The organism is Caballeronia sp. KNU42, assembly GCF_053760385.1.
The window spans coordinates 1,545,690-1,603,360 of record NZ_CM132390.1 but is presented as its reverse complement, the minus strand read 5'-3'; the positions used below and the strand labels follow the sequence as shown (position 1 = coordinate 1,603,360).

Below are 57,671 nucleotides of genomic sequence, written 5' to 3'. Positions count from 1 at the left end.
ACCACGCCCGATCGACAGATTCAGGTCGCGGACGACGGTCTTGTCGCCGAAACCAATCGATAAACCGTCAAGTTGCAACAGAGGGGTGGTCACTTCTGCGCCCCTCCGAATGCAGAGCCGCGCGTGCGGGTATCGAGCGCGTTGCGCAACGCGTCACCCATGAAGGTCAGCAGCAACAAGGTGACGACAAGGCCGCCGAACGCAGCGCCGGAGATCCACCATGCATCGAGATTGTTTTTGCCTTCGGCAAGCAGTTCGCCCAGGCTCGGTGTTGGCGCGGGCACGCCAAGCCCCAGGAAGTCGAGGCTGGTCAGCGAGAGGATTGCCGCGCTCATGCGGAACGGCAGGAAGGTGATCACCGGCGTAAGGCTGTTGGGCAACACGTGACGCCACATGATCTGCCAGTTCGACAAGCCCATCGTGCGAGCCGCGCGAACGTAATCGAGCGAACGGTTGCGCAGGAACTCGGCGCGCACGTAGTCCGAGAGCGTGAGCCATCCGAACGCGGAGAGCAGAATGAAGAGCAGCCACAAGGTCGGCTCGAAGATCGACGCAAAGATGATCAGCAGGTATAGATCCGGCATCGAACTCCAGATCTCGATCAGGCGCTGGCCGATCAAGTCGGTGCGTCCGCCGTAAAAACCCTGCACGGCGCCCGTCAGGACGCCCAGCAAGACGCCCGAGACCGTGAGTGCGAGCGCCATGAGCACGGAGAGCCGGAAACCGTACAGCAGCCGCGAAAGGACGTCGCGGCCGAACTGGTCCGTGCCGATCCAGTTGGCGGCCGAGGGCGGCGCGGGATTGGGCGTGTTCGCGAAATAGTCGACGGTGTCGTAGTGAAAATGATTGGGCGGATAGATCGCGAAGTTACCCTTCGATTCGAGCCGGTCGTGAATATACGGGTCGAGATAGTTCGTGCGCGCCGGGAAATCGCCGCCGAATACTTTCTCCGAATAGTCCTTCAGGATCGGAAAATAATAATGTCCCTCATAGCGGACCAGCAGCGGCTTGTCATTTGCCAGCACCTCGCCGAGCAGGCTGATGACAAACAACCCGACGAACACCATCGTGCTCCAGTAGCCCAGCCGCTGCGCTTTGAAACGCAGCCATATGCGCCGGCCGGGTGAGTCCGACGGCGGCGGCGCTGCAACAGGAGGTTCGCCCATGACCGGGATCGCGGAGACGTTCACGCTTTCACCGGTCCAGCCGGTCGAACTGGATACGGGGGTCGACGAGGACATAACAGACGTCCGCAATAAGCTTGGTCACAAGACCAATCAGGGTGAACAGGTAGAGCGAACCGAGCACGACGGGATAGTCGCGCCGGATCACCGAGTCATAGGAAAGCTGGCCCATGCCATCGAGTGAAAACAATGTCTCGATCAACAGGTTGCCATTGAGGAACGCACCGACAAACGCCGCGGGCAATCCGGTCAGCAGCGGAATCATCGCGTTGCGCAGCACGTGTTTCCACAAGACATCACGTTGCGGCGCGCCTTTCGCGCGAGCGGTCAGCACGTATTGCCGGCTGATCTCTTCCAGGAAGGTGTTCTTCGTGAGGATCGTGATAATCGCGAAGTTGCCGACCACCGCGGCGGTCACCGGCAACGCGATGTGCCACAGGTAATCGAGTACCTTGCCCGCCATGCTGAGCTGGTCGAAGTCGTCGGAGGTAAGACCGCGCATGGGGAACACCTGCCACAGCGTGCCTCCGCCAAACAACATCAGCAGCAGTACGCCAAGCACGAAACCGGGGATGGCATAACCGGTCAGCACGAGCATGCTCGTGGCGGTATCGAAGCGGGAGCCGTTTCGCACGGCCTTTGAAATTCCCAGCGGCACTGCAACGAGGTAGGTCAGCAACACGGTCCAGAGTCCCAGCGTGATGGACACCGGCAGCTTCGAACGGATCACCGCCCAGACACTTTGATGCTGGTAATACGACTGGCCGAGATTGAAGCTCGCGTAGTTCCTGAGCATGGTCGCGTAACGCACGAGCGGAGGCTTGTCGAAGCCGAACTGCTTCTTGAGCTGCTCGACCTGCTGCGGGTCCACCCCCTGGCTGCCGTGATACCCGCCGGCCCCGCCCGCCTCTGCCCTGCCCCCGCCATGACGCATCTGGGTCAGGATCTGCTCGACCGGTCCACCCGGTACGAACTGCGTCACGACGAAAGTCAATGTGACCACACCGATCAGCGTGGGGATCATCAGCAGCAGGCGTCTGAGGATATAAGCGGCCATGGCAATCTCAGTGTGTTGATGCAACGGCGGCGGGGGGCGCCTTCACGAACCAGTAGTCGATCAACCAGTCCTCCGCAAGGTAAGAAAGCGGCGAGACCCGAGGAAAACCCATTCGCGCCCGATACCCCACGCGCGTATTCGGCGCATAGTACTCCGGCACAATGTAGTACCCGTTGATCAGGATGCGATCGAGCGCGCGGGTGGCGGTCTCGAGATCGCTCAGCGTCTGGGCTTTCAGCGCAGCGTCGATCATTGCATCGGCGGCTTTCGATCGGACTCCCGGATAATTTTCCGAGCCCGTTTGCGAGGCCGCAGCGCTGCCAAAGCGGCGCGTCAGTTCACCACCGGGAATGGTGACGGGCGCGTAGATAAACGTGGTCATGTCGAAGTCGAACGCGTCCATGCGCTTCTCATATAAGGCGCTGTCGAGTTCCCGCAGGTGCGCCTGCACACCGAGCGTCTGCAACTGCTGGATGTAGGGCAGGATGACCCCGTCCATGCCGGGTTGGTCGTCCATGATTTCGAAGCTCATCGGCGTGCCGCCGGCGTTGCGCAACGCGCCGTCACGATACTGCCAGCCCGCTTCGTTGAGCAGCGCCTGGGCTTCACGCAAATTGCCACGCAACGAATGCGGCGGTACGGTGTCCGGTTGCTTCAGCATTGGACCGAACACGGCAGCGGGAAGCATCGTCCGATACGGCTCGAGCAGCGTCAACTCCTTTGCATCCGGCACGCCCTGCGCGCCAAACGCAGAGTCCTGGAAGTAACTTCCCGTGCGGCGATATTGACCGTAAAAGGCCAGCCGGTTCAACCAGTCGTAGTCGAACGCGAGCGTCAACGCACGGCGCACGCGGGCGTCCGCGAACAGCGGCCTGCGCGTATTGAAGAACATGCCCTGCATCTGCGCCGGGCCATCGGGGAACTCGCCTTTCTTAAGCGACCCGTTGCTGAAGTTCTTGCCGATGTACTTGCGCGACCAGGTCGAGGACGAGTACTCCACGCGCATATCCGTGTGGCCCGCCTTGAAATCTTCCAGCGACGTGTAGTGATCCGTAAAGAGCCGAAACGTGACGCGCTGGAAGCGGTACATGCCGCGTCGCGAGGGCAAATTGGCAGCCCAGTAATCCGGGTTGCGCCTGTAGGTGATCTGCTTGTCGTTCTTGCGCTGCTCGATCAGGTACGGACCGCTTGCCACCGGCGCCACATCCGATATCTGGTCGAACGGCGGCCGCGTGCCGTCCGCTTTCATGCCCCACTTCGGCGAGAAGACCGGCAGGTCTCCCGCGATCAGCGGTGCATCGCGGCGCGCTTCCCGGAAGTCGAAGCGCACTGTCAGGCGATCGACCACGCTCGCACTGCTGATGTTGGCAAACTGCGAGTTGTAGATCGGCGAGGCCTCACGGCTGGACAATGTGTCGTACGAATACTTCACATCGGCGGCGGTGATCGGGTCGCCATTGGAAAAACGCGCGCTGGAATTGATATGAAACGTGGCCGATTTTCCGTCCGAAGCGATCTCCACGTCGTCCGCAATCAATGGATACTCCGACGCCAGTTCGTCCCAGCTTCGCTGCATCAGGGTATCGAACATCAAGTTCTTCAGGTCGGGCGCCGGCGCGCCGCGGACCAGGAAGGGATTCAACGAATCGTAGCTTTGCAGTTCGTCATAGTTCTGGAAATTCATGTCGCCGTTAGCAGGCGCGTCCGGGTCCGCATAGTCGAAGTGCGTGAAGTTCGCCGGATATTTCGGCTCGTCGTATTGCGCGATCGACGGTCTGGCGAACGCGTGCGATGCAACGAGCAGCGCCGCACACCCTAAGTTGATAAAGACTCTATTCATCGTCACTTGCGGCCGTCGTCTCGAACCAGAACTGTACTGCGTCAATATGGGATTGCAGGTTTGACGAGCATTTATATCACTTGCCGGCGGGGATAATCCCCACGACCCACGCGCCGCGCTCAATGCTTGATGATGTACATGTCTTGGCTGCGGTAATGGTCCATCGGGTTTTTCGTGGAATAACCGCCCACGTAACTCTTCACCAGCCGCACCAGCGTGTATTGCAGAAGCGGCAGCATCGGATAATCTTCCATTGCCACCTTGCCCGCTTCGGTCTGCAACGCCTGGCGCGTAGCCGGGTCCGTGGAGTTGGACGCCTGGCGCATCAGCGCATCGGCTTTGGGATTGCACGCCTGGTTGTCGTTCTGCTCGGAACCGCATTGAACCAGCGTGAGGAAGGTGCTTGCGTCGTTGTAGTCCGCCACCCAGCCGTTGCGCGCGATCTGGTAGTCGCCGTCGTGCCGCTTCTTGAGCAGCACCTTGAATTCCATCGCCTGGATTTCAGTATCCAGGCCGAGCTTGGTCTTCCATTCGGAAGCTGCGAAGATCGCCATCTTCTTGTGATACTCACTCGTGTTGGTAACGAACTGCAGTTTGGTGCCGGGTTTTACGCCGGCCTCCGCCAGCAGCTTTTTCGCTTCTTCAACGCGCTTCGCCATCGGCCATGACGCCCAGTCATACGCGCTGACGTCGGCGCCCTTCACGCCCTTCACGATCACGCCGTACGCCGGGATCTGTCCGTCGGCAGTCACACGCTGCGCCAGGATGTCCCGGTCGATGACCATGGATAGCGCGTGACGCACACGCACGTCCTTGAGAAGCGGGTCCTTGTTGTTGAACGAGTAATAGCGCAAGCCGAGCATGGGCGCCGCGCGCATCTCGTTCGGGTACTCCTGCTTGTAGCGGGCATAGGTGCCCGACGGAAGCTGGTTGACCCAGTCGTCACCGCCGGACTTGTACAGGTCCACGTCGGTGTTTTCGTCCTCCACCGGCAGGTAGGTAACCTGGGTCAGTTGCACGTTGGCGGCATTCCAGTATTGCGGATTTTTCGCCAGCACAAGGCGATTGTTCACTTGCCAGTCCTTCAGCATGAATGCGCCGTTGCTGACCAGCTTGCCGGGTTTGGTCCAGTCGCGGCCGTACTTGTCGACGGCAGCCTTGTTCACCGGCCCGAGGTTCGTATTCGACATCAGGTCGGGCAGGAACGGCACCGGATAGGGCGTCTTGATTTCGACCGTGTACGGGTCGGGTGCGCTTACGCCAAGCGACGCCACCGGTTTCTTGCCAGCGACAATGTCGGTTCCGTTAAGCAGGAACATGCCGTAAGTGGTTGCGTACGGAGAGGCTGTCTTTGGATCGACGAGACGCTGGCATCCATACACAAAATCAGCCGCGACCACGGGCTCCCCGTTGGACCACTTCGCATTCCTTCGCAGATGAAAGACCCACGTGGTGGGGTCCTTCATTTCCCACTTTTCCGCGACGCCGGGGACGGTCTCGCCGTCAGCGCGCGTGGCAGTCAGCCCCTCGAAGAGATCGCGCGCGACGGTATTAGCCGGCACCGATTCTGCGACGTTTGGATCGAGTGTCTCGACTTCGGTGCCGTTGTTGCGCACCAGTTCCTGCTTCGCGGCGAGTTGCACGCCGGGAGGAACGATTGCCGCCTGCACGGTGCCTGCGAGCATGACGCCACCCAGAACAAGTGCCGCCGATGCGCGGGTAAGCCGGATCGAAGGAAAGGGACGTGGTGCGAAGAACATCTGGAAACTCCTGGTATTCGTGACTTCCGCGTTCGGCATGGGTTACGACGATGAACGCGTCATGCGTTGAGGCGTCGACAGATCGATGATTGGATCGAAAGGTCCAGGATTGATCGCGATGAAACCACGCCGACAAACAATCAGCGCGACAATCAAAAATGAGGCCGCTCCAGCGCCGCATGACGCGCGCCGGAGCCGCCGCTCCATCAGATCAACAGACTACAGCCGCGTCAGAACTTGTACGTTGCGCCGACCTGCGCGAAACGCCCAATGTTCGTGTAGATCGACTGGTCGTAGCCATTCTGATCCAGCGTGCCGTTTGCAAAGATCGGATCGTACGGCGGCGCACGGTTGAAGATGTTGTCGATGCCGCCGAAGATCGTCCAGTGCTTGAAGCCCGTGTACGTCATCATCAGGTTGAACTGGCTATACGAACCCACGTGCGATGGCCCTGCTGCAACCAGGTTCTGCGCATACGGGCCTGTGAACTGCCAGGTCAACGCTGCGTCAAACTTGTTGTACGCCCAGTCCAGCGTGGTGTTGCCCTTCCAGCGCGGGAAGCTGCCGCCGAACGGCTGTGTGAGGGTGTAATCGTTACCCGCACCATTCACTGGCGACGCACCCGGAGAGCCGAGCTTGAAGCTGTTCACATAAGCCCAGTCAGCAGACAGGGTGAACGTCCCCGTCTTCGTCGGCAGCGTCTGACGGAACGTGCCTTCGAAACCATTGGTATCCAGATATCCAAGGTTCATGTACGGGATGACCTTGTACAGGAGATTCCCATTCGCATCGGTTACGGTCTGGGAAGGCGAGCCTTGGCCAATCACGTTGTCGACGCGAATCTTGTACCAGTCCAGGCCGACATCGGTCGTACGGGTGGGCGACAACTGGAAGCCGATGCTCAGGTTCTTCGTGCGTTCGGCTTTCAGGTCCGGATTGCCTTCCGTGATCGACGTGTAGTTCTGGCCCGTGGCCTGGTCTACCTGAATACCCATCGTTTGCGAGTTGCTGTTCTCGACGAACGTCGGCGCACGGAAGCCACGGTTGTACGAGGTGTACATCGTGAGCGCCTGTACCGGCTGATAGCGCAACGCAAAGCGCGGCGAGAACGCACCGCCCACATCGCTGTAGTGGTCATAACGGCCAGACTGGCTGAACGTCAACGCGCGCACGATCGGAATATCCACCTGGTAGTACACGGCAGCCACGTTGCGCTGGCCGTTCACCGTCTGGAGATTCGGGCTGATGACCTGACCCTGTTCGAACGCTGCGCCCGGGTTCATCACTTCGCTCTGGTGCGTGAACTGTGCACCGAAGCCGAGACCCACATCGCCCGCCGGCAGACTGAAGAGGTGCGGCGTGGACAGCGTCGCGTCAACGGTATCGAGCTTCGAGATGGCCAGGTTATTCGCATCCTGGTACAGCCCATTGAGGCCGTTCGGCGTAGCCGCGGGATTCGAGAAATCGAACGTCCCGTTCTGGTAAATATTGGTCAGTGCCGCGGTGTTGAGCTGGTTCGTATAGGTGTTCGAAACCGTGCTTTGCGAATGACTGACCGACGTCGCCCAATCCCACTCTCCGTTCGGCAGGTTGAACGAACCCTTGATGCCCGTCGACGCGCGCCAGTAGGTGGCATACGTGTCTTCCGCCACCGCGCCCGGGAATGCATACGTGAGCGGCGTGGCCACCCCGAACGGGTTGTACTGATTGCTCGCCGGCACAGTGAAGTTGAACGGCGAAAGCAGCTTGGTCGCCGGATTCCACACGAGCGCGGGAACCTGCGGATTGCCGATAACGTTGTTCCACAGACCGTCATTCGTCGTGGTCTTGTTGCTGCTGATCAGGAAGTCTCCGAACGCCGTCGTCTCATCGTTGATCTTGAAGTCAGCATGAAGCTTCGCGTTCAAACGCTCGGTCATCGGCGCGATCGACGTGCTTTCCGCGGAGTTGTATCCGCAGATCGTGCCGGCCGATCCCGCCGTCAGCGAGTTGGAGGCCGCGGGATGCACTGACCCGCCGTTCGCACAGCCGCTCAACGCCTGCGCGCTGCCGTCGGGCATGTTCCAGTACGACGGCGCGAGCAACGAATGGCCGCCCGGCTGATTGGTGAAATCCTGCGCGCTCGTCGCGTCGCGGTCGGCCAGCGTGAAGCCATTCGACTTGTAGTAGCTTGCGGCAGCCGTCACGTTGAAGCGATCGGCGTTGAGATCGCCAAAACCGGCGAGCACGCCGAATTTGGTCGTGCCCGCACCGCCGCCCTGGCTGATGGCGCTGCCGTAGCTGCCGTCGAGTTGCAGCCCCTGGAAGTCGTGCTTCGTGATGATGTTGACCACGCCCGCAATGGCGTCCGAGCCGTATTGCGACACGGCGCCGGTCTTCACGATTTCGATGCGGTCGATGGAGTTCAGCGGCAGCGTGTTCAAGTCGAAGAAGGAGTCGACGCTGTTCGAGAAGAACGCAAACGGCGCGACGCGTTGCCCATCCACCAACACGAGTGTGTACTTTTCGCTGAGGCCGCGCAGGGCGATACCCGCAGCGCCCGCGGCGAAGTTGCCCGACTGACCTTCACCCCAGCTATTGGCCGAGTTGGCCGAGGTCGTGCGCAGATAGTCGGCGACAGTCGTGGCGCCGCTCTCCGTAATGTCTTTCTGCGTAATCGTCTGAACCGCATTGAAGCCGACTTTGTCGGCGCTACGAATCAGCGACCCGGTCACTTCGAATTTCTTGATTTGCTGGACGCCCTTTTCAGCAGTCGGTGTCGCGGTGTTGTTGTCCGCGGCCGCTGCTGCAGCGGTGCCCGATGCCGGCGCCGCCGCTGCTGCCGGCGTGCTTTCCGAGGTCGTTGCGCCTGCCGCGGTTGCGGTGGTGGCCGGCTGGGTCTGCGCAAACGCCGGTACGGCGATTGCGGCTGACAACGCTAGTTCAGCCCAGACTATTCTTTTGACGGCCAGCGCCAATGCCCTTTGTTTCATTTTTCCCCTTCCCGCTCGTAAGTAAAGCCACAGCTGTGTGTGAAGAGAGGCCTTGTGGACCTCTCCACTCGATATACGGCGTTCTTGCGCCGCGCTCCGTTAAAGCTGACCCGCGCTCCTGCTGCCGGGCAAACGGGTCAATAGCGCACCAGATTGCAAATCCAGACAGGAAGACGGGACACTTCAGATACTTCAATATCGGACTACTTATTTGTTACAAACGAACTGCGCAGCGCTTTCTAATTGTTTTACCTTCCACTTCTTTGCTCGATGGACCCCTCCCCATCCGATCAACCTTTCACTTATCCATAAGCAATACTTACGAATACGTATCAAATGCTTTTTGACAAAAGCACGGATCAAAACAGCACCTAAAACAATTTTGGTGTTCCCACCCAGACAAGCACCGCTTCTTCGCGAGCGGTATTGCACCAGGCGTGAGGCACGGTTGATTCAAAATGCGCGGTGTCACCTGCCTGCAATACGAACGTTGTACCTTCCAACGTAAGCGTTATCTGGCCGCTCATCACGTACAAGAACTCTTCCTCTGCATGCGTCGTGACTTCCGATGGGTTCTGTCCAACCGGCATTCTCACGAGAATCGCTTCCAGCCGGCCACCGACCGCCAGGTTCGTCAGCCGTCCAAAAAGGTTTTCGGTGCCGTCAAACCCGAAGTACTTCAGGTCACTCCCTCTATGCACCGACTTGCCTTCGGTCGGCGTGTCAACGAAGTACTGCACCGTGACACCCAGAGCTCGGGCTATGCCCACCAGCGAGGTAATAGAAGGCGTTGCATGACCCCGTTCCACCTGCGATAAAAAGGGCTTGGAAATCCCCGCAGTTGTTGCCACTTCATCGAGCGTGCGCTGGAGTCGTTGGCGAAGCGCGCGGATTTTGCTGCCTATGGAAACTGCGACCTGTGCCTTGTTATCGAGTGGCAAAACCATAGCAAGACAGAATCCTGGTCAAAAATTAGTTTGTATACCAAACTATGTTTTATTGAATGCAACATCCTCCCTAAGACACGTGCACGCGCCGTATGCCCGGTTAGTTGCCGCGATGCGTGGTTCAATCAATGCGATCATCGGGACACTTTCGCACTCGCCTAAAACCGGGCGATGGTTGCATGCGCGGCCAACCCCGTCTGCTGTCGAAAACCTGCCTTCCATACGGCGAGAAAGTGCCGCCCGGTTCGATGCACGAATAGCTCGGCGCCGCGTCGCAGGTTGGGACATGTTGGAACCGGAATGCCGTTACTGTTACTTCGATGCGACCAGCACCCACAATCGTGCAAGATCGGCCGAACCGTCCGAGCCTTTCACCGCACGGAAGGTTTGCACTGCGCGAGCTTTGTCGCCTGCGACGTAGTAGGCCACGCCGAGATGCAGCTCCGCCTGGTCAGGGTGGTCGAGCCCGCCTTTCGCGATCGCCGCTTCCATTGCTGCGAGACCCTGCCTGGTTTGGCCCGCGAAGACCTGGTTGAAGTCGGCGTCGACCGGCGCTACAGGGTTCGCCGCATCAGCCGGCGCTTGCGCCCGCTTCGCGGCTAGCGCCTGCAATCGCTTCTCGCGATCCGCCTGTGCATCATGGCCAAGAACACCCGATGCGAACCCCTGATCGATCACCTGCTTGCCCTCGGCCGTGGTTCCCGCCACGATTGCGAGCTGGGTCATCTCCATGTAGTCGTCGACGCTCGTGAGCGAGCCCGTCGCCCGGCGCAACCGATAAGTGTCAACATCGAGCGCCGACGAATATCCCGGTTTCGTGCGGATCGATTGGAACAGATCGTCCCAGTAAGTCTGCTTCGGGTGATAGGCAACCAGCTTTTCGAGCGCGCCGCGATACGTCGCATCATCTTTTACGCGCTGCGCACAGGTGCCGAGCAATTGCAGTTGCGACTCGTCAGGCGCGTGGCCCGCACGCGCTTGCGCGTCGATCCCTGGCTTGAGCAAGCTCACCACATTGCCGCAGTCGTTCGACAGGTAGTAGGACTGGACGAGCAGCGTGCGCATATCGGGATCGGTGCCGCCTGACTTCAGATAGCGCTGCGCGACCTTGATAGCCTGTGGGTAGTTCTTCTCCTGGAAGTAGATGCCTGCAAGCGCCGCCGTAGTGCGTTGTTCGTCGGCGCCGGCGAGCTTCCCTGAGCCCAGCAACGTTTCATAGGCTTGAGCCGCCACAGCGTTGTTGCCTGCCGCCGCAGCAGCAGCGCCGCGCATCTCTTCGACCATGGTGCTTTCATACGGCGTCTTGCCCGGGACGGCCGCCGCCTGATCGATCTTCGCCAATGCATCGTTGTACTTGTGCGCGCGATACAGATCCTGCGCGGCGTTCAGGGGCTTCGCCACATCCGGGCGCAAGGTGTCCGCGGCATGAGACGTGACCGGCAGCACGACGAGCGCGGACAGTCCGCAGGTAGCGGCCGCCATGACGGTACGTTTGAACCATTGATGGATCGTTAGCATTGCACTTCCCTATTGCATGTACTGCTCATTGCCGATCAGGCCGATTTTCGTCGCGCCCAGCCGTTGCGCGGACGCCATCACCGCAGCGACATCCTTGTACGGCACCAGCTTGTTGGGCCGCAGATGGATTTCCGCCTGCACCGGTTCGGCGGCCACCTGTGCAAGCCTCGAATCGAGCGCCGCACGGTCCGGCACCGGCTGGCCGTTCCAGGTCGTGGTGCCGTCGAAGTCGATATCGATCTGCACCACTTCCGGCTGCGTGATCGGCGGCGGCGGATTGCCGACCGGCAAGTTCATCTTGATGGCGTGCGTCTGGATCGGAATCGTGATGATCAGCATGATCAGCAACACCAGCATCACGTCGATCAGCGGCGTGGTGTTGATATCGACCATCACATCCGGTTCTCCGCTGCCGCCCGAAGATACGTTCATTCCCATATTCGTCCCCTGTCTCGCTTGAGCTGTCGGTCAGAGCTAGCGCTTCAACACTTGGTCCAAGCCCATGCACACCTAGCCGCCGCGCGCAGGCGGCTCGGTAATAAACGAAACCTTCGCGATACCGGCGCGTTCGCACTCGGTAATGACCCGGCCGATGAATTCATAGCGCGCGCTCTGGTCACCGCGAACGTGCACTTCCGGTTGCGGTGTCATGACCGACACGGTTTTCAGGCGTGCCAGCAGTGTCGGGCCATCCACCAGCTTCTCGTTCCAGAAGAAATCGCCGTCGCGGTTGACCGCGATGACAATACTTTTTGGCGTGGTCTGCAGCGGCTGGATCGTCTCCTTCGGCAGTTGCACCGGCACCGTATGCGTCACCACCGGAATCGTGATCAGAAAGATGATCAGCAGGACCAGCATCACATCGACGAGCGGTGTGGTGTTGATACTGGAGATGACCTCGTCGTCATCATCTTGCCCAACGCTCATAGCCATGACGAACTCCGCTTAATTGGCCATCGCTGCTTCGCGGGCCGTAGCGCGCGCCGAGCGGCGGCTGCCGGCGAGAAGGACAGTGTGCAGTTGTGCGCCGAACGCACGAACACGCTCCATCACCGATTTGTTGCGGCGAACCAGGAAGTTGTAGCCGAGTACTGCTGGCACCGCCACGGCGAGACCGATCGCTGTCATGATCAGCGCTTCGCCCACCGGGCCCGCGACCTTGTCGATTGAAGCCTGGCCGGCGATACCGATTGCGGTGAGCGCGTGATAAATCCCCCACACGGTACCGAACAGGCCAACGAACGGCGCTGTCGAGCCGACTGTGCCAAGGAAAGCCAGACCGTCCTGCAGACGATTCGATACGTTCGTGATGGCACGATCAACCGAGGTGTCGATCCACGTGTTGCGGTCGACGGCTTCAAGCAGCGCCTCGTCATGATGTTCGCCCGCCTCGATAGCCGTTTCAGCGATGAAGCGGAATGGCGAAGCTTCATCGAGCATCTTCGCGCCTTCGACTAGCGACGGTGCGGTCCACAGCTGCTCGTCGGCGCTCTTGGCACGACGGTTGGCACGGAACTGCTCGAAGAACTTGGTGATCATGATGTACCAGCTGCCCATTGACATCAGCACCAGCAAAATGAGCACGAAGCGTGCAACAAAGTCACCGTTCTTCCAGAGCGCGCCGAGTCCGTACGGGTTGTTGACGGTTTCGGACGTAGCCGCTGCGGGCGGCGGTACCGCTTCGTCCGTGGCCGAGCCCGCCGTTTGCGGGGCTGCAGTGGTGGCGGCCGCGGCCGACGCGGTCACGTCGCTGGCTTGCGCGTGAGCCATGTGCGGTGCCACAAAGGTATCCACCGTGGTTACAGCGAACAACAGGGTTGCCGCCAATGCGGCGAAAGTACGCTTTTTCATGCCTGCTCCATGTTCATTAGTACAACTTCTAAACGAAGACCGATAAATCGCTACCCGTACCGGACAGCCCGTGGGTTTCAGTTCAAGTTAAACGAGAACGGTACTTGCACACGGACAGCCTGGCCTTGGGAAACGCACGTGAACTGCTTGACCGCATTGAAAGCTGCGCGATCGAGTGAAGAATCTTCCGAGGACTTGGCAACGCGTTCGTTCGTAATATGGCCCTGCGGGTCGACCACAAAGTCAATCAGTACATCGCCCGTCACGTTGTTCTCCTGCGCTTCCTTCGGATAGTGAATCGACGAACGAATCTGATCCGAGTTCGGGCACACCACGCCGACTTCGGTGCTAACAGGCTTGGTTGGCGCGGGAGGCGCCGGCGGTGCGGGCGGCGCCACGGCGGGTGCCGATACGACAGGCGCGGCCTGGTGCGTGATCGTCGGCTGGGGCGGCGTCTGCACCTGCACTTCCGGCGGCGGCACGAACGGCGGCGGCGGCGGCGCGAACTTCGGCGGCGGCAATTGCACGGTGGGCAATGGCGGCGGCGGAGGCGGCTTCACCGGCTCGATGATCTTGGTCTCGATAGGATGCTGGATGACCTGTACGACCTTGGTGGCAAGGCCGTTGATCAGTGCATAGATCAGCACGATGTGCAGGAGCAGAACAACTGCGATTCCGCCGAAGCGCCGCACAGGGTTTTGCTGCTTGCGCCCAAACTCACGTGGGCGTCCTGGCCTCTGCATACGGGCCGTTGCTGCCGGAAATTGCCCTTCGACTTTCGTACCCACCTTTACTCCTCCGGCGTGAACCGTCCATTTCTATAACTGCGGCGCGCTGACATTCAGCAACCAGCGGGCAACCCACGTTCACCTCCGCCAACTGCTTTCCCACTCCGACCCTTGATTTGCACTCCGAATTTATGTTGCAGCGCGCAAACCTGACGCGATGACACGGATACGGATATGCGATACCTCGCCGGTATTTCGCAACCAGCGTACGATCGGTTAAGCAGATTTGCGACAAAGTAAATTCGAATCGATCATTTCAGTCTGGCATTAACGCCTGAAGATGATTTGAACGAAGCGCCTGACGACTCTTGAACTGTTTGCGCGATTGTCACCGGCGTTTCATGGGATGCGACGATAACAGGACAAAAAATGCACGGTCAAACTTTATTTGATGACAGCATACCGATTTTAGAGAAAAGACTCTAACCGATGCTGTTTTGCGTCGCTTTAAAAGAATAAGCGGATGGTCGAACAGATATGCGCGCGCCTCTCGCAACTCGATAATTGGGATGCCGCGGCTGCGGCGGGCTTTGCGCGACACGCCATTATCTATCGGCGTACGGCTGGAAGCAAAAGGCGCAAAAGCATGCTGGGCGGACCTTTGAAGCGGATGCGCGACGCCTTGGGCGAGTCGCGGACGGTACATCGGTCGTGATGATCGGGTGCCGATGGGCGCCACCGTCGAAAGCTGGAAAATGAAAGAGGGAAGACCGCGTTTGAAAATTTTCTTAGCGGTATTTACGACACTCTGAATACACATTTGGATTACATCGTTTATAAATTACAAAAAATATTCTAAAGCATTACATATAGCCAACGATAATAATAATGACCGATTTCAGTTTTCGGGGCGCTCGGTAATTAATACTCACAGAAACAAGACGGTAATCCTATAAGGTTATGTTATTGAGTATTCTAAATCCTAACTATAATATTGAGTTACTGGGTATTCAAAATCCTGATTCTGTTGAACATTTAAATTCGAAGGTCTGTTGAACGGAGAAATTACGTTATATCGAGAACATCTCCCGGAACTACCCATTGTCTGCTGGCCGGTCTATTGGACTGCCTGCTGCGGCCATGGATTTGCGACCGCCGGGACCGATATCCTGAGGGAGTTCATTTCAACAGGTGTCCACCGAACGCGATATCGCGGCGATCTACTATCCAACTCTGACATATCTATCATCCAGAACTTAGGTCCAACCAGCCATTCGTTAAGATTGCTAATCGATTCACGTGGCGGCTTGCCTGCAACAACGCCGGTCGAAGGCGCGCCGTCAGAGACGCCGTTCAACCAGACTGCATTCGAGCCCGGCGTGCCGCGGTACATCAGCCATGATGACCCACGACAATCCGATCCCGCAGCCTGAACGCACGAAGAACGACGAAATTGCTTTCAGTTGTCCACGGATACGGGAGTGGCACAGGCATCATCCCCAGGACCGGCTGAATACGAACAACCCGGCCACCACCGTCCCCACCCGGACGGGACGCCTGTGCGCACCTGACCACGCTGACGACCGGTGATTTTCAAGTCGCCCGCCACGAGTTGGTTGAACGTCGGACGGTGACCTTTATCTGCGCCGTTATCCGCCACATTCAAGTCAAATTCGGACAAGCACAACGAGCGAAGCCCAAAAAACCGGGATGCGGGCGTGGAGAAGTGTCCCCGATGTGCATCAATGCGGTCTACAAAACATACCGGGATGCCAGCTTCTGAGTTAATTGCCCTATTCTTATACGAACGATCCGGCCGCATCAGTGAGCCGGCGTCGACACTTGCCTCGAGGGGTTCGGCATGAACCTGTTATCTTTTCGCACGCCTGCCTTTTACGCGGCTTGTCATCGCTGCGGCAACGCACTGACGCACGGCGAAGAAGAATGCCCGCATTGCGGCACAGATCAGTCCCGCGCATTGCGCGCACCGAACTCCGTGGACTTCAATAACGGCGCCGCCATGTTGATGCCCGGGCGCATGTTCGTGCCGTATCCGAGCGTGCCCGAGGAAGTCGACGCGGCAATGAATATTGCACGGGAGCGCGCCCGCGTCATCCGGCGCGTGGCGTTCGGCGTGGCAGGCGGCTCACTGCTTGCCGTCGCGCTCGCACTCACTTACGCTCCCGGCCTGAGATCGCCCGTGGTCCAACGGCTCGCTGCGCTGCCGGAGCCTGCAAGGACTCCGGCGTTCATCCCGCTAGCAACCGACAACGCACCGAAAGCCGCAGCACCGGCCAGCACGACGACGATTGCAGCGGCAGCGAAACCGGCGAAGCCCGTTTCGGTGAGCGTTCCTATACCACCTGCAGTGACCCTTGCAACGCCCCCTGCAGTGACCCTTGCGACACCTCCTGCAGTGACCCTTGCGACGCCACATGCGGTGATCGTTACGACGCCTCCTGCAGTGATCGTTGCCACGCCCCCCGCAGTGATCGTTGCACGGCCCCCTGCGCCGACCGTTGTGCCGCCTCAAGCACTCGCACAAAATTCGACGCAAATTGCGCCACAAGTACCATCACCATCACCATCACCAGCGGCAACGCTCGCCCCGGCAACGAATCCGGCGACCGAGATGATCGCGTCGATCATGAGCAAGTTGACAAGCGCAGCCGTGGCCTTGCGGGCGGAGATCTCAACGCTCACGATGAGCCCGGCGGCGGGTCCCGTTACCTCGGCGGCATCGATCGCACCGCCCCCTGTAATCGCGCAGACCGCAATCGCAGGGACGACCACGGCGAACGAGACCAACGCGCCAAGCCCTGTAGCGACACCGGCACCAAAGAGCGCTACTACCGGACCGGCTCTCACGTTCGCACAGGGCCCCGTGACCGCACCCGCCCCGCATAAAGCATTGCCCCCGGCACCCGTCACGCTTGCGCAAGATACGGCTACAACGCCACCGCCCACGAACGCGACGAACGCGACAACCGCGCCGATCGCAGCGCCCGTCATCAACACTCCGCCTGCAATCGCCGCCTTACCGCCCGCGCCCAGCCCCATCGCGGTCGCCGATGTCCCCATCGCCAGCCATGCGCCGCAGCCGTCTGCGCCGGTTGAAAAGGAATTACCAAAACTGTCCTTGCCGCCGGTTTCGCCGGTCATCACCACTGAGCGGCCGCCGTTGGGCAGCCCGGGAGAGAGCCTCTACTTCGCCCGCCTCGCACTGGTCACCAACGACCTGAGCGCGGCTCAAAAGAACCTGGCCAACGTGCCTGCAGATCAGATCAATAGCCCGGAGGTCCAGCGGGTCCGCGACGACCTCGACCAACGCGAAGCCGCACGCGATACCGCCATGCAACACGCACGCACATGCGACCGCTCGGCTTCATGGCGATGCGCGCGGCGTTATGCAAAAGACGCGCTCGCTATCGACTCGAGCTACACCGACTCGCGCGTGTTCCTCAGGCATGTGGCTATCAAGATTGCCGAAGCGAAGAAAGCGGCGGAAATCGCGCAGATCCAGAACGCCGCCATCGCTGAACGCGGGCCGCTCCACCCCGCGCCAATCCGCGAGGCCGTCGTGATCCCGCGCGCGGCGCCAGTCGCGAGCACGCCTGCCGTCCCACGCACGGCGCCAGTCGCAAGCACGGGTAGCGTTCCGGCCACGACGCTTAGCGCGCCGCCGCACTGGTTCGCGAACCCGATCGCACGTGCGCCGCGCGAAGCCCACGTAACACACGAGGCCCATGAGAACCGTGTCGCACCGGAAATGGCTGAGCCGGTCGTGGCCTTCCAGCCCGTGCGAAATCCGGACCCGGCCTCGTTCGGATCCAAAGCGCCTGACGACAACACACCCATTCGCCCGGCAGGTCGCGGCGAAGCACATTGAAGTGCATCGAGGCTTGAATCGAGACGTACTGCGAATCAAGCCTCACCGCCCATCACACGCGCCTACCCCGCTGGAATCGTCACGATCGGCGTCTTCGCGTCCTGATTGGTCTGCGCCAGCGCCATCAACATCTGCACGACCGTGAACGCGTGACCATTGGAATCCGTTCGCCACGCCGGACCTGCTAGGTATTCAATCGCGCCGCGGCGCGTTCAACGATTGCAGCGCGCAGAGCACGCGCCGCTTCGCCGCGACTCCACAACAGATCCACCAGCGGCTTCGGCGCGGTGTCGGGTGTACCTGAATTGAAGGGCGGTGCGGGCGCATATTCCAGTTGAAGCTGAATGGCCTGCGCCTCGGTCTCGCCGATCAAGCCGATGAGAAGCGTCAACGCGAAATCGATGCCCGCCGTCACGCCACCGCCCGTCATCAGATTGCCGTCCTGAACAACGCGCTCTTTCACGGGAATAGCCCCGAAACTTTCCAGGAAATGATGTGCCGCCCAGTGCGTGGTCGCGCGCCGTCCGCGCAGCAAACCGGCCGCTCCCAGGACCAGCGCCCCCGTGCACACCGACGTGACGAAGCGCGCCTGCGCAGCCTGCCGCCGGATGAAATCGAGCGCAATGTCTTCCTCCATCAACTCGCCGACACCCACCCCACCTGGCACGCATATGACATCGAGCGCAGGACAGTCGGCGTAGGTAATCGTGGGCGTCAGCACCAGACCACTGCTCGCGTTGACGGGGTCCAGCGTTTTCCCAATCAGGTGGACGGTCGCGCCAGGGACCGACGCGAACACATCATGCGGCCCTGTCAGGTCGAGTTGCTGAACGCGCGGGAAAACGAGGAAACCGATATGCAACGTCATGGCGATGAACCTTTAAAAGGAAGTGGACGCACTTAGAATACCTCGCTACGATTTGGCGAAATTGTCAATCAACCCTCGTTTCACGCCAACCCGGTTTCAAGCCATGAGCAACGCTCCTCGCCATATCGACATCCTCGCTTTTGCAGACGTCCAGTTGCTCGATGTCGCCGGCCCGCTGCAGGCCTTCGCCTCGGCCAACGAACTCTCGTTAGAGCGCGGAGCCGCCGCACCGTACATCGCGCGTGTTGTCGCTGCAGCCGCGGGCGAGATTCAAAGCACCGCGGGTCTCGGCCTGCTCGCCCAACCTTTGCCCACCGCTCAGCAAACGACAGACACGCTGATCGTCGCGGGCGGACGCGGCGTGCATGCGGCATCGAAAAATCCGGCGCAGGTGGCCTGGGTCAGGGAGCGCGCAGCGCAGTGCCGGCGAGTTGCATCGGTTTGCACGGGCGCGTTTTTGCTGGCGGCTGCCGGCTTGCTCGACGAGCGCCGTGCGGTCACGCACTGGGCGCATTGCGAGCATCTCGGGCAGAGTTATCCCGCAGTCCGCGTGGACCCCTCGCCCATTTTTATTCGTGACGGCGCGCTCTGGACATCCGCGGGCGTGACAGCGGGCATCGATCTCGCGCTTGCGTTGATCGAGGATGATCTCGGGAGCGCGCTCGCGCTCGATGTAGCGCGCGAACTGGTGGTGTTCCTCAAGCGCCCCGGCAACCAGGCGCAGTTCAGCACGACGTTGTCGCTGCAAAAAACCGGCGACCGCTTCGACGGCCTGCATGCGTGGATAGCCGAAAACATGGCAGCCGACCTGTCAATCGCAACGCTCGCCGAACGCACGGGCATGAGCGAGCGCAGCTTCGTGCGCCACTATCGGGCGCAAACCGGAATCACGCCCGCGCGCGCCATCGATCAATTACGCCTGGAAGCTGCACGTCGCCTGCTTGGCGATACCTCGTTTCCCGTCAAGCGCGTAGCCGCGCGCTGCGGGTTTGGATCGGAAGAGACCATGCGGCGCAGTTTCCTGCGTTCAATGGGTGTCACACCGCAGGCGTACCGTGAACGTTTCTCGGCAGGCGAGACCGCGTACACAGGCACGCAGGACTAACGTTTCGGCAGCGCAGCAACACCGTTCAGCACGGCCGTGCGAGCCTTTGCGGATGCGGAAGATTAATTATTTCGCGATAATGCTGCATTGCGCCTGGCTAACAATCCACAATTTCTCCTCAATGTCCATTATCGATGTCCCCAATGACCCGCTCACGCGCGTGATCGCGCCCTATGGCGCGGGTCCCGCCGAACTCGCCCTGGCAATCGGGGGCCTGGCAATCGGCACGGGTGAGTTCGCGTCCATGACCATCCTGCCGGTCATCGCGAACGGCCTCGGTACGTCCCTGCCCACCACGGGCCACATCATCAGCGCATATGCGTTGGGCGTGGTGATAGGCGCGCCGCTCATCACCATTTTCTTCGCGAAGATCCCGCGCCGCGCGATGTTGATCGGCCTGATGCTGATGTTCGCGTTCGGCAATCTGCTCAGCGCGCTCGCGCCGAATTACCCTTTGTTGCTGATCTCGCGCTTTATTTCCGGCGTGCCGCACGGCGCGTATTTCGGTGTCGCGGCATTGACGGCCGCCTCGCTCGTACCGCCCGACCGGCGCGCGCGAGCCGTCGGACGCGTGATGCTGGGCCTGACGATCGCCAATATCTTCGGTGTGCCGCTCGCGACGTGGCTCGGCCAATGGCTCGGTTGGCGCGCGGATTTTTTGCTTGTCGGCACGCTCGGCATTCTTACGATGATTGGCGTACGCATTTTTCTCCCGCCCATTCACGCGGGCGGCGCTACGCCGCGCCGCGAGCTTGGCGTGTTCAGGCGCTTGCAAGTGTGGCTGACGCTGTCGGTGATCGCGGTCGGCTTCGGCGGACTATTTGCGGTGTACACCTACATTACGCCGACGCTGTTGAACGTGACCCACGTGGAGCCCTGGCGCGTGCCGCTGTTGCTCGGCGCGCTAGGGGTCGGCATGACGGCGGGCAGCCTGATCGGCGGTGTGCTGGCCGACAAGTCGCGGCTCTGGACCATCTTCGGCATGCTGATCTGGAACGCCGCCGCACTGGCCGCTTTCGCCTATTCTTCGGCCAACGAATGGACGGCCACGCTCAACCTGTTCGCGATGGGACTCGGCATAGCGGTGGTCCCGGCCGTGCAGACACGCCTGATGGACGTGGCGGGCGACGCCCAGACGGTTGCGGCCGCGCTCAATCATTCGGCCTTCAACATTGCGAATGCGCTGGGTGCGTGGGCGGGCGGCGTAGTGGTCGCGATGGGATTCGGACTCGAGGCCACGGGCTGGACCGGTGCGCTCCTCGCCTGCGGCGGGATCGTGCTGCTGGGAGTTTCAGTAGCAGTGGAACGGCGCTCATTGATATCCGGCCCTGCGACGGTATGCGGTTCGTCGGGCGCTTGACAGCGTGGTGGCGTGGCGGCGTGACGGCGTAGTGGGGACCTGCGATGCACCACATTGAACATGCACGCGGGGGCAGGACAGGCTGACTCTTACGATCCTACGAAAACCCTCAAGCCCCAAGCTGCGGTGCCGTTATAGTGATCACGTGCGTGCGCACACAAACGAAGGAGCGGCGTTTTCAATCCCTCCAGTGTCCGGATGAAGAGTAGCAACATCGACATCGAACGAGATTGAATCAGGAGCCGGGGGAGCCTTCGGCTCGGAGCGCCGATGAACGCCTTTCCCGCTTACCCAACCACGCAGATGGTCGACGACAGCAGCGGCGTGCGCAGCGACGACGCCGCTGTGGACTCCGCTGCGCACGCCGCTCGCGCGATCATTGACCCGGCGCAATGGACCCGCGCTGACAGTTCGGTCGACGTGCTGTTGCGCACCGCCCACGCGCAGGTCGATACCACCGAGTGGGTGTGGTACCAGGTCGGCGAAGACCTGCATCTCGCGGGTCAGGGCGATGCCTCGCAAACGTGGCCCTGCCTTCTCACCGCCGACACCTTCCACGCCTTCTGCACGGCCCGGCGCCTGTGTCTCTGGCCCACGGGCAACGGTGAAAGCATCCTCGGCTGGCTGCTCGCGCCGGCCAGCCACGCGGGAAGTCAAAAGCTATCCGACCTTGCCCGCAGCCTGGGTGAAGCCCTGCAGACCGACGCGCTGGCGCGCGCGCAAAACACCCAGCGCGTACTCTACGAAATCGCCTATCTCGCGAGCTCCGTGCGTGAACGATCGGCGTTCCTGCTCGGCGTGCACCAGCAACTCGCCACGCTGATCGACGCGGAAAATTTCTATCTCGCGCTTTACGACGCGCCGAGCGGCGGGATCACCTATCCATATTATGTCGATGTGATCGATACTGCCGCGCTCGATTGCGCGACCTACGATACGCTCGATCCAACCCGCCTGTCGCTGACGGGCCAGGTGCTGACCTCGGGCCAGCCGCTTCTGATCGACGCCGCCGGCATCCTTTGCGCCGAGCAGGAAGGCCGCTTCTATTGCGTGGGAGATCGCCCCGAATACTGGATGGGCGCGCCGCTCAAGAACGCCTCCGACGAAGTCTTCGGCATGATCGCCATGCAGGTGTACGACGTCTCGCGAATCTACAGCGTGGAGGACCGCGCGCTGTTCCTGGTCGTCGCCCGGCACGTTGCAATGGCGCTTGACCGGATCCTGCATCGCGACGATCTTGAACAAACGGTATCGCGCCGGACTGCTGAGTTATCCGAACTAAACTATGCGTTGAGGCAGGAGATCGCAGAACGCAAACGGGCCGAACATCTGCAAGGGGCGTTGTTCCAGATCGCCGAACTGTCGAGCCGGCACGGCGACATGATGGAGTTTTTCCAGAGCCTGCACGGGATTGTCGGCGAGTTGCTATATGCGCAAAACTTCTACATCGCGCTGGTCGACAGGTCGACGGCGACCGTGTCCTTTCCCTACTACGTAGACGAACTGCTGAACGATCATCCCGCGCCACGACGTAACCAGCGCGGCCTGACCGAGTATGTGATCAGGCAACGCCGCCCCTGCCTGATCGACCTCGCTGAGGCCACGCGTCTGATTGACTGCGGCGAAATAGAACGTTCGGGCGAGAGCATCAAGCTGCGTTCGTGGCTGGGCATTCCGCTGTTCGACGGCGACGTCGTGCGCGGCGTGCTCGCCGTGCAAAGTTATTCCACGCGCGTGCGTTACTCGTTGCGCGACCAGGAATTGCTGACGTTCGTCTCGCGCCATATTGATACCGCGCTCTCGCGACGCAGCGCCGCCGACGCCCTGCATGCAGCCAACCACGAGCTCGAGGAACGCGTGCAGAACCGCACGCGCGAGCTCGATCTCGCCAACGCCCGGCTGCAACACGAAAACTCGCACGACGCGCTGACCGGCCTGCCGAACCGCAGCCACTTGCTGCAGCGCCTGAGCGAGGCGTGGCGCGATCATCATGGCCAAGGCGAGCAACTGGCCGTGATGTTTATCGACCTCGACCGCTTCAAGGTGGTGAACGACAGTCTCGGTCATCATTTCGGCGATCTTCTGCTGGTGCAGGCAGCGGGCCGCCTGCGTAGCTGTCTGCGCGAGAACGATCTGCTTGCGCGCCTGGGCGGCGACGAGTTCGCGGTGCTGTCGCCGGGTGCGCCGCTGGATACCGCCGTGGCAATCGCGGAACGGATCCTGGCGGCATTCGACCTGCCGTTCCATATAGACGACCACGTGGTGTTTTCGTCTTGCAGCATTGGCATTGTCAGTCCCGATAGCCAGTTTCACAACGAGCCGGCCGATCTCCTGCGCGATGCCGATACCGCCATGTATCGCGTGAAGAACGGCGGCCGCGACAGTTTTGTCGTGTTCAACCATGCGCTGCGTCGCGAGGTGTCCGACCAGGTCGAACGCGAAGGCGCGTTGCGCAATGCGCTCAAGCGCGACGACGAACTGGTGCCGTATTTCCAGCCTATTGTTTGCGTGAACAGCGGCCAGCTCGTGGCGCTCGAAGCGTTGATCCGATGGCGCCAACCCGACGGCCGCGTCATCACGCCGGGCGAGTTCCTGCCGGCGGTGGAAGGCTTGCGCCTGATCGGGCGGCTCGATCTCTACATGCTCACGCGCGTTGCCGTGATCCTTGCGCAGCCGCAACACGCCGACTGGCCGCCGGTGCATGTGAACTGTTCGAGCTACAGCATGACGCGCCCGGAATTCGCCGATGACGTCCTCGCCCTGCTCGCGCGTCACGGCGTAGCGCCGTCGCGGATCTGCCTGGAGCTGACGGAAGGTGCGCTGGTTGCCGAGCCCGATCTGGCCAGGCGTTCAATGCAACGTCTTGCCGACCACGGCATGTCGGTGGTGCTCGATGACTTCGGCGCCGGCTTTTCGTCGCTGAGTTATGTGCATCAGTACCGCTTCAGCGGCCTGAAAATCGACCAGTCGTTTATCTTCGAGCTGACTACCAGCCCGCGCAGCCGCGCGATCGTACGGGCAATCGTGCGGATGGCGGAGTCGCTGGACCTGACGCTCGTGGCGGAAGGCGTGGAAGATGCAGCCACGCTCGCCGTGCTGCGCGAGATGGGTGCTGCGCAGGCGCAGGGGTACTATTTCGCCCAGCCCATGCCATTGGAAGAGCTTTTGCTGACCACGCTTGCGCCGCGCTTGCAGGCGCTGACTCAAGAGCCTTGAGGGTTCGATCGCGGAGTGGCGCACGGCAGGCGCCTTCGTGACTTCGCCTATTCTGTGGCGAGACTGCCCATGCGCTCCGCTTTCGCCGGTTTCCAGGGGTAGCGGTCGGGGTCTATGCCGGGTTGCTGGTTGCAGCGTTAGCGGTCGGGGTCAGTGCCGGGTTGCTGCTTTCAGTGTTAGTGGTCTGCTTGAGTTGGCTCATTTCTTTATCACTATTAGCCACTGCGCGTGGCGGCGCGTCATTTCTTTGTCCAAAGCGACAAAGAAACGAAGCAAAGAAAACGCTTTCAAAACGCGGGCTCGTAAGTTGACCCAGCGTGCAGTTTCCACGTTTTTGGCACCCCAAAAGCACGGTGCTCGCAAGAGCCACGGATGTTTGAAACCCTCCTTCTCCGAACACCGATACCCACACGCTTCGCCACCAGTGACTGAACCTGCCACAGGTGCACCCCGCGCTATCCGCGAACAACCATCCATCAAATTTGTACGCACGTCGAACCACGTCGCCAACCCGCCTCGAAACGAGGCCGCGAAGATGCGTAAGGCCGTATCCAACGAATGTAACTCCGCCAGTCACGCTGACCAAGCAGCTAACTCACGAAATGCCGCAGCAGTAAGTACGCGTGATGTTGTGCGGGTTTCTTGGCAATAGTGCTTGCCCGAGAGCGTACGGGGCGAAGCGTGTGCGTGTAGGAATTCGCGAGAAGGAGGGGTTCAAACATCGGTGGTTCTGGCGAGCACCGTGCTTTTGGGGTGCCAAAAACGTTGAAACTGCACGCTAGGTCAACTTATGGGCCCTCGTTTTGAAAGCGCTTTCTTTGCTTCGTTTCTTTGTCGCTTTGGACAAAGAAATGACGCGCCGCCACGCGCAGTGGCTAATAGTGATAAAGAGATTAGCAAACCTAATCAGACCATCAAACTAGGCAGCAGCAACCCGGCATTAACTCTGACCGCTAACCCTTGAACCTAGCAACCCGACATTGACCCCGACTGCTAACGCAGGAACCTAGCCACCCGGCACCAACCCCGACCGCTAACGCGCAGCAACAAACTCCCCGGCGTGCGCCGCGTCCGAGCCCCCGGTATGCCGCCCTGATCGCGCAGCAAACAACACCATCGCTCCGGCGAGGCGCGCTCGGGCTTCATCGGTTACCACAACGGCCGCGCCACGCGCCGTCTCACTCGCCAACTCACGCGCCGCCTGCACGCACGCGAACAACGGCCCGACTGCAAGTTCCATCTGCGGGTTCCATGCAAATACACGCTGCGTCTGCAACGGCCGCAATGCGACCCGCAACTCGTGCCAACGCCGATCGAGCGCGCGCATGGCCGTAAGCGAATGGTGCCCAGGCACATCAACGCTCGTATTGCAAACGCGCAAGACCTCGTCGAGGGCATCGAGCACGCCGGTCACCTTGACATCCACGTGATGAGACGTGCGCAGCGGCATCATCGATACCGCTACGGCTATCGACACAACACAACCAACGAACACTTCCTCCACGCGCATCTCGATCAACGGTCCAATAGCGAAGCCCAACTCGCCATAGATCAGCCCGACCAGCACGGTGATGAAAAACACGCCCTGCCCATACAAGGTCAGGATGAAATACGCCCAGCCGAACACGCACGCGGCCATCGCCACAACCAGCAACCATGGCGTGCCATGAAGCGCGCCCACGAGCGCTGCGCTGACGGCCACGCCCGCAAGCGTGCCGAGCACGCGCTCGCCGGTCTTGCGGATCGTGTCGCCACGCGAACGTGTGCCGAGGAACACCACGAAGGTCGTGATGACGGCCCAGAACCATCGCTCCGGCGACACCGAATGGCCGATCAGCATGGCGATCAACGCGGCCGTCGTCGCGCGGCAGGCGGGCAGCCAGGAAAGCGCATCGCGCCAGGCGAGCGCTGCGCCGGTTGACCGCTTCACGCCGGTCCGCTTCACAGCCGTTCTCGCAGCGCGTGCAGTCGACGCCACCGCGTCACGGCCCGCACGCGACAAACGTCGAAGGGCAACCCGCAAGCGCACATCGCTTCGGTCAAGCCGGCTCGAATCCACCGCATGCTGACCCGCCGCAACCTCGACATCGATCAGGCACGCCCGCAGCCGCTGCACGCCCGGAAGATCGAGCAGGCCAAGCTGCTCTTCAACAGCAAGCGCCGCTTCGTTTAACAGCGACAAATGACGCATGGCGTTGGGCTCATCGGCGCGGCGATCGGCAAGTACGGTCGTGGCACGCTGCATCACCGCAGCCAGCGCGCGACGCAACGTAGCCTCGGGCCGGGTCGGCACCAGCACGCGAGCGGTGAACGCCACGCAAGCAAGCGCGATCGTCGACAGCCCGAGCATAGCGACCACGTGCGCGAGCGCCGGATGGAGATAAAGCCCTAGGTAGAACGAAACAACTGCCGTCATCGCGCCGCCAAGCGCACGCGGACCACAGGCCTGGACCAGCATCGCCGCGAACAGTACAGCAAGAAATGCCGCGTCCGCTACGAGCGGCCAGGCCGCGAGCGTGCTCGCTGCGATCAGGCTCGCAGACCCCGCGCCATAGATGACAGCAAGTGAGCGGAACCAGTCACGCGGCGAGGCATCACGGAGAAATAGCGGCGCGACCATCGCGAACAGCAACGCGAACCCGGCGAGCGTCGGCGGCTGATCCGTGTGAACGGTCCAGCCGATCGTCACTACGCCCGTCAGCACACAGGCAATCGCACTGCGAAGCGCGGTGTGAAAACGCAGCAGGCCGGGATCGGAGCCGAGCAGGCGGGTCAGCAGACGAGATGAAGGGGAGACAGCACCACGGGTGGCGGACCTGTGGACGCGTGCGCGGTGGAAACCTCGCGCGAGTGAGCATAGGGATGCTGCAATGGACATGTGTAATACCCGGGACAAGTGTCGGTCACGGCTTATGGCCAGTTCCGATACGACGAGCCCGCCTCGCGGCGAACCCTCCTGTTTGGTGCGCCAGGCAAAACGTCAGACCGGGATCACCGGACCAGCGCAATGCATGCAACGCACGCGAAACGAATTACCGCCTCGCGTATACCCGCATATTACCGTGTCAAAATTCCTGGACCAGGGTTTACCCGATTTGCGCCGGTCGCCGCATTTCATTGACGGCGCCGCACGCCTCCGCCACGACTTGCGCCAGCTCGGCAAGCTGGGTTTCAGCGGTCGACGTTGCCTCGCCCAGCGACAGGACCGCGGCTTCGAGGTCATCGGCGGCGCCTTCGTTATCGGTGAAAAACTTGAGCGGCAAGGCCGCAAGCGCTTCGGCATTCGCCGACGCCTGGTCGGTCAGTGCACACAGCCGCACCAGGTTCTCGCACAAGGATTCGAGGGCGTCGGCCGCATAGCGGCAGAGGGCGGCGTCGCTTGCGGGATCCTGGGCCACCCCGTTCAGCGTGGCTTGCGACTTCTCGACCTCACGTGCGAGCACGTAGCTCCGGTCACGTGCAGCGGCAAGGCGCACCGCGTAGTCGCTTAGTTGCAAGACCCGCTGCGCCGTATCGGTGAACATCGTGTTCTCCTGTTTCGTCCGGTCGGCCAGATGCATTTTGGATCAATTGAATCTGGCGCGACCGGACCGCAACAATGTTGTTATGGCCCGGCCGGCGTTCCTCGTCGAGCACGCAGGAGTCGCCGTTGCGGGACTTCGGATCACAAGTGACAGTCGATAGCTGCCCCTGCTCCCCTCTTTACGGCAGGTAAATCGTGAGCTTTAACGAATTCTTCATAACCATGTGGTTTTCCGTGGCGGCAGCGTGGACAACCCGTGAGTGATGTCAAGACAACCCATTAGCGGCATGAGCCGGCGGCGCACCCTCCTTTTGATTAATAGACCCTTCTTTAATCAAACATATTAATTACGATTTAATTACCATTCAATTACGATAGGGATGTTATTTCGATTATTTAATAATTCCTACACGTGTAATTTCTATCCTCTCGCTTGCCGTTTCCCGACGCCATTCGTACGCGCATGGCGCCCCGTCGCGCAAATACGCAAACCGTCCAGAGGACGCTTGTGCTCAGCAGATCAGTTAATACCGGTTGGCTATGCGCCGCCGTGCTCGTGTGCACGATGCTCAGCGCATGCGGGGACCATGATCAACCCGCTGCGTCCACTTCATCGCCGGAGCAGTCCGCAGTTTCGTTGTCTCCATCCCCCGCTTCTTCCGCTTCTTCTATTCAGCAAACCGATGCATCCGCGTTAACGGGATCGTCGGACATACAGCGCTGGGCTTTGCAGCAGACCCAGCCCGCAGCCGCATCGTCCAGTGTTACCCAAGCCTCGTCGCTCGCCGCCGCTTCCGAGCCCTTGTTACCCCCGGTTATCCACGACGCCGAGTGACACAAGGGCGACAACGAAAGCGGCCGGCGAGCCTGTTCTTGCCTTCCCCCCACGACCGACAGAGACCCATGAACTTAAAAAGCCGACGTGATTTTCTCAAGGCTGCCGCACAGGCAGCCGGTTCCGCCACCGCACTAGGCATCGTGCCGATTGGCATCCGCAATGCACTCGCGATACCCGCCAATAATCGGCACGGCAGCATCAAGGACGTCGAGCATATCGTCGTGCTGATGCAGGAAAACCGCTCCTTCGATCACTACTTCGGCACGCTCCAGGGCGTGCGCGGTTTCGGAGACACCCGCGCCGTACAGCTCCCCAACGGCCAGCCTGTCTTCAACCAGCCCATTGCTGGGGGACTCGGCGAAGTGCTGCCGTTTCGCCCGAGCGCGCCCGATCTCGGGCTTCAGTTCATCCAGGATCTGCCACACGACTGGACCACGGGCAAGGGTGCTTACGACCAGGGCCGTTACGATCAGTGGGTGCCGTACAAAAGCACGACCACGATGGCGTACCTGACGCGCGAGGACATCCCGTTCCACTACCAACTCGCCGACGCCTTCACCATTTGCGACGCGTATCACTGCTCGATCAACTCGTCGACGGACCCGAACCGCTATTACATGTGGACCGGCTGGGTGGGCAACGACGGCAACGGCGGCGGCCCGGTGATCGACAATGCCGAAGTGGGCTATAGCTGGTCGTCGTATCCGGAAGTGCTCGAGAGCGCCGGCATTTCGTGGAAGATCTATCAGGACATCGGCACGGGGCTCGATGCAAGCGGCTCGTGGGGCTGGACCAGCGACAACGCGTACATCGGCAACTATGGCGATAACGCACTGCTCTACCTGAATCAGTATCGCAATGCGCAGCCCGGCAGTCCGCTGTATGAGAAAGCGCGCACCGGCACGAACGCAGCGGCCGGCGACGGTTATTTCGACATCCTCAAGCGCGACGTGCAGAACAACGCGTTGCCGCAGGTCTCGTGGATTGTTGCGCCCGAAGCGTTCTCCGAGCATCCGAACTGGCCGGCCAACTATGGCGCGTGGTACGTCGACCAGGTGCTGCAGATCCTGACGTCGAATCCGGAGGTGTGGAGCAAGACGGTGCTGCTGATCAACTACGACGAGAATGATGGCTTCTTCGATCACGTCGTGCCGCCGTTCCCGCCCTCTTCCGCTGCGAACGGCAAATCCACGGTCAGCACCGTCAATGAGATCTTCCCGGGCAGCAGCAGCTATCAGGCGGGTCCCTACGGCCTTGGAACACGGGTGCCGATGCTGGTTGTCTCGCCCTGGTCCAAAGGCGGTTACGTGTGCTCGGAACTGTTCGACCATACCTCGGTGATTCAATTTATCGAAAAGCGTTTTGGTTCGCGTGCGAACGTTACGGAATCGAACATCACGCCGTGGCGCCGAGCAATCTGCGGCGACCTGACGTCCGCATTCAATTTCAAGACCCCGAACGCCGCAGTGCCGAGCCTGCCGGACACGAGCGGTTACGCCCCTACGCAACAGATTCGTCATCCTGATTATGTGCCGGTGCCGCCTGCGGTCCAGGCCGTGCCGAAACAGGAACCCGGCGTGCGTCCCGCTCGCGCGTTGCCCTATGAATTCTTCGTTCACGCCCACACGAATACGGGCAAGGGCGTGACCTTCGACTTCATCAATACCGGCAATGCCGGCGCGACCTTCCTCGTGTATACGGCCAACAGCCAGACCGCGCCGAGCTGCTACACCGTTGAAGCCGGCAAGCGCCTGCAGGATCAATTCCCGCTGAGCGCCACCAATACCTACGACTTCATTGTGTACGGTCCGAACGGCTTCCTGCGTCGCTTTACCGGCACGGCGGTCCAGCAGCACTGGTGGAATGACAAGCAGGCGCTGCCGGAAGTCGCCGAGGGTTACGACGTCGCCAACGGCAACCTGCAATTGCGCCTGAAGAACCTGGGCACAACGAGCTGCCAGTTCAAGGTGGCAAACGCTTATGCGCCGGGTACGGTCATCACGCGCCAGGTGCGTGGCGGCGACACCGAAAGTCTTTATCTCGACTTGCGCGCGTCGTATGGCTGGTATGACCTGAGCATCACCATCGCCTCGGACGCCACCTTCGTGCGGCGTCTTGCAGGACATGTGGAAACCGGCAATAGCAGCATGTCAGACCCGGCACTTGGAAGCTGAAACCTGAGCAATCGGTAAGAAAACGCTGCTGCGAGTCTGGCTCGCAGCAGCGTTTTTCATTCAGCAGACAACCTGGCTTCAGGTACCCGGGTAACGACCCTCGCGTTCAATTGTGCGACGCTTGCATTCTTCGACAACACGCTTATCGGCATTCGGTCAGGTTCAGCGTGACCACGCCGCCGCACAAGCACTTTCAGCGCAGCGTTGCCGTTTGAATAAGCCGATGCAAACCGGTTGCACCAAACCCACGCATTCACTTCTGCGCGGGCAAATCCGCGTTGCCTTTATAATCCGCCATGATTCCAATTTTCTGCCTCCCCGCCTGCCACCCCCTTTGCGGCTTACGCGAAGCCCTCCCCTATGCGGTGGCCGTATGAAAACCCCCAAAAGACTGCTGCCGCTGCTGGAAGAGGGTCTGATCGACGAAGTGATCGGCCAGTTGATGAGCGGCAAGGAAGCAACCGTCTATGTCGTGCGCAGCGGCGACTCAACCCGGTGTGCAAAGGTCTACAAAGACGCGAAGCAGCGCAGCTTCCGGCAAGCGGCTTCGTACCGCGAAGGGCGCACGGTGAAAAACAGCCGGCAAGCACGCGCAATGGAGAAAGGCACGCGCTACGGCCGCCAGATGCAGGAAGAAGCGTGGCAGAACGCCGAGGTCGACGCACTGTTTAGGCTCGCCAATGCCGGCGTGCGTGTGCCGCAACCGTACATCTGCACGGATGGCGTGTTGCTGATGGAACTGGTGGTAGACGCCCAGGGCGACGTCGCGCCGCGTCTGAATGACGTGGACATGAGCCATGCGCGCGCGCTCGAGCTGCATGCAGTGCTCCTGAATGAGGTTGTGCGCATGTTGTGCGCCGGCATGATTCACGGCGATCTGTCCGAATACAACATCCTGCTCGCCGCTGACGGTCCGGTGATCATCGACTTGCCGCAGGCCGTGGATGCCGCCGGCAATAACGAAGCGGCAGCCATGCTGCAACGTGACGTCGATAACCTCGCGACCTACTTCGGCCAGTTCGCGCCGGAATTGCTGAAGGCGAGCTACGGCAAGGAAATGTGGGCGATGTATGAGGCGGGTTTGCTCACTATCGATACGAAGCTTACCGGTCACGTGGAAGTGGACGCCACGCCGGTGGATCTCGAAGCTGTGATGCAGGAAATCGAGGACATCAGGCTTGAAGAGGAAGCGCGCGTGAGACGCGAGCAGGAGCTCAACGGGTAGTTTTTGCTCGCGCCGGTGGACGGGGGTTTGGGTTCTGGCGGGGTTCGGAGGTAGTGGTCGGGGTCAATGCCGGGTTGCCAGGTTCCTGCGTTAGCGGTCGGAGTCATTGCCGGGTTGCTGCTTTCCAGGTTAATGGTCTGCTTAGGTTGCCTGATTTCTTTATCGCTATTAGCCACTGCGCGTGGCGGCGCGTCATTTCTTGGTCCTTAGCGACAAAGAAACGAAGCAAAGAAAGCGCTTTCAAAACGAGGGCTCATAAGTTGACCCAGCGTGCAGTTCCCGCGTTTTTGGCACCCCAAAAGCACGGTGCTCGCCAGAACCACCGATGTGTGAAACCCTCCTTCTCCGAACACCGATACCCACACGCTTCGCCACCAGTGACTGAACCTGCAAAAGGTGCACCCCGCGCTATCCGCGGACAACCATCCACCAAATTTGTGCGCGGCCGCCCCTCAACCCATCCATCGCCGCGAGCGGAAACTACTGCTCCAGTTCGCTCGCCAGCGCATCGAGTGCCGGCCCGCACGGTGCTTCGACCTTCAGTTGTAATAGCGCGTCGGCGCGCGTCTTCCCAAGATTGATCGCCGCGATCGGCTTGCCCGCGCGTGCCGCCCACTCGCAAAAGCGAAAACCCGAATACACCATCAGCGACGAACCGAGCACGAGCATGGCATCTGCCTGCTCGAGCGCGGCCGCCGCCGCGTCCACGCGGGTCCTCGGCACGCCCTCACCGAAAAACACCACGTCAGGCTTGAGCAGACCGCCGCAACGCGTACAAGACGGGGAATGGAAAGCATCGAAGTCATAGCCTTCGAGCTGCGCATCACCGTCCGCCACCGGCAACGCAGCCAAGCCGACGAAGCCCGGGTTATCGGCAATAAGCCTCTGCTGGAGCGCTGCGCGTGAGGTCTCGTCGCCACACTCCATACACCGCACCCGGCCGATATTGCCGTGCAACTCGATCACGTCCGTATTGCCCGCGCTTGAATGCAGCCCATCGACGTTTTGCGTAACAAGCTTCTCGAACAGGCCCAGGCGCTCGAGCCGCGCAACCGCGAGATGCGCGGCATTCGGTGCGGCGCCCGCGACCAATGGCCAGCCGATCATGCTGCGTGCCCAATAGCGTTTGCGCGAAAACTCCGAGCCCATGAAGTCTTTCAACAAAATAGGCGCTCGACCGGTGCGCTGCCCCTCAGTATCCCGGTAACAAGGTATTCCGGATTCCGTACTAATTCCAGCACCGGACAAAACGAACAGCCGCGGATGCCGTTCGACGAAATCGTAAAGCGGGTTTGAACGCGTTCGAGACGCGTAGTCCGGAAGATTTTTCATCTTCGCAATAGTAGCTGCAACACGCTTTTTCCGCTGGAGCGCCGAAACACTCCGGCAACCCGCGACGCGTGACACAGCGCGCTGCAACGCCAAGTGTGCAAGACAGGTCAATCGTGCTGTCCATAAACAGTTTTTAGCCTGTATATTTAAAATACAGCTTTTGATTTGTATTTTTAAAATACAATTTTTAGACTGTATTTGCAAAACACAAGTTTTAACCTGTAGAATGAACGTAGAAGGACTTTTCCCGAGGTGTTCCTTGGACTATCGAATCAAGGCCATAAGCCAGTTGCAACCCATTCTCAAGGGCTATCGTCGGGCCGCCGGCCTGACTCAGGCGGCACTCTCAGAAAAGCTTGGCATCACGCAACAAAGTTACGCGCAACTGGAAGCAAATCCCGCCTCCGCGAGCATGGAACGGCTCTTCCGAGTGCTGCGGGTGTTGCACGTCGATCTGGTTTTAAGCGACGACGCCCCCGAAACCAACGAGCTCCCGCCGCTTTTCCTGGCCGAGCCGGCAACGCCGTACAACAACCCTGCCACGCAAAAACCGCGTGCCGCCCCGCGCAAGCAACCTAAACCGGCCGCGAGAAAACAGGGTGCACTGAAAAAAGAGAACTGGTAGACATGACCCGGATATCACGCACGCAAAGACTTAACGTCTGGATGAACGGCATTCCCGTCGGCATCTGGGAAAACGTCCGAGGTCACGAATCATTTTCCTATTTCACCGACTGGCTTGGCGACCCCCAAGGCCGCCCATTGTCGCTGTCGTTACCATTTCGCCCTGGCAATCTGCCGTACACAGGTCACGTAGTCACCGACTACTTCGACAACCTCCTGCCTGACAGCGTCGCCATTCGCAGGCGTCTTGCGGCCCGCTACAAGCTTCGCGACATCACACCGTTCCGGCTCCTTGCCGTGCTCGGCCGAGACTGCGTGGGCGCATTGCAACTGTTACCTGAGGACGAAGAGCCCTCCGGCCTTTTCCAGATCGCCGGGAAACCGCTGACCAGCTCCGCCATTGCGCAGATCCTGCGCAATACGACAGCGACCGCCGCGCTCGTGCGCGAAGAAGACAACGCGGACTTGCGACTCTCCATTGCCGGCGCGCAGGAAAAGACCGCGCTGCTTCACCACGAAGGCCGCTGGTTGTTGCCCACGGACAGCACGCCCACCAGCCACATCCTGAAGCTGCCGCTCGGCAAGGTCGGCAACATGCAGGCCGATATGCGCACATCTGTGGAAAACGAGTGGTTATGCGCCCAGATCGTGGCCGCGTACGGACTGCCGGTCGCGAACACGTCGATCGAGTCGTTCGATGGTATGAAGGTGCTATGCGTCGAGCGCTTCGATCGACGCATGGCAAGCGACGGCAGCTGGATCATCCGGCTGCCGCAAGAAGATTTCTGCCAGGCGACAGGCACGCCGCCAGCATTGAAGTATCAGACGGATGGCGGCCCCGGCATCGGAACGATCATGGATTTCCTGTCCGGTTCGATTGAATCGGAGCGTGACCGGGAAAACTTCTTCAAGACGCAGATCGTGTTCTGGCTGCTTGCGGCCACCGATGGTCATGCGAAGAACTTCAGCCTCGCATTGCTGCCGCGCGGAGACTATCGCTCTACGCCGCTTTACGACGTTTTGTCAGCGCATCCAATCCTGGGTTCGGGCGCAAACAAGCTCGCGCCGCAGAAAGCGAAGCTGGCAATGGCCGTGCGCGGCAGTTCGAACCACTATTCAATCATGCAGATCCAGCGTCGGCACTGGATCAGCCAAGGCCGCCAAACGGGACTGAGTGCGGCGAGCGTGGAGCAAATGATAGGGGAACTGATCGAGACGACCGATGCGAATCTTGATCGCATCGCAACGCGTTTGCCGACCGACTTTCCCGCTGACGTCGCCGACGCCATTTTCAAGGGCATTCGCAAACAATGTAAAAAGCTGGCAGCCATGTCGGCCGATGCCGATACGCTAACAGCGTGAAGCTTGGCCGATAAACATCGGAGGACGCGCTAAACGGCGCTCCCCGAACCCCTCACGACACCCTCGCCCCGAGCTTCACCGACATCACCGGTTTCGGAAACAGCGGATAAGCAACCAGTGCACAGACAGCCGCAGCCAGCCACACGACGCCCCACGATCCGATCGCGAGCAGATGCGGAATGCACACCGGCGTCAGGAACAAGCCGAGATATACGCCGGTATTGACCATCCCGAGCGCCGTTCCCGCACGATCCTTGCCGGCCAGCGTCGCAAGTTCGGTGTAGGCCACGCCGTGCCATGCGGACACGCAGATCCCGGCAAACGCGATGAGCACCATCAGCAATGCTTCCGGCAACCTGAGACCCGACGCCACCGCAGCGCCCAACACCACGAACGACCCCACCGCGACCAGCGTCGATCCACGCAAATACGAACGCCGGTTGCCGCGTTTATCGGTGAAACGGCCGCTCGCCACCCGCATGATCATTGCGCCGACTTGGACGGTGACCATCGTCGCGGTAATGCCCGCTATGCCGACATGCCCGAAGTCATGCAGAAACACAGTGGCGAAAGTCAGCACCGCGAACTGCGGGACGCACAAGATGCCGATCCCCGCCACGACACGCCAGATCATCCTGTCACGCAGCGGACTAACCAAAGCCGCGGGCGGCATGGGTGAACTCACGCTCGAACCGACATGCGCTGCAACAGGCGCCTCAGGCGGCTCGTGCAGCCAGAACCAGGCGAGCACGCCCGAGACCGCGCACATGACCGCCAGCACGCCGTAGACCGGGCGGAATCCTCCGGTAGATGCAAGCCAGGGCAGCACCAACGCGCCCAGGCCGCCGCCGAGCGGCACGGCGGTCTGGCGAATGCTCATCGCCAGACCGCGTTCGCCTTCCTGAAACCAGCGCATGACCGCACGCCCACTGGATCCGTTTACGCTCCCCCCGACCACTCCGACCAACGCCATCGATATCGCGAGCCACAACAAACCCGGAACAGCCGCATGCGACGGCACGACGAACAGCATCATGGAGAGCAACGCGGCTGCGGTCGCAGCCAACCCCGTCAGCAGGATCGGCCGGTCACCCCAGCGGTCGGTCGCCACGCCCCACGGCAACTCCGTGAGCGCGACGCCCAGCCCCATGGCCCCGAGCGCCAGGCCGAGTGCTGCGTTGCCAAGGTGATAATCCGCGCGCAGCCAGACGGCGGTCGTCGGAATGCCCGCGGCGGCCGCCGAAAAGCTCACGTTCGCGGCCACGCCGACGCCGAGCACTTTCCATCGATGCGACGCGCCCAAATTGCGGTGCACCGCCGCCGGCAAGGGGATTGCACATTGAGATTCCATGCTTTTCTCGCTTGTTTGCTGTCGATGGACCCAGTGTCGCGGTTTATCATCGTCCTGAATATCAAGTAATATTGAATCGATGATTCGACAAAACAGGACGATCCACCATGTCGCAAACCAATTTCGATGTCGCTTCGTTGCGGACCTTCGTGGTCGGCATGGAGCTGGGAAGCTTCGCCAAGGCGGCGGACCGCGTAGGGCGCTCGACCTCGGCCGTCAGCGCGCAGATCAAGAAACTGGAGGAGCAGTCGGGCGCGCCGTTGTTCAAGAAAGCCGGGCGCAATCTGGCGCTCACCGAGGCGGGCGAAACCATGCTGCGGTTCGCCCGCAGGCTGATCGATCTCAACGATGAAGCAGCCGTCGCCGTGCGCGGCCCCGACCTGGAAGGTTGGATCAGGCTTGGGCTGCAGGAGGATTTCGGCGAAGTCATGTTGCCTGACGTCCTGGGACGGTTCTCGCGCGCGCATCCGAAAGTGCGGATCGAAGCACGGGTCGCGCGCAATACGGAACTGCTCAGCCGGATCGATTCGAACGACCTCGACCTTGCCCTGATCTGGGACGACGCGGTCTCGTTGGCTCATGAACTTCCCGGCAGCGACCGGCACGAGATGATCGCCGAACCCGGCATGTGCTGGATCGGTTCATCGACCTTGCCGTGGAATCCCGATCCGGCAGAACCGCTGCCGCTGGTCGCGTTCGATCGCGCGTGCCTGTTTTTCAGCGCCGCCACCGATGCGCTCGATCGCGCGAATATCCGTTGGCGCGTGGCGTTCACCAGTCCGAGCCTCTCCGGCCTGTGGGCCGCCGCGGCAGCGGGTTTGGGGCTTACCGTGCGCACGCGCTATGGTTTGCCGGCTTCCGTCAGCGCATTCGAGGGCCGGGATCTGGGATTGCCCGCGCTGCCGTCGTTGCCGCTGTCGCTCGTCCTCGCATCGGCTACGCCCAAGCCGCCGGTGCAGCAACTCGCGGCGCTCATTCTGCAATCCGTGCGCGGCGGGTCGGCGTCGCTGGATCGGATCGCGGCGTGAGCGGCATTTTTGCGGTGCTTCGTTACGCGATTCACAGGTAAGAGGAAGTAGAAGGCCATTCACGCATCACCCATCGTCCAGGCTCAACGGCCCGCTTTTTGCTGAAAGCTGGAGAACGACCGACGGGAGTGCGACATGGCCAGTTCAATGCAGCAAGCGGCAAGATTCGATAGTCTTCGAGAGGATCGCGGCACGCGCGTAAGCATCGCCGACACGCCCATCCTGCTGGTCCGGCAAGGCGACCAGGTCCGTGCGTTTTCAGCCGATTGCCCGCATGCCGGTGCGCCGCTCGAGGAAGGCGCGATCTGCAATGGACGCATTGTTTGTCCGTGGCATAAAGGAACCTTCGCGGTAGCCAATGGCAGCCTGATCGAGCCGCCCGCGCTAGCCGGTTTGAAACGCTATCCGGTAGTCATTGAAAACGGCGACGTCCTCGTTTCACCGCACGAGCAAACTGAGCCCGTACATGCGCCGAACACAGACACACGCACGATGGCCGTAATCGGTGCGGGCGCTGCGGGCGCGGCCGCGTGCGCCACGCTGCGCGAAGCCGGCTTCGATGGACGTCTTCTGCTGATCGGACCTGAGCACGGCATGCCCTACGATCGCACGGCGCTCAGCAAATTCGTGCTGGCCGGCGACATGCCGCCTGAGGAGATTCCCCCGCTTTTGCCCGACGATTTCCTGTCGACGCAGCACATTGAACGGATTGAAGCGACCGTCGAGAAACTCGATGCCCGCACGAAGCAAATCGAGCTGTCCAACACACTCACCCTGAATTACGACGCCGCGCTGATCTGCACAGGCGGCATTCCCAAGCCAATAGATGTGCCGGGCTCAAACTTGCCCGGCATCTTCATGCTGCGCTCACAAGCGGATGCCGCCGCGATCCTTGCGTCGCTCGAAGGCGCGAGGCGAGCGCTTATCGTGGGCGCGAGTTTCATCGGGCTGGAGGTGGCTTCGTCGTTGAAGAAGCGCGGCATGGACGTCATCGTTGTCGCGCCGGGAACGATGCCGCTCAGCTCGCAATTCGGTGATGAACTGGGACGGATGTTTCAACGCCTGCACGAGAAAAACGGCGTGGTTTTCCATATGGAATCCGAGATCGAAGCGTTCATCGGCAATGACGACGGGCTCACAGCGCAACTCGACAACGGCGAAAAACTGCCGGCGGATGTGGTGATCATCGGCACTGGCGTGCGCGCGGCGACCGACTTCCTGCACGGCGTCGAACGGGCGGATGACGGGGGCATACCCGTGGATTCATCGATGCATGTTGCACGCGATGTCGCGCCCGATCTCTACGCCGCCGGCGACATTGCGCAATTCCCGCTGCCGCGCTCGGACAAAACGCTACGCATAGAGCACTGGCGCGTTGCGCAACAACACGCGCGTATTGCCGCGTTCAACATGGCCGGCGGCGACGAGCATTACACGGGCGTGCCGTATTTCTGGACCTATCACTTCGGCAAGCGCTTCGAATATATCGGCCACGCAAGCGAGCACGACAACGTAGTGATCGATGGCGATCTCGATGCCCAGGAGTTCATCGCATACCTGCTCAAGGATGGCCAGGTTGCAGCGGCAGTAGCGTGCGAACGCGAAGCGCCTGCAGCACGGCTAGCGGAAGCCATGCGCGCCCCCTTGACGCTCGCGCAAGCGCGCAGCGCCGCTGCCGGTTGATTCAGTCATAGCGACCCGGCCCATAGGCATTCGTCCGGACCAGCAACCGGAACACCTCGATCAGTGCAGACGCTGCCTGTTGTGGGAAGCGGCCACGCAAGCTGTCCCGGGTAGTGGTCCACCACATGCGCCGCTGATGCTTGTCGGTGAACAACCCGGCGATCAGGAAGACCTGCAGGGCAAGCCGTTTATCGGCCCCGCCGGTGCGTTGCTGGACAGGGCACTCGATGACGCCGGCGTGGATCGCGGCCGCGTGTACGTGACCAACGCGGTCAAGCATTTCAAGTGGGAACCACGTGGCAAGCGCCGCATGCACAAGACCCCGGCGCAACGCGAAGTGGACGCGTGTCATTACTGGCTCGAACGGGAGTTGGCGGAACATGACCCCAAGGTTGTAGTTGCGTTAGGGGCGACCGCGTTGAGGTCCGTGCTGCAAAAATCGACGGTGAAATTGCAAGCGTCGATGGGCGAAGCGATCGAACACGATGGACGCATGGTTATCGCGACCTTTCATCCTTCTTATGCGCTTCGAGCGCCCGATGCCGGGACCCGCGAAAGTGCGTATCTGGCGATCGTCGAGGCTTTCAAACACGCCCATCGATTGATCGAAAAGTAGGCTGGAGAATCCGGGAGAGACGGCATGGCGAGCGCATCGAAGAGCAACGCTAGCAGCAATGGCAAACGCAAATCCACGCGTCAAAAACATGCACGCGCAAAGCCGAAACCGGCACAACGTTCAAGCGCTTCGAACTCCAGGCGCTGGTCGCATGAAGTGATGGAAACGAGCGATGCCATGGATGTTGAGCATGACGTTTTCAAGGAAGGCAGCGCGCAGGAAATCGCCGATTCGCTGAAGAAATCATCTACGCGCAGCAACCGGCGCAAAGGCACGCCTTTCCAGTCCGCTATGTCGATGCTGAATTTCTACATCAATCGAGCCGGGCGAAATCTGCCGAAATCACGTCGGACCGTGCTGGATAGCGCGAAGAAACGCCTGCGCGAAGCGTTTGGCCGCAAGCCGTGATGGCTGGATGAATGCTGCGGTGGAATGCGCCTTGCTACTGTGCTTCAGGCGCTCACTTCCGGCACGCGCATTACGAGCATATAGCCGATCACCCAAGGAGATGGCATGGCCGTTAGCACCAGTTTGAACCCCGGCGTCCGAACTGCGCCAGGCACGCTTGGAGCCGGCGGAAACCTCCCTCCCGCACGCAACGGCTCAGGAAAAATAAACAGTCGGAAGTGCGAACATCGCAACAGCGCCGGTACGGCAACTCAGGGGATTGGCGGTGCGTGATTACCTTGGCAGCAACGCGTTTTGCCCGTCTCATCGCAGAGCGCTCAAGTCGATCGTGACCGCCACCGTGTGCGCCGTGAGTTTGAGCGGCGTCGTGCTGCTGGGCGGTTGCGCGAATGCATCGGATAACACCGCGATAGGTTACGGCCCGAACCCCACATTGCCTCCCCCGCACACAACGCTGATTCCCACGCTCAACGTAGCGCCCGCGAAGCCCTGGCCCGAAGGCACGATGCCAACGGCCGCAGCGGGTTTCAGCGTAGCGGCGTTTGCCAGGGGACTCGATCATCCACGCTGGCTCACCACACTGCCCAACGGCGACGTGCTCGTGGCAGAAAGCAATGCACCCGCCGTACACGATTCGAAGAGCGGCATCAAAGGCTGGATCACAAAACTTTTTCAGAAACGCGCGGGCGCTGCCACGGCGAGCCCGGATCGCATCGTCCTCCTTCGCGACAGCAAGCATGACGGCGTAGCAGACCAGCGCTACGTGTTCATCGACAAGCTGCATTCGCCGTTCGGCATGGTGCTGGTCGGCGACGATCTCTACGTGGCGAACACGGACGCCATCCTGCATTTCAAGTACCACAAGGGCGACACGTCGATTACCGGGCTGGGTGAAAAGCTCACGGATCTGCCGGCAGGACCTATCGATCATCACTGGACAAAGAACCTGATCGCGAGCCGCGACGGCAAACTGCTTTACGCCACGGTCGGGTCGAACAGCAACGCGGGCGAGAACGGCATCGAAGCCGAAACAGGACGCGCGTCGATCATGGAAATCGATCGGGCGACGGGCCAATCGCGCATCTTCGCATCGGGCTTGCGCAATCCTAACGGCATGTCATGGAACCCCGAAAACGGTGCGCTCTGGACCGTGGTCAACGAGCGGGACGAACTGGGTAACGACCTTGTTCCCGACTATATGACCGCAGTCAAAGACGGCGCGTTCTACGGCTTTCCCTACAGTTATTACGGCCAGCACGTCGATACCCGCGTGAAGCCCCGGAATCCGGAAATGGTAGCCAAGGCCATATCGCCGGACTACGCGCTGGGGTCGCATACTGCACCGCTCGGCTTCACGTTCTACGACGCCACCCTGTTCCCTGCGAAGTATCGTAACGGTGCGTTCATTGGTCAGCATGGCTCGTGGAATCGCAAGCCGCGCAGCGGCTACAAGGTGATTTTCGTGCCTTTTTCCGGGGGAAAACCGTCGGGACCACCGGAAGATATCCTCACCGGATTCCTCTCGCCCGACGGCGACGCACGGGGACGCCCGGTCGGCGTGACGCTCGACCGTGATGGCGCGCTGCTGGTTGCCGACGACGTGGGCAACGCAGTCTGGCGCGTCAAGCCGTCCCTTACTCCGTCGCAAAACTGATGGCAAAACGTGCCGCCCCGGCGAACGGTTTGTTCGCCGCCGCCGAAGCTACGCTGGTCGGTCTCTACGACGGCGGTGTGCTTTCTCCGGCAGTGCTACAACGCGTCATCGCGGGTTTTGCAAACACCGCGATCGATTGGAACACCCCGCCGCGGCTTCGTACTGTCGACAAGAAATCGCTGCACGAAGTGGTCGCCATGACCATGATGCCGGGACGAACCATCCGCCAGGCGTCGAAGGAATTTTTCGCGGTGATCGGGCATATTGGTGGTATCGGTGCTGAAGAGCATGACGAACCTGAGGAGCCCGATGAAGCCCCTGATGATGAACCAGACAGCGACCTGATCAACCAGTTATCGGGCGGCAGCGGCAGGAAAAGAGCCGCTAAACCCGCGCGCAAGACAACACCGTCCGCCGGCTTCAACCCACTCCTGCATGCAACCTCCCCGCTTAAAAACCGCCGGTCATAGCATTGCCTTTGATCCATGTCATGGTCGTGACTGACCGGAAATCTGCCGCACGCGGCACAATACAGAATGCCTTAGCCCGAATGCCCAAGCAAAAGCGAGCCACAACCGTGACCCGCCGGATCGAGTGACACCGCCCTCCAACCAACGGATACAACGGACACGATATGGACACACAGGCAACTCCCCGCGCCCTCGCCCTTTCCCCCGACGAATTGCGCAAGATCGACGCGTACTGGCGCGCCTGCAATTATCTGTCGGTTGGCATGATCTATTTGCGCGCCAATCCGCTGCTGCGCGAACCGCTCAAGGCGGAGCACATCAAGCAGCGCCTGCTCGGACATTGGGGTTCGGACCCCGGTCAGTCGTTCACCTGGGTGCACCTGAACCGCCTGATCATCAGAGACGACCTGAACGTCATGTATGTTTCGGGGCCGGGTCATGGCGCACCCGCAACCTTATCGAACTCGTACCTCGAGGGTTATTACTCCGAGGTTTATCCGGATCGCAGCGCCGATGAAACCGGCATGCTCCGCTTGTTCCGCGCCTTCTCGTCGCCCGGTGGCATCGGCTCGCATTGCACCCCTGAAACGCCGGGATCGATCCACGAGGGCGGCGAGCTGGGTTACAGCCTCTCGCACGGCTTCGGGGCGGCATTCGATAACCCGGACCTGATCGTCGCGGTCATGGTGGGTGACGGCGAAGCCGAGACGGGTCCGCTCGCCACCTCCTGGCATTCGAACAAATTCCTGAACCCGGTGGTCGACGGGGCAGTGCTGCCCATCCTGCACTTGAACGGCTACAAGATCGCGAACCCGACGATCCTCGCGCGCATTCCGCAAGAAGAGCTCGAAGCGCTGATGACCGGTTACGGATACAAACCGCACTTTGTCTCGGGCGACGATCCCGCCGTCATGCATCAATTGATGGCTCAGACGCTGGAGACTTGCATCGGCGAGATTCGCGCGATCCAGGCGCATGCGCGTTCGACCGGTGACACCACGCGTCCGCGCTGGCCGATGATCGTCCTGCGCTCACCGAAAGGCTGGACCGGTCCGAAGGAAGTCGACGGTCACAAGGTCGAAGATTTCTGGCGCGCGCATCAGGTTCCGGTGCTCGATCCGGTGTCCAACGCGAAGAGCTTGAAGATCGTGGAAGCGTGGATGCGCAGCTACAAGCCCGAAGAACTCTTCGACGAAAACGGCACCCTGATTGAAGAGCTTCGTGAGATCGCGCCGAAGGGCGAGCGCCGCATCAGCGCGAATCCGCATGCGAACGGTGGCCGGCTGAGGCGCTCGCTGGACCTGCCCGACATCCGCGACTATGCGTTCGGCGTGGACGATCCCGCCGGCACGTACCAGTCGCCCACGGCAGTGCTTGCAATCTGGCTGCGCGATGTAGTCAAACGCAACATGAGCACCTTCAAGCTGTTCGGTCCCGATGAAACCGCCAGCAATAAACTCGATGGCGTATATGAAGCGTCGGGCAAACGCTGGATTGCCGAGATCAAGCCGGAAGACAGCGACGGCGGCGCGTTATCGCCTGACGGCCGCGTGATGGAAATGCTCAGCGAGCACACGCTGGAAGGCTGGTTCGAAGGTTACGTGCTGACGGGGCGGCATGGTTTGCTCGCGACCTACGAAGCGTTCGTGCATGTGATCGACTCCATGTTCAACCAGCACGCCAAGTGGCTCGAAAAGGCGAAGAGCGAACTCGACTGGCGCGCGCCGGTGCCTTCGGTGAACTTGCTGATCACGTCGTTAGTATGGCGTCAGGATCACAATGGCTTCACCCATCAGGACCCGGGTTTCCTCGATGTCGTTACGAACAAGAGCCCCGAAGTCGTGCGCATTTACCTGCCGCCCGACGCGAACTGCCTGCTGAGCGTGATGGATCATTGCCTGCGTTCGCGCGACTACATCAACGTGATTGTGGCTGACAAGCAGCCGCACTTGCAGTACCTCGACATGGAAGCGGCGCTTGCGCATTGCACCAAGGGTATCGGCATCTGGGACTGGGCATCGACGGACCAGAACAGCGAACCGGACGTGGTGATGGCCTGTGCCGGTGATATCGCCACCATGGAATCGCTCGCCGCCGTCGAGATACTGAAGGAACATTTCCCCGACCTCAAGATCCGCTTCGTCAACGTGGTGGACCTGTTCCGGCTGATGCCCGACACCGATCATCCGCATGGTTTGTCCGGTCGCGATTTCGATTCCATTTTCTCGCGCGAGAAGCCGGTCATCTTCAACTTCCACTCGTATCCGTCGCTCGTTCACAAGCTCACGTACAACCGTACGAATCACGAGAACATGCATGTGCATGGTTATCGCGAGCGCGGCAACATCAACACGCCGTTCGAGCTGGCGATCATCAACCAGGTCGACCGCTTTTCGCTATGCATCGATGTGATCGATCGTGTGCCGCGGCTTCGCGATACCGGCGCTCACACGAAGAACTGGCTCAAGGACCAGATCAACGCAAGCATTACCTACGCGCACGCGGAAGGCATTGATCGCGATGAGATCCGTAACTGGGTTTGGAAAGGCTAAAGAGTAAAGACCATGACCCTGGGTATTCTGGTTCTGAACAGCGGTTCGTCGTCGCTTAAATTCGGCGTTTATCTACCGGGCAAATCGCCCGGTAATAACCCCGGCAGCGGCGACGAAACGCCGTGGCTGACCGGCAGCGCGAAGGGCATCGGCCGCGATGATGGTTCGCTGAGCATGCGTTCATCGGATGGTGCGATCGATGTCACGCAGAACCACGTGATGGAGTCGCAGCACGACGCGTTGCAGCGCGTGGCCGACGCGCTGCATGCGCATCTCGAGCAGCCGCTCGCCGCGGTCGGGCATCGGGTAGTGCATGGCGGTCCGCACCTGACCGACCATGCGCTCATCACGCCCGAGGTGAAACAGACCCTGCGCGATGCGGTGCAATTCGCGCCGTTGCATCTGCCGCAGGCGCTGGAGCTGCTCGATCTGGCAGAGCAGATTTTCAACGGCGTGCCGCATTTCGCCTGCCTCGACACCGCGTTCCACCGGACCATGCCCGCGCGAGCCACTCACCTCGCGCTGCCGAAACACTACGCTGACGAGGGCGTGATTCGATACGGCTTCCACGGCCTGTCCTATGAGTCGATCGTCGCAACGCTTGGCAACGACCTCCCGGCGCGCCTGGTCGTCGCGCATCTCGGCAGCGGCGCAAGCTTGTGCGCGATTCGCGATGGCCGCTCGATCGATACAAGCATGGGTCTGACGCCCACAGGCGGCATTCCCATGGGAACACGCACGGGTGACCTCGACCCTGGCGTGCTGGTGTATCTGATGCGCACCGGTTCGCTTGACGCCGATGCACTCGAACACCTGATCAACCACGAAAGCGGCCTCAAGGGTCTTTCCGATTCGAACGATGACATGCAGGCGCTTCTGCAACGCAGCGACGCAGACGCGGACCTTGCCATCGATATCTTCTGTACTGCTGTGCGAAAAACCATTGGCGCGTATGCCGCGTTGATGGGCGGTCTCGATCGCGTGGTGTTCACCGGCGGTATCGGCGAGCACGCCGCGAGCGTGCGTGAACGCATTTGCGACGGACTCGAATTTCTCGATGTCCAGTTCGACGTGATCGAGACGCAGGAAGAGCGGCAGATTGCGCGTCACTGCCGCGCGTTGCTCAAGCAAGCAGCCGGCTGAATTCGATCCACGTTGTCATTCAGCCTGCTCATTCAGGCTGCTCATTCAGCCTACTCAAGCAACCCCGTCACCCATGCTCATGCGTGCCGCCGCCATGCGCGCCGCGCCAGAAGAACACCTGCTCGGCGGCGGCAATCAGCGCCTCAAGGGAGACGGGCTTGGTCAGTGTCAGGTCGAAGCCCGACGTGCTTGCGCGCTGTTCGTCGGTGCCAGCGGTGTAGCCTGTCAACGCAATGGCCGGCAACTGGGCCAGGCGGGGATTCGCCCGCACCCGGCCCATGAGTTCGTAGCCGTCCATGCCGGACATGCTGATGTCGCAGACCAGCAAGTCCACGTGCTCACGTTCGAGCAGCGCAAGCGCGTCCTCGCCGTCGTGGGCGGTCGAGACCAACGCACCTTCGAGTTCCAGCAAGGCCGCGAATGCGCTCGCGGTTTCGGAGTCGTCATCGACAACCAGCATGCGCACACCCGCCAGCGATCCGCTGCGCTCCTGCGGCGCATGCCTGCCCGCAGAATGGCCGTCGACGAGCGGCAGCCAGACGCTCATCCGCGTGCCGCGTCCCGGTCCGTCCGAATGCGCAAGCACGCTTCCCGCATGCATCTCCACCAGTTGCCTGACCAGCGCGAGGCCGATACCCATGCCGCCACCGGTCTTGCGACGGGCTTCGCTGCCCTGTGAGAACATCTCGAAGACATGCGGCAACAGAGGCGCTTCGATCCCCATTCCGGTATCCGTGACATCGATACGCAGCTCGTCCTCCTCGCATGTGAGGCGAACAGAAACCATGCCGCCGCGCGGCGTAAATTTCAACGCGTTGCTCAGCAAGTTCCACACGATCTGGTCGAAGCGCACGGAGTCCACCTTGGTCCACACCGGTTCGTCCAGACCTTCGAACGCGAGCGCGATGCCCCTTGATGCCGCGTCCGCCTCGATGGCATCGGCAATGGTTCGCAGCATGGCTGCAACGTCGCCCATTGCCAATTTCAACGCCAACTTACCGGTACGCACGCGCGACAGGTCCAGCAGGTCGTCAATGATCTTTGCCTGCCCGAGCACGGCGCGCTGGATCGCGTCCGCCGCGACCTGAATGGCCGGCACACCACGCGCCTCCGGAATCCGCGGCAACATTTCCGCCTTCACATGAATCAGGTTGAGCGGATGCTTCAGTTCATGCGACAGCACGGCCAGGAAATCGTCCTTGAGCCGGTTCGCCGCCTCGGCCTGCGCCCTGACCACACGTTCCTCCGCCAGTTGCGTCAGACGCGCGTCTTCCTGAGTCTTGCGCTGCGTGAGGTCCCTTACGATCTTCGCGTAGCCCGTGAACTTCGGATCGGACAACGGCGTCACCACGCCGCTGCAATACACCTTGCGTCCGCCCTTGGCGACATGCCAGCGATCGTCGTCGGCGCGGCCGTCGCGTTGTGCGGCGTCCCGTTCATGCGCCGCCATGCGCGCTGCCTGATCCTCCGCCGTAAAGATCACGTCGACGTTCTGGCCGACCGCTTCCTCTGCCGTATAACCGAAGACGCGCTCGGCGCCGGCATTCCAGCTGACGATGCGGCCTTCGGGGTCCTGCACGATGATCGCGAAGTCATTCGTTGTCTGCGCCGCGAGTCTCAGGCGCTCCTCGCCCGCCCGCACGTTCGCCTCCGCGCGATGGCGCGCCGTGGTTTCAACGAGACTCAGGACCGCGCCGTCAATCCGGTCGTCGGCCGTCCGGTAAGGCAGCACGCGCGCGAGGAACCAGCGGCCATCGGACGTGGCGACCTCGCGCTCGGTCAGGCGCAACGACTGGAACGTCGCACTCACGTCGTCCGCCAGTTCGGGGTAAACCAGCCGGTGCGTGATGTCGAACAACGAACGCCCGACATCCGCTGTGATCAGGTTGAACACCGTAGCCGCGCCCGGCGTATAGCGTTTGATGCACATCGCACGATCGACGAAAATGGTGGCGATGTCGGTTGAGGTGATCAGGTTCTGCAAGTCGTCATTAGCCTTGCCCGTCTCGTCCATCTTCGCCTGCAGTTCAGCGTTGACCGTGATGAGCTCCTCGTTCACCGACTGCAACTCTTCCTTGCTGGTTTCGAGCTCCTCCGTGGCCGATCGCAATTCTTCGTTGATCGCCTGCAATTCTTCATTGGACGCCTTCAGCTCTTCCATCGACGTCTCGTACTGCTCGATCGTGGTCTGCAGTTGTTCCTTGCTCGAGTGCAGCTCCTGTTCGAGCTGCTGCATCACGGTGTCATTGCCCGCTTGATACGCCACAGCGGCCTTGTCATCCGTCATTGCTTCCTGGACCTCGTCGAACAGGACGAGGAGGAAGTCGGCGTCGGCGGCCGCGTCATGGAACGGGCGCACGGTCATGTTGACGTATGAAGAATGACCGTTGCGCTGCAGCTTGACGCGCCGGGCCTCCACGCTATTGCCCGTCTGCGCGGCCTGGAACAACGCAGTACGCAGGTCGAGCCGCAGTTCGGGCAGCACGACGGCAATCATATTGCTCGACGGTTCGCCGCCGACATAGCGCAGGAAACGTCCCGCGTTGTCCGACATATGCACGATCTTCGAATCGCGGTTCACGATCACGCTGGGCGGCGCGTATTGCTCGAGCACACGCTGGTGTAACGCACTGAACGAGAAATTGCGACGCCCCGGGAGCAGCGCGGAGCCCGCCTCTTCGTCATGCGCAAAGCGCCCCTGGGTCAGCAGCAAAGGCCCGCCCAGAGAGGGGCGGTTCGGCAGCTTCGCCGCCTTCGCCCGGTATATGCGGTTCTTCTTGTCGACCACGCTGAACAGTTCCTCGACCGAGTCTGCCGACTCCGACGTGCCTAGGAACAGGTACCCGCTGGGGTACAACGCGTAGTGGAACATCTCCAGCACCTGGTTCTGCACGCCGCGGTCGAGATAGATCAGGAGGTTGCGGCAGGAAACCAGATCGAGCCGCGAGAACGGCGGATCGCGCAGCACGTTGTGCATGGCGAACAGGATCTTCTCGCGCACGCTTTTCACCACCTCGTAGCGCGAGTCGGTCTTGACGAAAAATTGCCGCAGCAGTGAGGGGCGAACGTCGGTCATGATCGACTCGGGATACAGTCCGGCCCGGGCGCGCGCAACGGCGCTTTCGTCGATGTCGGTGGCGAACACCTGGATATTGGCCGAGGAATGCAACACGTCGCGCTGCTCGCACAGGAGCATGGCAAGCGAATACGCTTCCTCGCCCGACGAGCAGCCCGCGACCCACGCGCGAACCTGATCGCCGTCGGCCTTGCTGTGGAACAAGGCTGGCAGCACAGCGCGCTCGAGCGACTCGAACGCTTCCCTATCGCGGAAAAAACTGGTCACGCCGATCAGCATGTCCTTGAGCAAGGCCGCAGTTTCGCGCGGGTTGTCCCGCAGCAGGTCGCGGTAGGCAATGAGGTCCGGCACGCCGTTGACTTGCAGGCGCCGCTCGATCCGGCGCAGCATGGTCGCACGCTTGTAGAAGCGGAAGTCGTGGCCGGTGCGGGCGCGCAACGTCGCCAGGATGGCCTGCAACGCAAGCTCGGCCTCGCCACGGATGTCGGCCCGGCTGTCAGCGCGACTGTCAGCGCGGTTGTCAGCGCGACCGTCAGGACGGTCGCCCGGACCGGGCGCAGCCGGTTCCAGTTCGGGCAGCGCGATGCGCTTGGCGTTGTTCCATATGTCGAGCAGCCGTTGCGGCATCTCCACCACGGGCAGCACCAGGTCGACCTGGTCCGTCAGGATGGCGTTCTGCGGCATCTCGGCGTACTCGGCGTCGTTCGGCTCCTGAGCGAACGTGACCCCGCCCTTCTCCTTCACGCTGGCAATGCCGACCGAGCCGTCGCTGCCAGTGCCCGACATCACGACGCACATCGCGCGCTGACCATGCGCATCCGCGAGGCTCCGGAAAAAAAGGTCGATAGTGACCGGCCGGCCCGCCGTGGGCTCGGCATTGCGTGCGTTCAGGAAACCGTCCGCCATCGTCAGGCTCGTGCCCGGTGCGATGACATATACGTGGTTAGGTTCGATTCGTGTCGGCCCGCTGACTTGCTGCACGCTCATGCGGGTCACGTTCTGCAGCACCTTGTCCGCGCTGCTGACATGCTTCGCCGACAAGTGCAGCACCACGACGAACGCCATGCCCATGTCGGACGGCGCGTTCTCGAAGAAGCGCAATAGCGCCTGGACGCCCCCCGCGGACGCGCCGATCCCGACAACAGGGAAATCCAGCGAGCCCGGGTGATGAGCCGCGCCGGGCTCGTCGTCTCCCGCCGACGACGCAATTGATGGTGTAGTTTCGCTCACTCGAGGGGCCTCGGTTCGGGGGTGCCTTGACGGATTAAAGATACCACCACGCGTTCGAACGAACGCGCTTTCCAGCGCCCGGGGCAAAGTGGTGCGCAGCAAACGCGCGCCCGGGCTGCACGCGGGCATCGGATATCCGGCTTTTATCTGCGGACGCACAGGCGGCGCACATTATATTCACGCGGCATTTCTTGCGGACCTGCGGGTGGTTTTTTATTGTGTCCGCAGTCGATGGTCGCTGATTGCAACTTGGTACCCTGAAGCCGAAGCAACGGTTTTCCACGCGATGTTTCCGGCGCATCACACCATGAACAGGGCGTGGCAGGGCATAAGCGCGTCAGGACCGCCCGGCGCGCATCGTCCGCCAGTTTGCTAACATGGCTCAAGCAGCAGCCGGTAGCGCCTCTGCGACGCTGCCGGCAGCCCATGCAAGGCAACAATGGAGCGCGTCGTGACCCTCATCGTGTACACCAATACCGCCGGCAATCAGAAAGGACGCGACAACGACCTGTTCCAGATCGACGCGGCCGGCTTCCTGGTCGACATGGGTTGCGTGCTGGTCGATCACTGCAGCCATGCCGTGAACGCCGCGTCGCGCGTCGCGCTGCAGCGGGCCATCCGCCGCATCAAGCCCGGCGACACCCTGGTGGTCACGCGCCTCGGCTACCTGGGAAGCAGCATCAGCGACGCGGTATCGACGCTCTCCACGCTGGCCGCCAAAGGAGCGCACGTCTTCTGCCTCGACGCGGGCAAAGCCGATCTTTGCGCGAGCGGCGAAGGCTCACCCATCCGCATCCTCCAGCTTGCAGCCGAACTGGAGCGCGATGCCAAACGCGCCCGCGCGCTCGACGCGGCCGCGATCGCCAAGAAGGACGGCATGCATCAGGGACGTCCCGCTTCGTTGTCCGACTCGCAGCAGCAACAAGCGCTGAAGGCACTTGCCGCAGGCAGCACCGTGACGGCAATCGCACGCGTGCTCAGCACGTCGCGGCAGACGATCATCCGCCTGCGCGACGCTGCATCGCGCGATTCCGATGCGCTGCGCTCACCGCCGGTCGAGCACTAAGCCGCGTGAGCGGGAAGGCTTCAAGAACGCTTCGATCGATTCATCATAGGGTTGTGCGCATCGCCAATATGAACGCAACATCCGGAGTGTTTTAAAACACCGGGCAGCGGACACTGGGCGTCATCGAAACCTGCCTGGAGAAACGCTTGATGGATGCTTTGGCGACGAATATCGAAGCCCGCGTGAACGCCGTCGACTGGCATGCGGTGCAAGAGGAACTGAATGAATTCGGCTGCGCGACGATCGCAAGCCTGCTCACGCCCGCGGAATGTGACGTGTTGAAAGCGCACTATGCACGCGACGAGTTGTACCGGAGCCGCGTAGTGATGGCGCGCCACGGTTTCGGGCGCGGCGAGTACAAGTACTATGCTTATCCCCTGCCTGAGATGATCGGCAGCTTACGCAACGTGGTGTATCCGCACCTTGTCCCAATCGCTAATCGATGGAACGAGGTCATGCGTATCGATACCCGGTATCCGCCGGAGCACGTTGCTTTTATCGATCGATGCCACGCGGCCGGGCAGCTTCGCCCTACCCCGCTGATCCTGCAATACGCGCCGGGCGACTACAACTGCCTGCATCAGGACCTGTACGGCGAGCACGTGTTTCCACTTCAGCTCGCGATTCTGCTGTCGGCACCGGGACGTGACTTCACAGGCGGCGAGTTCGTGATGACCGAGCAGCGGCCACGCATGCAGTCGCGTGCCGAAGTCGTGCCGCTGGCGCAAGGGGACGCCGTGGTTTTTGCCGTGCATCACCGGCCGGTGAACGGGACGCGCGGGGCGTATCGCGTGAATCTCAGGCATGGCGTGAGCCGGCTGAGATCGGGGCACCGGCATACGGTTGGCATCATTTTCCACGACGCAACCTGAAGCCGCGGCAGTCAATTATTCGTTTTCGTCAAAGTAGTGACCGAAGCGGACCTGCTTCGTCTTGATGTAGCGCTCGTTTTCCTCACGCACGGGAATGGCCAGCGCCACCCGTTCGCAGACCGGGATATCGTGCTTGAGCAGCGTGTCGAACTTCGTCGGATTGTTGCTCATCAAGCGCACCGAGCGCACGCCGAGCGCACGCAGGATAGCGGCAGCCGAATCGTATTCCCGCGCGTCGTCAGGCAGACCGAGATGCAGGTTGGCGTCGACCGTGTCGTAGCCCTGCTCTTGCAGCGCATACGCGCGGATCTTGTTCGCCAGCCCGATGCCGCGCCCTTCATGCCCCCGCAAATACAGCAGGATCCCGCGGTTCTCAGCCGCGATATATCGCATGGCGAGGTCCAGCTGCTCGCCGCAATCACACCGGTACGAGCCGAATACATCGCCCGTGACGCATTCGGAATGCAGCCGGCACAGCACGGATTCGCCGGCGCTGACATCGCCCATGACAAGCGTCAGATGCTCGGCGCCCGTGCTCTTCACACGATACACATGCGACTCAAACACGCCGTAACGCGTGGGAATCGTGGCCTTCGCCACCAGTTCGACGCATTCTTCGTTGGCTGCTTCGGCAGTGGCTGCCGGTGAATCAGAAACGTTTTTCATGTTCTCTTGTACTGCATAGGAGGGCGTGGGCCGCATGCCGGTATTTAGTCGGACATTTTAATCGGTCACATGGCAAGAAGCCCGGAAAAGCGGGAGCGCCCGGTCCGACATGTTAAAACGCCCGGGAAATATTTGCAGCCCGCACGCCTGAGTTCGCTGCGGCCGCATAAAAAGCTGTGTGGAAAGGCGCATGAAACCGCCCCAAATTCTCACGACTGATTTCCATATATCTAAAGAAGAACGTATCGCTTCGTCAAAAATTCCGTGGTTGGTAAAGTACATGCCTACTTAGGTACATGCCTGCTTAGGCGCGCGCCAGTTCGTCTCGAGGCAGCGCTCTTTGTGCGCCCCTTAACCTTCACCGACCTTACATGCCACATCAAAGCCTGACTCCCGACTCGTTCCTGGCTCCTGCCCGCGCGCTGATCCGCACGGCGGTTTGCACACTCGCCGCCCTTGGCGCACTCGCCGGCACGGCCCACGCGGCGGGCAAAACCCTGGTGTTCTGTTCGGAAGGCAGTCCGGCGGGCTTCGATTCCGCGCAGTACACCACCAGCACGGACTTCGACGCCGGCGCGCACGCAGTCTACGACACCCTCGTCGAATTCCAGCGCGGCTCGCTCGACCTGGTGCCGGGCCTGGCCACATCGTGGGACGAGTCGACCGACGCGAAGACCTTCACGTTTCATCTCCGGCACGGCGTGAAGTTCCAGACCACGCCCTGGTTCAAACCCACGCGCGACTTCAACGCCGACGACGTCGTCTTCACGTTCAAACGCATGATCGACCCGGACAATGCGTTCCAGAAAGCGCATCCGGTCAGCTTTCCGTATCTCAGCGATCTGGGTTACGACAAGAACATCGCATCGGTTGAAAAACTCGACGAATACACCGTGCGCTTTACGCTGCACACATCGGATGTGGTCTTCGTGCGCAACATCGCGATGGAGTTCGCCTCCATCGTGTCGGCGCAATACGCTGACCAGTTGCTGAAGGCCGGCAAGACGGAGGACCTGAATCAGAAGCCGGTGGGCACGGGGCCATTCGTGTTCCGTGACTATCAGAAAGACGCGATCATCCGCTACGACGCGCATCCCGACTTCTGGAACAGGAAGGACGTGCATATCGACAAACTGGTGTTCGCCATCACGCCGGACGCCGCCGTGCGTATGCAGAAACTCACGAGCGGCGAATGCCAGATGACGGCTTTTCCGCGCCCCGCCGACATCCAGACGGCACGCAACAATCCGAAGATCGCAGTGCTGTCGGGCGTGGGTTTCAACGTGGCTTATGTTGGCTACAACACCACCCACAAGCCGCTCGATAACGTGCTGGTGCGTCGCGCGCTGGACATGGCCGTCGACAAGCCAGCCATCCTGAAGAGCGTCTACGAGGGGGCTGCGACCGTGGCCTCGAACCCGATGCCGCCCTCGCAATGGTCGTATAACAAGGCGTTGAAAGATGCGCCCTATGATCCCGCAAAGGCCCGCGACCTGCTCAAGCAAGCCGGCTTTCCAAACGGCTTTTCGATCACGCTATGGGCCATGCCCGTGCAGCGGGGCTACAACCCGAACGCTCGCCTGATGGCGCAATTGATTCAATCGGATTGGGCGAAGATCGGCGTCAAAGCCAACATCGTGACTTACGAATGGGCCGAATATAACAAGCGCGCGAAGGAAGGCGGCGAGCACGACGCGATCCTTTACGGCTGGATGGGCGACAACGGCGACCCGGACAACTGGCTCGGCACGACGCTCGGCTGCGACGCGGTGCACGGCAGCAACGTGGCGAAGTGGTGCGACAGGCAATTCGACGATCTGATCGGGAAAGCGCGGCTGATCACGGACCAGCCGACCCGCGCCAAGCTGTATGAGCAGGCGCAGGTCGTATTCAAGGATCAGGTTCCTTACACGCCGATCGCGCACGCCAATGCGTTTCAGTTGATGACGAAGGACGTCAAAGGCTACGAGATCAGCCCGCTGGGCGGTCACCGCTTCGACGGCATCTCGCTCGACTGAGAACGCCGGCTTGGCGACGGGCGTTGAAAGGCCCATCGCCAAGTCGCTTCATGCCGGGCGCTCGAAGCTGCCGGGGCTCTTGTCGGTGCCACTCCATTGCGGCTTGCGAGCCCGCTCCGCCTTCTGCAAACCGGCCTTCAGGCCTTCGCTGTCGAAATCCTTCGTGTAGACCGGCGTGCCCGGCTGCTGGCGCCAGGAGTCGTCGATACTGCCGTTGTCCACCGCGTCGAAGCCCATCTCGTTGACGAGTTGCATCACGACAGCCTTGGCAACGGCGTTGTCACCCGAAACCGGCAACGCTATGCGTCCCGGCGTGCCTTCAGGCTTGCCGAGATCGCGCAAATGGGCTGCGTAGATGTTGTTGAAAGCCTTGATCACCGGACGCCCGATCTGCTGTGCCACCCACGCGCTTTCCATCATGCCGGACTCGATCCCCTCGATACGGCCATCGCGCTCACGCGGATAGTAGTTGCCCGTATCGATGAAGACGGTAGTTTCCGGCACGTCCTTGAACAAGCCTGCGGGCAGATTCAGCACTTTCTTTTCAGGGATCGTGACCACGATCACGGCGGCGCCGCGTATCACGTCGGTCAGCTCGGACGGCTTCGCCCCGGTTTCGCCAGCGACCTCGGCCAGCGTATCCGGCCCGCGCGAGTTGCCGATCAGGACCTCGTGCCCGCGCTCAACCCAGCGCAGCGCCAGCACGCGGCCAATATTACCTGCGCCAATGATGCCGATTTTCATACACCCTCCAATGGATTCGGTTAGCTAAAGCGGGATGCGCGCAACGCCCATGCCCGTCGTGTTGGTTGATCCTGCATTTGATCCCGGTGCTGGCAGCGGTTTCCGGGTGACGATAAAATGCGGGCCCTCGCTGGTATAAACCCTGTCGTAGAAACCCTGATAGCCTCACCACATCGGCCCTATTAAATCATTCGATTTTCCATGTTGGGCGCCGCCCTTCATACTTCGTTCACTCCCTGAATCACTTAACCACTTAACACAAGGACTTACGCAATGCCGATCATCAACAGCCAGGTCAAACCGTTCAAAGCCAACGCTTATCACAACGGCGATTTCACGACCGTGACTGAAGCAAGCCTGAAGGGCAAGTGGTCCGTCCTGGTGTTCTACCCGGCCGACTTCACCTTCGTTTGCCCGACGGAACTCGGTGATCTGGCCGACCGTTACGCAGAATTCAAGAAGCTGGGCGTGGAAATCTACAGCGTGTCGACCGACACCCACTTCACGCACAAGGCATGGCACGACACGTCGGACACGATCGGCAAGATCAAGTATCCGATGATTGCCGATCCGACGCTGGTGATCTCGCGCGCCTTCGACGTCCTGATCGAAGAAGAAGGCTTGGCGCTGCGTGGCACGTTCGTGATCAACCCGGAAGGCGAGATCAAGCTGTGCGAAATCCACGACAACGGCATCGGCCGTGACGCCGGCGAACTGCTGCGCAAGGTGCAGGCAGCGCAATACGTGGCAGCTCACCCGGGCGAAGTGTGCCCCGCCAAGTGGACGCCGGGCGCTGAAACGCTGACGCCGTCGCTTGACCTCATCGGCAAGATCTAAGCTTTAAATCCCGCTTGTAACAGCAGTGTGTATCCGGGCCGCTCGCGGCCCGGATGACGCTCGCCTCGCATTCTCCGCCTTAATAACAACCTCAAGAAACCCTCGTCACACGGACTCGAACCGCCATGCTGGAAGCCAACCTCAAGACTCAGTTGAAAGCGTATCTGGAAAAGGTCAGCCGGCCGATCGAGATCGTCGCGTCACTCGACAACTCGCCGAAATCCGTCGAGTTGCAAGGCCTGCTGCATGAAATCGCCACGCTGTCGGACCGCATTGCGGTGATCGAGAAGCGCGACGATGCGCAACGCAAGCCGTCGTTTTCCATCGGCGAACCGGGCAAACCCACGGGCATCCGCTTCGCAGGCATCCCGATGGGCCATGAATTCACGTCGCTGGTCCTGGCGCTGCTCCAGACCGGCGGCCATCCAGTCAAACTCGACGATGCGGTGATCGAACAGATCCGCGCGCTCGACGGCGACTATGAGTTTGAAACCTATATCTCGCTGTCGTGCCAGAACTGCCCGGAAGTCGTGCAGGCGCTGAACGTGATGGCGCTGATCAATCCGCGGATCCGCCAGGTCACCATCGATGGCGCGCTGTTCCAGGACGAAGTCGAGCAGCGCCAGATCATGGCCGTGCCGACCGTCTACATGAACGGTGAAGTGTTCGGCCAAGGCCGCACTGGCGTGAAGGAAATCCTCGCGAAGCTCGATAGCAACGCCGGCGCCCGCGCCGCGAAGGAGCTCGAAAAGAAAGGCGTATTCGATGTGCTGATCGTCGGCGGCGGACCTGCCGGCGCGGCGGCGGCCATCTACTCGGCGCGCAAGGGCATCTCGACCGGCGTGGCGGCTGAGCGCTTTGGCGGACAGGTGCTGGATACGCTC

Annotated in this window: 43 protein-coding genes (2 of these 43 cut by a window edge); 22 read left to right on the top strand and 21 right to left on the bottom strand. The window is 61.1% G+C overall.

Annotation, left to right across the window (positions count from 1 at the left end):
* The 5 genes from ACSOSP_RS38415 to ACSOSP_RS38395 form a co-directional block, all read right to left on the bottom strand.
* Positions 1–93, bottom strand: partial view of an ABC transporter ATP-binding protein gene (locus ACSOSP_RS38415; protein WP_455314232.1) — the start only. Its footprint begins 1,530 nt before the window's first position; 93 of the gene's 1,623 nt are visible here — the first part of the coding sequence; the start codon lies at positions 91–93; its stop codon lies off the left edge, out of view.
* Positions 90–1,241: an ABC transporter permease gene (locus tag ACSOSP_RS38410; RefSeq protein WP_455314231.1), complete on the bottom strand. Its 1,152-nt coding sequence runs from the start codon at positions 1,239–1,241 to the stop codon at positions 90–92. Before ACSOSP_RS38410 ends, ACSOSP_RS38415 begins: the two co-directional genes overlap by 4 nt.
* Positions 1,195–2,241 (bottom strand): microcin C ABC transporter permease YejB, encoded by a 1,047-nt coding sequence (locus ACSOSP_RS38405; RefSeq protein WP_455314230.1) that lies wholly within the window; start codon positions 2,239–2,241, stop codon positions 1,195–1,197. The genes ACSOSP_RS38410 and ACSOSP_RS38405 overlap by 47 nt, the downstream gene beginning before the upstream one ends.
* Before the next feature lie 7 nt (positions 2,242–2,248).
* A complete protein-coding gene (locus ACSOSP_RS38400; RefSeq protein WP_455314229.1) occupies positions 2,249–4,081 on the bottom strand; it encodes an extracellular solute-binding protein in 1,833 nt (610 codons plus the stop codon).
* A gap of 119 nt (positions 4,082–4,200) precedes the next feature.
* Entirely contained in the window at positions 4,201–5,766 is a 1,566-nt protein-coding gene (locus ACSOSP_RS38395; protein WP_455314228.1) for a peptide ABC transporter substrate-binding protein, read from the bottom strand.
* On the opposite strand from ACSOSP_RS38395, the gene ACSOSP_RS38390 reads away from it, so the two are divergent.
* The gene (locus tag ACSOSP_RS38390; RefSeq protein WP_455314227.1) at positions 5,765–5,911 is read left to right on the top strand and encodes a hypothetical protein; all 147 of its coding nucleotides are present in this window, start codon (positions 5,765–5,767) and stop codon (positions 5,909–5,911) included. The two genes, ACSOSP_RS38395 and ACSOSP_RS38390, sit on opposite strands and share 2 nt — an antisense overlap.
* Positions 5,912–6,071: 160 nt before the next feature.
* On the opposite strand, the gene ACSOSP_RS38385 is transcribed toward ACSOSP_RS38390, so the two are convergent.
* The 8 genes from ACSOSP_RS38385 to ACSOSP_RS38350 all read right to left on the bottom strand — a co-directional run bounded on the left by ACSOSP_RS38385 (position 6,072) and on the right by ACSOSP_RS38350 (position 14,677).
* Positions 6,072–8,813 (bottom strand): TonB-dependent receptor, encoded by a 2,742-nt coding sequence (locus ACSOSP_RS38385; protein ID WP_455314226.1) that lies wholly within the window; start codon positions 8,811–8,813, stop codon positions 6,072–6,074.
* Positions 8,814–9,184: 371 nt separating this feature from the next.
* Positions 9,185–9,760, bottom strand: coding sequence for a helix-turn-helix domain-containing protein (locus tag ACSOSP_RS38380; RefSeq protein ID WP_031360813.1), 576 nt, complete (start codon positions 9,758–9,760; stop codon positions 9,185–9,187).
* Between the two features lie 312 nt (positions 9,761–10,072).
* Positions 10,073–11,242, bottom strand: a complete 1,170-nt coding sequence (locus ACSOSP_RS38375) for a tetratricopeptide repeat protein (protein WP_455315372.1) — start codon at positions 11,240–11,242, stop codon at positions 10,073–10,075.
* Between the two features lie 45 nt (positions 11,243–11,287).
* Positions 11,288–11,716 carry an ExbD/TolR family protein gene (locus ACSOSP_RS38370; protein ID WP_031360815.1) on the bottom strand — a complete coding sequence of 143 codons (429 nt, stop codon included), beginning with the start codon at positions 11,714–11,716 and terminating at the stop codon, positions 11,288–11,290.
* Between the two features lie 72 nt (positions 11,717–11,788).
* Complete coding sequence (locus ACSOSP_RS38365) at positions 11,789–12,211, bottom strand: ExbD/TolR family protein (RefSeq protein ID WP_031360816.1); 423 nt, start codon at positions 12,209–12,211, stop codon at positions 11,789–11,791.
* A gap of 12 nt (positions 12,212–12,223) precedes the next feature.
* Positions 12,224–13,129: a MotA/TolQ/ExbB proton channel family protein gene (locus tag ACSOSP_RS38360; RefSeq protein WP_455314225.1), complete on the bottom strand. Its 906-nt coding sequence runs from the start codon at positions 13,127–13,129 to the stop codon at positions 12,224–12,226.
* Between the two features lie 77 nt (positions 13,130–13,206).
* Positions 13,207–13,917 carry an energy transducer TonB gene (locus ACSOSP_RS38355; RefSeq protein ID WP_455314224.1) on the bottom strand — a complete coding sequence of 237 codons (711 nt, stop codon included), beginning with the start codon at positions 13,915–13,917 and terminating at the stop codon, positions 13,207–13,209.
* A 328-nt stretch (positions 13,918–14,245) separates the two neighbouring features.
* Entirely contained in the window at positions 14,246–14,677 is a 432-nt protein-coding gene (locus ACSOSP_RS38350; protein WP_455314223.1) for a hypothetical protein, read from the bottom strand.
* 1,041 nt (positions 14,678–15,718) lie between these two features.
* Here ACSOSP_RS38350 and ACSOSP_RS38345 point away from each other — a divergent pair.
* Positions 15,719–17,746, top strand: coding sequence for a hypothetical protein (locus ACSOSP_RS38345; RefSeq protein WP_455314222.1), 2,028 nt, complete (start codon positions 15,719–15,721; stop codon positions 17,744–17,746).
* A 184-nt stretch (positions 17,747–17,930) separates the two neighbouring features.
* On the opposite strand, the gene ACSOSP_RS38340 is transcribed toward ACSOSP_RS38345, so the two are convergent.
* On the bottom strand, positions 17,931–18,614 hold the full coding sequence (locus ACSOSP_RS38340) for a DJ-1/PfpI family protein (RefSeq protein WP_455314221.1): 684 nt from the start codon (positions 18,612–18,614) through the stop codon (positions 17,931–17,933).
* A 103-nt stretch (positions 18,615–18,717) separates the two neighbouring features.
* On the opposite strand from ACSOSP_RS38340, the gene ACSOSP_RS38335 reads away from it, so the two are divergent.
* The 3 genes from ACSOSP_RS38335 to ACSOSP_RS38325 all read left to right on the top strand — a co-directional run bounded on the left by ACSOSP_RS38335 (position 18,718) and on the right by ACSOSP_RS38325 (position 24,295).
* The gene (locus ACSOSP_RS38335) at positions 18,718–19,719 is read left to right on the top strand and encodes a GlxA family transcriptional regulator (RefSeq protein WP_455314220.1); all 1,002 of its coding nucleotides are present in this window, start codon (positions 18,718–18,720) and stop codon (positions 19,717–19,719) included.
* Between the two features lie 121 nt (positions 19,720–19,840).
* Positions 19,841–21,079: an MFS transporter gene (locus tag ACSOSP_RS38330; RefSeq protein WP_455314219.1), complete on the top strand. Its 1,239-nt coding sequence runs from the start codon at positions 19,841–19,843 to the stop codon at positions 21,077–21,079.
* A 270-nt stretch (positions 21,080–21,349) separates the two neighbouring features.
* Positions 21,350–24,295: a bifunctional diguanylate cyclase/phosphodiesterase gene (locus ACSOSP_RS38325; protein ID WP_455314218.1), complete on the top strand. Its 2,946-nt coding sequence runs from the start codon at positions 21,350–21,352 to the stop codon at positions 24,293–24,295.
* 1,033 nt (positions 24,296–25,328) lie between these two features.
* On the opposite strand, the gene ACSOSP_RS38320 is transcribed toward ACSOSP_RS38325, so the two are convergent.
* On the bottom strand, positions 25,329–27,173 hold the full coding sequence (locus ACSOSP_RS38320; protein WP_455314217.1) for an FUSC family protein: 1,845 nt from the start codon (positions 27,171–27,173) through the stop codon (positions 25,329–25,331).
* A 208-nt stretch (positions 27,174–27,381) separates the two neighbouring features.
* Entirely contained in the window at positions 27,382–27,819 is a 438-nt protein-coding gene (locus ACSOSP_RS38315; RefSeq protein WP_455314216.1) for a hypothetical protein, read from the bottom strand.
* A 902-nt stretch (positions 27,820–28,721) separates the two neighbouring features.
* On the opposite strand from ACSOSP_RS38315, the gene ACSOSP_RS38310 reads away from it, so the two are divergent.
* Both ACSOSP_RS38310 and ACSOSP_RS38305 read left to right on the top strand, forming a co-directional pair.
* Positions 28,722–30,830, top strand: a complete 2,109-nt coding sequence (locus ACSOSP_RS38310) for a phosphocholine-specific phospholipase C (RefSeq protein WP_455314215.1) — start codon at positions 28,722–28,724, stop codon at positions 30,828–30,830.
* A gap of 373 nt (positions 30,831–31,203) precedes the next feature.
* Positions 31,204–32,055 carry a PA4780 family RIO1-like protein kinase gene (locus ACSOSP_RS38305; protein WP_455314214.1) on the top strand — a complete coding sequence of 284 codons (852 nt, stop codon included), beginning with the start codon at positions 31,204–31,206 and terminating at the stop codon, positions 32,053–32,055.
* Positions 32,056–32,535: 480 nt separating this feature from the next.
* On the opposite strand, the gene ACSOSP_RS38300 is transcribed toward ACSOSP_RS38305, so the two are convergent.
* Positions 32,536–33,387 (bottom strand): NAD-dependent protein deacetylase, encoded by an 852-nt coding sequence (locus ACSOSP_RS38300; RefSeq protein WP_455314213.1) that lies wholly within the window; start codon positions 33,385–33,387, stop codon positions 32,536–32,538.
* A gap of 259 nt (positions 33,388–33,646) precedes the next feature.
* On the opposite strand from ACSOSP_RS38300, the gene ACSOSP_RS38295 reads away from it, so the two are divergent.
* Both ACSOSP_RS38295 and ACSOSP_RS38290 read left to right on the top strand, forming a co-directional pair.
* Positions 33,647–34,012 (top strand): helix-turn-helix domain-containing protein, encoded by a 366-nt coding sequence (locus ACSOSP_RS38295; protein ID WP_455314212.1) that lies wholly within the window; start codon positions 33,647–33,649, stop codon positions 34,010–34,012.
* 2 nt (positions 34,013–34,014) lie between these two features.
* Positions 34,015–35,373 carry a type II toxin-antitoxin system HipA family toxin gene (locus ACSOSP_RS38290; RefSeq protein WP_455314211.1) on the top strand — a complete coding sequence of 453 codons (1,359 nt, stop codon included), beginning with the start codon at positions 34,015–34,017 and terminating at the stop codon, positions 35,371–35,373.
* Between the two features lie 52 nt (positions 35,374–35,425).
* On the opposite strand, the gene ACSOSP_RS38285 is transcribed toward ACSOSP_RS38290, so the two are convergent.
* On the bottom strand, positions 35,426–36,724 hold the full coding sequence (locus ACSOSP_RS38285; RefSeq protein ID WP_455314210.1) for an MFS transporter: 1,299 nt from the start codon (positions 36,722–36,724) through the stop codon (positions 35,426–35,428).
* A 107-nt stretch (positions 36,725–36,831) separates the two neighbouring features.
* On the opposite strand from ACSOSP_RS38285, the gene ACSOSP_RS38280 reads away from it, so the two are divergent.
* The 8 genes from ACSOSP_RS38280 (at position 36,832) to ACSOSP_RS38245 (ending at position 46,278) form a co-directional block, all read left to right on the top strand.
* On the top strand, positions 36,832–37,752 hold the full coding sequence (locus tag ACSOSP_RS38280) for a LysR substrate-binding domain-containing protein (protein ID WP_455314209.1): 921 nt from the start codon (positions 36,832–36,834) through the stop codon (positions 37,750–37,752).
* A gap of 135 nt (positions 37,753–37,887) precedes the next feature.
* Positions 37,888–39,435 carry an FAD-dependent oxidoreductase gene (locus tag ACSOSP_RS38275; protein WP_455314208.1) on the top strand — a complete coding sequence of 516 codons (1,548 nt, stop codon included), beginning with the start codon at positions 37,888–37,890 and terminating at the stop codon, positions 39,433–39,435.
* Positions 39,425–40,051, top strand: a complete 627-nt coding sequence (locus ACSOSP_RS38270) for a UdgX family uracil-DNA binding protein (protein WP_455315371.1) — start codon at positions 39,425–39,427, stop codon at positions 40,049–40,051. The genes ACSOSP_RS38275 and ACSOSP_RS38270 overlap by 11 nt, the downstream gene beginning before the upstream one ends.
* Before the next feature lie 24 nt (positions 40,052–40,075).
* On the top strand, positions 40,076–40,459 hold the full coding sequence (locus ACSOSP_RS38265; RefSeq protein WP_455314207.1) for a DUF3175 domain-containing protein: 384 nt from the start codon (positions 40,076–40,078) through the stop codon (positions 40,457–40,459).
* A gap of 355 nt (positions 40,460–40,814) precedes the next feature.
* Positions 40,815–42,113 carry a PQQ-dependent sugar dehydrogenase gene (locus tag ACSOSP_RS38260; RefSeq protein ID WP_455315370.1) on the top strand — a complete coding sequence of 433 codons (1,299 nt, stop codon included), beginning with the start codon at positions 40,815–40,817 and terminating at the stop codon, positions 42,111–42,113.
* Between the two features lie 29 nt (positions 42,114–42,142).
* Entirely contained in the window at positions 42,143–42,583 is a 441-nt protein-coding gene (locus ACSOSP_RS38255) for a hypothetical protein (RefSeq protein WP_455314206.1), read from the top strand.
* A gap of 164 nt (positions 42,584–42,747) precedes the next feature.
* Positions 42,748–45,135: a phosphoketolase family protein gene (locus ACSOSP_RS38250; RefSeq protein WP_455314205.1), complete on the top strand. Its 2,388-nt coding sequence runs from the start codon at positions 42,748–42,750 to the stop codon at positions 45,133–45,135.
* 12 nt (positions 45,136–45,147) lie between these two features.
* The gene (locus ACSOSP_RS38245; RefSeq protein WP_455314204.1) at positions 45,148–46,278 is read left to right on the top strand and encodes an acetate/propionate family kinase; all 1,131 of its coding nucleotides are present in this window, start codon (positions 45,148–45,150) and stop codon (positions 46,276–46,278) included.
* Between the two features lie 67 nt (positions 46,279–46,345).
* On the opposite strand, the gene ACSOSP_RS38240 is transcribed toward ACSOSP_RS38245, so the two are convergent.
* A complete protein-coding gene (locus ACSOSP_RS38240; RefSeq protein WP_455314203.1) occupies positions 46,346–50,584 on the bottom strand; it encodes a CheR family methyltransferase in 4,239 nt (1,412 codons plus the stop codon).
* Positions 50,585–51,023: 439 nt separating this feature from the next.
* On the opposite strand from ACSOSP_RS38240, the gene ACSOSP_RS38235 reads away from it, so the two are divergent.
* Both ACSOSP_RS38235 and ACSOSP_RS38230 read left to right on the top strand, forming a co-directional pair.
* On the top strand, positions 51,024–51,650 hold the full coding sequence (locus ACSOSP_RS38235; RefSeq protein WP_455314202.1) for a recombinase family protein: 627 nt from the start codon (positions 51,024–51,026) through the stop codon (positions 51,648–51,650).
* 149 nt (positions 51,651–51,799) lie between these two features.
* The gene (locus ACSOSP_RS38230) at positions 51,800–52,522 is read left to right on the top strand and encodes a 2OG-Fe(II) oxygenase (RefSeq protein WP_455315369.1); all 723 of its coding nucleotides are present in this window, start codon (positions 51,800–51,802) and stop codon (positions 52,520–52,522) included.
* A gap of 15 nt (positions 52,523–52,537) precedes the next feature.
* On the opposite strand, the gene ribA is transcribed toward ACSOSP_RS38230, so the two are convergent.
* A complete protein-coding gene (gene ribA / locus ACSOSP_RS38225; RefSeq protein ID WP_455314200.1) occupies positions 52,538–53,188 on the bottom strand; it encodes a GTP cyclohydrolase II in 651 nt (216 codons plus the stop codon).
* 371 nt (positions 53,189–53,559) lie between these two features.
* On the opposite strand from ribA, the gene ACSOSP_RS38220 reads away from it, so the two are divergent.
* On the top strand, positions 53,560–55,206 hold the full coding sequence (locus tag ACSOSP_RS38220; RefSeq protein ID WP_455314199.1) for an ABC transporter substrate-binding protein: 1,647 nt from the start codon (positions 53,560–53,562) through the stop codon (positions 55,204–55,206).
* Between the two features lie 48 nt (positions 55,207–55,254).
* Here ACSOSP_RS38220 and ACSOSP_RS38215 read toward each other — a convergent pair whose 3' ends face one another.
* A complete protein-coding gene (locus tag ACSOSP_RS38215; protein WP_455314198.1) occupies positions 55,255–55,950 on the bottom strand; it encodes an NADPH-dependent F420 reductase in 696 nt (231 codons plus the stop codon).
* A 273-nt stretch (positions 55,951–56,223) separates the two neighbouring features.
* On the opposite strand from ACSOSP_RS38215, the gene ahpC reads away from it, so the two are divergent.
* Both ahpC and ahpF read left to right on the top strand, forming a co-directional pair.
* On the top strand, positions 56,224–56,787 hold the full coding sequence (gene ahpC / locus ACSOSP_RS38210) for an alkyl hydroperoxide reductase subunit C (protein ID WP_455314197.1): 564 nt from the start codon (positions 56,224–56,226) through the stop codon (positions 56,785–56,787).
* A gap of 125 nt (positions 56,788–56,912) precedes the next feature.
* Positions 56,913–57,671, top strand: partial view of an alkyl hydroperoxide reductase subunit F gene (gene ahpF / locus ACSOSP_RS38205; RefSeq protein ID WP_455314196.1) — the 5' end (the start) only. It continues 831 nt past the right edge of the window; only the first 759 of its 1,590 coding nucleotides appear in the window; it begins with the start codon at positions 56,913–56,915; its stop codon lies beyond the right edge, outside the window.

Excerpts from the sequence above, each read along its gene's own strand:
- ACSOSP_RS38345 (WP_455314222.1), top strand. The coding sequence starts at position 15,719 with ATGAACCTGTTATCTTTTCGCACGCCTGCCTTTTACGCGGCTTGTCAT.
- ACSOSP_RS38285 (WP_455314210.1), bottom strand. The coding sequence starts at position 36,724 with ATGGAATCTCAATGTGCAATCCCCTTGCCGGCGGCGGTGCACCGCAAT.
- ACSOSP_RS38320 (WP_455314217.1), bottom strand. The coding sequence starts at position 27,173 with ATGTCCATTGCAGCATCCCTATGCTCACTCGCGCGAGGTTTCCACCGC.
- ACSOSP_RS38365 (WP_031360816.1), bottom strand. The coding sequence starts at position 12,211 with ATGGCTATGAGCGTTGGGCAAGATGATGACGACGAGGTCATCTCCAGT.
- ACSOSP_RS38265 (WP_455314207.1), top strand. The coding sequence starts at position 40,076 with ATGGCGAGCGCATCGAAGAGCAACGCTAGCAGCAATGGCAAACGCAAA.
- ACSOSP_RS38395 (WP_455314228.1), bottom strand. The coding sequence starts at position 5,766 with ATGCTCGCAGGCACCGTGCAGGCGGCAATCGTTCCTCCCGGCGTGCAA.
- ACSOSP_RS38380 (WP_031360813.1), bottom strand. The coding sequence starts at position 9,760 with ATGGTTTTGCCACTCGATAACAAGGCACAGGTCGCAGTTTCCATAGGC.
- ACSOSP_RS38400 (WP_455314229.1), bottom strand. The coding sequence starts at position 4,081 with ATGAATAGAGTCTTTATCAACTTAGGGTGTGCGGCGCTGCTCGTTGCA.
- ACSOSP_RS38290 (WP_455314211.1), top strand. The coding sequence starts at position 34,015 with ATGACCCGGATATCACGCACGCAAAGACTTAACGTCTGGATGAACGGC.
- ACSOSP_RS38305 (WP_455314214.1), top strand. The coding sequence starts at position 31,204 with ATGAAAACCCCCAAAAGACTGCTGCCGCTGCTGGAAGAGGGTCTGATC.
- ACSOSP_RS38360 (WP_455314225.1), bottom strand. The coding sequence starts at position 13,129 with ATGAAAAAGCGTACTTTCGCCGCATTGGCGGCAACCCTGTTGTTCGCT.
- ACSOSP_RS38245 (WP_455314204.1), top strand. The coding sequence starts at position 45,148 with ATGACCCTGGGTATTCTGGTTCTGAACAGCGGTTCGTCGTCGCTTAAA.
- ACSOSP_RS38375 (WP_455315372.1), bottom strand. The coding sequence starts at position 11,242 with ATGGCGGCCGCTACCTGCGGACTGTCCGCGCTCGTCGTGCTGCCGGTC.
- ACSOSP_RS38250 (WP_455314205.1), top strand. The coding sequence starts at position 42,748 with ATGGACACACAGGCAACTCCCCGCGCCCTCGCCCTTTCCCCCGACGAA.
- ACSOSP_RS38315 (WP_455314216.1), bottom strand. The coding sequence starts at position 27,819 with ATGTTCACCGATACGGCGCAGCGGGTCTTGCAACTAAGCGACTACGCG.
- ACSOSP_RS38350 (WP_455314223.1), bottom strand. The coding sequence starts at position 14,677 with ATGTGTATTCAGAGTGTCGTAAATACCGCTAAGAAAATTTTCAAACGC.
- ACSOSP_RS38370 (WP_031360815.1), bottom strand. The coding sequence starts at position 11,716 with ATGGGAATGAACGTATCTTCGGGCGGCAGCGGAGAACCGGATGTGATG.
- ribA (WP_455314200.1), bottom strand. The coding sequence starts at position 53,188 with ATGAAAAACGTTTCTGATTCACCGGCAGCCACTGCCGAAGCAGCCAAC.
- ACSOSP_RS38325 (WP_455314218.1), top strand. The coding sequence starts at position 21,350 with ATGAACGCCTTTCCCGCTTACCCAACCACGCAGATGGTCGACGACAGC.
- ACSOSP_RS38235 (WP_455314202.1), top strand. The coding sequence starts at position 51,024 with ATGGAGCGCGTCGTGACCCTCATCGTGTACACCAATACCGCCGGCAAT.
- ACSOSP_RS38310 (WP_455314215.1), top strand. The coding sequence starts at position 28,722 with ATGAACTTAAAAAGCCGACGTGATTTTCTCAAGGCTGCCGCACAGGCA.
- ACSOSP_RS38330 (WP_455314219.1), top strand. The coding sequence starts at position 19,841 with ATGTCCATTATCGATGTCCCCAATGACCCGCTCACGCGCGTGATCGCG.
- ACSOSP_RS38275 (WP_455314208.1), top strand. The coding sequence starts at position 37,888 with ATGGCCAGTTCAATGCAGCAAGCGGCAAGATTCGATAGTCTTCGAGAG.
- ACSOSP_RS38390 (WP_455314227.1), top strand. The coding sequence starts at position 5,765 with ATGACGCCACCCAGAACAAGTGCCGCCGATGCGCGGGTAAGCCGGATC.
- ACSOSP_RS38385 (WP_455314226.1), bottom strand. The coding sequence starts at position 8,813 with ATGAAACAAAGGGCATTGGCGCTGGCCGTCAAAAGAATAGTCTGGGCT.
- ACSOSP_RS38340 (WP_455314221.1), bottom strand. The coding sequence starts at position 18,614 with ATGACGTTGCATATCGGTTTCCTCGTTTTCCCGCGCGTTCAGCAACTC.
- ACSOSP_RS38335 (WP_455314220.1), top strand. The coding sequence starts at position 18,718 with ATGAGCAACGCTCCTCGCCATATCGACATCCTCGCTTTTGCAGACGTC.
- ACSOSP_RS38405 (WP_455314230.1), bottom strand. The coding sequence starts at position 2,241 with ATGGCCGCTTATATCCTCAGACGCCTGCTGCTGATGATCCCCACGCTG.
- ahpC (WP_455314197.1), top strand. The coding sequence starts at position 56,224 with ATGCCGATCATCAACAGCCAGGTCAAACCGTTCAAAGCCAACGCTTAT.
- ACSOSP_RS38410 (WP_455314231.1), bottom strand. The coding sequence starts at position 1,241 with ATGTCCTCGTCGACCCCCGTATCCAGTTCGACCGGCTGGACCGGTGAA.
- ACSOSP_RS38300 (WP_455314213.1), bottom strand. The coding sequence starts at position 33,387 with ATGAAAAATCTTCCGGACTACGCGTCTCGAACGCGTTCAAACCCGCTT.
- ACSOSP_RS38230 (WP_455315369.1), top strand. The coding sequence starts at position 51,800 with ATGGATGCTTTGGCGACGAATATCGAAGCCCGCGTGAACGCCGTCGAC.
- ACSOSP_RS38215 (WP_455314198.1), bottom strand. The coding sequence starts at position 55,950 with ATGAAAATCGGCATCATTGGCGCAGGTAATATTGGCCGCGTGCTGGCG.
- ACSOSP_RS38280 (WP_455314209.1), top strand. The coding sequence starts at position 36,832 with ATGTCGCAAACCAATTTCGATGTCGCTTCGTTGCGGACCTTCGTGGTC.
- ACSOSP_RS38220 (WP_455314199.1), top strand. The coding sequence starts at position 53,560 with ATGCCACATCAAAGCCTGACTCCCGACTCGTTCCTGGCTCCTGCCCGC.